Origin of the sequence: Winogradskyella aurantiaca, assembly GCF_003362725.1 — a bacterium.
In the GTDB taxonomy this organism is placed as follows: domain Bacteria; phylum Bacteroidota; class Bacteroidia; order Flavobacteriales; family Flavobacteriaceae; genus Winogradskyella_A; species Winogradskyella_A aurantiaca.
In genome coordinates, this window is the sequence record NZ_QKTV01000003.1 from 288,356 (window position 1) to 346,026 (window position 57,671).

The 57,671-nt window shown below is 36.2% G+C and carries 60 protein-coding genes (2 of these 60 running past the window's edge); 32 read left to right on the forward strand and 28 right to left on the reverse strand.

Translation table 11 applies throughout. From position 1 onward, the window contains the following. The 4 genes from DN064_RS07425 to DN064_RS07440 all read left to right on the forward strand — a co-directional run. Nucleotides 1-409, forward strand: partial view of a TraB/GumN family protein gene (locus tag DN064_RS07425; RefSeq protein WP_115461996.1) — the 3' end only. Its footprint begins 452 nt before the window's first position; the window shows 409 of its 861 coding nt (coding positions 453-861); the start codon falls outside the window, past its left edge; the stop codon is at nt 407-409. A 266-nt stretch (nt 410-675) separates the two neighbouring features. After that, nucleotides 676-1,338 carry a deoxyribose-phosphate aldolase gene (gene deoC / locus DN064_RS07430; RefSeq protein WP_115461997.1) on the forward strand — a complete coding sequence of 221 codons (663 nt, stop codon included), beginning with the start codon at nt 676-678 and terminating at the stop codon, nt 1,336-1,338. 29 nt (nt 1,339-1,367) lie between these two features. After that, nucleotides 1,368-2,066, forward strand: coding sequence for a purine-nucleoside phosphorylase (deoD, locus tag DN064_RS07435; RefSeq protein ID WP_115461998.1), 699 nt, complete (start codon nt 1,368-1,370; stop codon nt 2,064-2,066). Nucleotides 2,067-2,072: 6 nt separating this feature from the next. Next, nucleotides 2,073-2,960 carry a histidine phosphatase family protein gene (locus DN064_RS07440; RefSeq protein WP_115461999.1) on the forward strand — a complete coding sequence of 296 codons (888 nt, stop codon included), beginning with the start codon at nt 2,073-2,075 and terminating at the stop codon, nt 2,958-2,960. Here the strand turns inward: DN064_RS07440 and DN064_RS07445 are convergent. Further along, nucleotides 2,943-3,716: a DUF6503 family protein gene (locus tag DN064_RS07445; RefSeq protein ID WP_115462000.1), complete on the reverse strand. Its 774-nt coding sequence runs from the start codon at nt 3,714-3,716 to the stop codon at nt 2,943-2,945. The genes DN064_RS07440 and DN064_RS07445 overlap by 18 nt on opposite strands. Before the next feature lie 138 nt (nt 3,717-3,854). Here DN064_RS07445 and smpB point away from each other — a divergent pair, with 138 nt between their 5' ends. From smpB to DN064_RS07465, 4 genes are all read left to right on the forward strand, one after another. Continuing rightward, the gene (gene smpB / locus DN064_RS07450; RefSeq protein WP_115462001.1) at nt 3,855-4,313 is read left to right on the forward strand and encodes an SsrA-binding protein SmpB; all 459 of its coding nucleotides are present in this window, start codon (nt 3,855-3,857) and stop codon (nt 4,311-4,313) included. A 75-nt stretch (nt 4,314-4,388) separates the two neighbouring features. Continuing rightward, nucleotides 4,389-4,919 carry a hypothetical protein gene (locus DN064_RS07455; RefSeq protein WP_115462002.1) on the forward strand — a complete coding sequence of 177 codons (531 nt, stop codon included), beginning with the start codon at nt 4,389-4,391 and terminating at the stop codon, nt 4,917-4,919. A gap of 50 nt (nt 4,920-4,969) precedes the next feature. Next, nucleotides 4,970-5,671: a DUF2927 domain-containing protein gene (locus DN064_RS07460; protein ID WP_115462003.1), complete on the forward strand. Its 702-nt coding sequence runs from the start codon at nt 4,970-4,972 to the stop codon at nt 5,669-5,671. A gap of 107 nt (nt 5,672-5,778) precedes the next feature. After that, nucleotides 5,779-7,614 (forward strand): Xaa-Pro dipeptidyl-peptidase, encoded by a 1,836-nt coding sequence (locus DN064_RS07465; protein WP_115462004.1) that lies wholly within the window; start codon nt 5,779-5,781, stop codon nt 7,612-7,614. Here DN064_RS07465 and DN064_RS07470 read toward each other — a convergent pair. After that, nucleotides 7,611-8,252, reverse strand: a complete 642-nt coding sequence (locus DN064_RS07470) for a protein-L-isoaspartate(D-aspartate) O-methyltransferase (protein WP_115462005.1) — start codon at nt 8,250-8,252, stop codon at nt 7,611-7,613. The genes DN064_RS07465 and DN064_RS07470 overlap by 4 nt on opposite strands. Before the next feature lie 129 nt (nt 8,253-8,381). Between DN064_RS07470 and DN064_RS07475 the strand changes: the two genes are divergently transcribed. Genes DN064_RS07475 through miaA form a run of 7 tightly spaced genes read left to right on the forward strand, consistent with a single transcriptional unit; the run spans nt 8,382 to nt 15,391 of the window. Further along, nucleotides 8,382-9,341: a Gfo/Idh/MocA family protein gene (locus DN064_RS07475; protein ID WP_115462006.1), complete on the forward strand. Its 960-nt coding sequence runs from the start codon at nt 8,382-8,384 to the stop codon at nt 9,339-9,341. A gap of 28 nt (nt 9,342-9,369) precedes the next feature. Continuing rightward, on the forward strand, nt 9,370-10,257 hold the full coding sequence (locus tag DN064_RS07480; RefSeq protein ID WP_115462007.1) for a 3-hydroxybutyryl-CoA dehydrogenase: 888 nt from the start codon (nt 9,370-9,372) through the stop codon (nt 10,255-10,257). 5 nt (nt 10,258-10,262) lie between these two features. Beyond that, entirely contained in the window at nt 10,263-11,501 is a 1,239-nt protein-coding gene (locus tag DN064_RS07485; RefSeq protein WP_115462008.1) for a DUF1015 domain-containing protein, read from the forward strand. A gap of 14 nt (nt 11,502-11,515) precedes the next feature. Further along, a complete protein-coding gene (locus tag DN064_RS07490; RefSeq protein ID WP_115462009.1) occupies nt 11,516-12,172 on the forward strand; it encodes a YggS family pyridoxal phosphate-dependent enzyme in 657 nt (218 codons plus the stop codon). A gap of 19 nt (nt 12,173-12,191) precedes the next feature. Next, nucleotides 12,192-13,556 carry an exonuclease domain-containing protein gene (locus DN064_RS07495; protein WP_115462010.1) on the forward strand — a complete coding sequence of 455 codons (1,365 nt, stop codon included), beginning with the start codon at nt 12,192-12,194 and terminating at the stop codon, nt 13,554-13,556. Between the two features lie 49 nt (nt 13,557-13,605). Then, nucleotides 13,606-14,475 (forward strand): ion transporter, encoded by an 870-nt coding sequence (locus DN064_RS07500; protein ID WP_115462011.1) that lies wholly within the window; start codon nt 13,606-13,608, stop codon nt 14,473-14,475. A 4-nt stretch (nt 14,476-14,479) separates the two neighbouring features. After that, a complete protein-coding gene (gene miaA, locus DN064_RS07505) occupies nt 14,480-15,391 on the forward strand; it encodes a tRNA (adenosine(37)-N6)-dimethylallyltransferase MiaA (RefSeq protein WP_115462076.1) in 912 nt (303 codons plus the stop codon). A 31-nt stretch (nt 15,392-15,422) separates the two neighbouring features. Here miaA and DN064_RS07510 read toward each other — a convergent pair whose 3' ends face one another. The 15 genes from DN064_RS07510 to DN064_RS07580 all read right to left on the reverse strand — a co-directional run bounded on the left by DN064_RS07510 (nt 15,423) and on the right by DN064_RS07580 (nt 31,850). Further along, entirely contained in the window at nt 15,423-16,136 is a 714-nt protein-coding gene (locus DN064_RS07510) for a response regulator transcription factor (protein WP_115462012.1), read from the reverse strand. 2 nt (nt 16,137-16,138) lie between these two features. Next, complete coding sequence (locus DN064_RS07515; RefSeq protein ID WP_232827433.1) at nt 16,139-17,710, reverse strand: sensor histidine kinase; 1,572 nt, start codon at nt 17,708-17,710, stop codon at nt 16,139-16,141. A gap of 73 nt (nt 17,711-17,783) precedes the next feature. Then, nucleotides 17,784-18,371: a dephospho-CoA kinase gene (coaE, locus tag DN064_RS07520; protein ID WP_115462014.1), complete on the reverse strand. Its 588-nt coding sequence runs from the start codon at nt 18,369-18,371 to the stop codon at nt 17,784-17,786. Between the two features lies 1 nt (nt 18,372). Then, a complete protein-coding gene (locus tag DN064_RS07525; RefSeq protein ID WP_115462015.1) occupies nt 18,373-19,341 on the reverse strand; it encodes a YbbR-like domain-containing protein in 969 nt (322 codons plus the stop codon). Further along, nucleotides 19,338-20,342: a glycosyltransferase gene (locus tag DN064_RS07530; protein WP_115462016.1), complete on the reverse strand. Its 1,005-nt coding sequence runs from the start codon at nt 20,340-20,342 to the stop codon at nt 19,338-19,340. The genes DN064_RS07525 and DN064_RS07530 overlap by 4 nt, the downstream gene beginning before the upstream one ends. An 82-nt stretch (nt 20,343-20,424) precedes the next feature. After that, nucleotides 20,425-22,422 (reverse strand): T9SS-dependent choice-of-anchor J family protein, encoded by a 1,998-nt coding sequence (locus DN064_RS07535; RefSeq protein WP_115462017.1) that lies wholly within the window; start codon nt 22,420-22,422, stop codon nt 20,425-20,427. A 207-nt stretch (nt 22,423-22,629) separates the two neighbouring features. Next, nucleotides 22,630-24,402 (reverse strand): FG-GAP-like repeat-containing protein, encoded by a 1,773-nt coding sequence (locus DN064_RS07540; protein ID WP_115462018.1) that lies wholly within the window; start codon nt 24,400-24,402, stop codon nt 22,630-22,632. Nucleotides 24,403-24,532: 130 nt separating this feature from the next. Continuing rightward, the gene (locus tag DN064_RS07545; RefSeq protein WP_115462019.1) at nt 24,533-25,345 is read right to left on the reverse strand and encodes an enoyl-ACP reductase FabI; all 813 of its coding nucleotides are present in this window, start codon (nt 25,343-25,345) and stop codon (nt 24,533-24,535) included. 41 nt (nt 25,346-25,386) lie between these two features. After that, complete coding sequence (gene recN / locus DN064_RS07550; RefSeq protein WP_115462020.1) at nt 25,387-27,039, reverse strand: DNA repair protein RecN; 1,653 nt, start codon at nt 27,037-27,039, stop codon at nt 25,387-25,389. Between the two features lie 52 nt (nt 27,040-27,091). Beyond that, nucleotides 27,092-27,979 carry a type IX secretion system protein PorD gene (gene porD / locus DN064_RS07555; RefSeq protein ID WP_115462021.1) on the reverse strand — a complete coding sequence of 296 codons (888 nt, stop codon included), beginning with the start codon at nt 27,977-27,979 and terminating at the stop codon, nt 27,092-27,094. After that, nucleotides 27,972-29,183: a bifunctional phosphopantothenoylcysteine decarboxylase/phosphopantothenate--cysteine ligase CoaBC gene (coaBC, locus tag DN064_RS07560; RefSeq protein ID WP_115462022.1), complete on the reverse strand. Its 1,212-nt coding sequence runs from the start codon at nt 29,181-29,183 to the stop codon at nt 27,972-27,974. The genes porD and coaBC overlap by 8 nt, the downstream gene beginning before the upstream one ends. A 9-nt stretch (nt 29,184-29,192) precedes the next feature. Further along, a complete protein-coding gene (locus DN064_RS07565; RefSeq protein WP_115462023.1) occupies nt 29,193-29,522 on the reverse strand; it encodes a DNA-directed RNA polymerase subunit omega in 330 nt (109 codons plus the stop codon). A gap of 9 nt (nt 29,523-29,531) precedes the next feature. After that, nucleotides 29,532-30,356: an outer membrane protein assembly factor BamD gene (locus DN064_RS07570; RefSeq protein ID WP_115462024.1), complete on the reverse strand. Its 825-nt coding sequence runs from the start codon at nt 30,354-30,356 to the stop codon at nt 29,532-29,534. A gap of 100 nt (nt 30,357-30,456) precedes the next feature. Continuing rightward, nucleotides 30,457-31,332, reverse strand: a complete 876-nt coding sequence (dapA, locus tag DN064_RS07575; protein WP_115462025.1) for a 4-hydroxy-tetrahydrodipicolinate synthase — start codon at nt 31,330-31,332, stop codon at nt 30,457-30,459. Next, nucleotides 31,332-31,850, reverse strand: coding sequence for a DUF6913 domain-containing protein (locus tag DN064_RS07580; protein ID WP_115462026.1), 519 nt, complete (start codon nt 31,848-31,850; stop codon nt 31,332-31,334). Before DN064_RS07580 ends, dapA begins: the two co-directional genes overlap by 1 nt. Before the next feature lie 71 nt (nt 31,851-31,921). Between DN064_RS07580 and DN064_RS07585 the strand changes: the two genes are divergently transcribed. Genes DN064_RS07585 through DN064_RS07595 form a run of 3 tightly spaced genes read left to right on the forward strand, consistent with a single transcriptional unit; the run spans nt 31,922 to nt 34,034 of the window. Beyond that, nucleotides 31,922-32,686 carry a 5'-nucleotidase C-terminal domain-containing protein gene (locus tag DN064_RS07585; RefSeq protein WP_115462027.1) on the forward strand — a complete coding sequence of 255 codons (765 nt, stop codon included), beginning with the start codon at nt 31,922-31,924 and terminating at the stop codon, nt 32,684-32,686. 1 nt (nt 32,687) lies between these two features. Next, entirely contained in the window at nt 32,688-33,605 is a 918-nt protein-coding gene (locus tag DN064_RS07590) for a bifunctional metallophosphatase/5'-nucleotidase (protein ID WP_115462028.1), read from the forward strand. A gap of 51 nt (nt 33,606-33,656) precedes the next feature. Next, nucleotides 33,657-34,034 carry a DoxX family membrane protein gene (locus tag DN064_RS07595; protein ID WP_115462029.1) on the forward strand — a complete coding sequence of 126 codons (378 nt, stop codon included), beginning with the start codon at nt 33,657-33,659 and terminating at the stop codon, nt 34,032-34,034. Here the strand turns inward: DN064_RS07595 and DN064_RS07600 are convergent. The 5 genes from DN064_RS07600 to DN064_RS07620 form a co-directional block, all read right to left on the reverse strand. Continuing rightward, the gene (locus tag DN064_RS07600; protein WP_115462030.1) at nt 34,021-34,761 is read right to left on the reverse strand and encodes a hypothetical protein; all 741 of its coding nucleotides are present in this window, start codon (nt 34,759-34,761) and stop codon (nt 34,021-34,023) included. The genes DN064_RS07595 and DN064_RS07600 overlap by 14 nt on opposite strands. A gap of 98 nt (nt 34,762-34,859) precedes the next feature. Then, a complete protein-coding gene (gene ligA, locus DN064_RS07605; RefSeq protein WP_115462031.1) occupies nt 34,860-36,854 on the reverse strand; it encodes an NAD-dependent DNA ligase LigA in 1,995 nt (664 codons plus the stop codon). Beyond that, entirely contained in the window at nt 36,855-37,436 is a 582-nt protein-coding gene (locus tag DN064_RS07610; RefSeq protein ID WP_115462032.1) for an LOG family protein, read from the reverse strand. Further along, nucleotides 37,433-38,308 carry a peptide chain release factor N(5)-glutamine methyltransferase gene (prmC, locus tag DN064_RS07615; RefSeq protein WP_115462033.1) on the reverse strand — a complete coding sequence of 292 codons (876 nt, stop codon included), beginning with the start codon at nt 38,306-38,308 and terminating at the stop codon, nt 37,433-37,435. Before prmC ends, DN064_RS07610 begins: the two co-directional genes overlap by 4 nt. Before the next feature lie 2 nt (nt 38,309-38,310). Continuing rightward, the gene (locus DN064_RS07620) at nt 38,311-38,802 is read right to left on the reverse strand and encodes a GNAT family N-acetyltransferase (protein ID WP_262509088.1); all 492 of its coding nucleotides are present in this window, start codon (nt 38,800-38,802) and stop codon (nt 38,311-38,313) included. Between the two features lie 73 nt (nt 38,803-38,875). Here DN064_RS07620 and ribD point away from each other — a divergent pair, with 73 nt between their 5' ends. The 4 genes from ribD to DN064_RS07640 all read left to right on the forward strand — a co-directional run bounded on the left by ribD (nt 38,876) and on the right by DN064_RS07640 (nt 41,919). Continuing rightward, on the forward strand, nt 38,876-39,856 hold the full coding sequence (ribD, locus tag DN064_RS07625) for a bifunctional diaminohydroxyphosphoribosylaminopyrimidine deaminase/5-amino-6-(5-phosphoribosylamino)uracil reductase RibD (protein ID WP_115462035.1): 981 nt from the start codon (nt 38,876-38,878) through the stop codon (nt 39,854-39,856). Then, nucleotides 39,849-40,460, forward strand: a complete 612-nt coding sequence (locus tag DN064_RS07630) for an HAD family hydrolase (protein ID WP_115462036.1) — start codon at nt 39,849-39,851, stop codon at nt 40,458-40,460. The genes ribD and DN064_RS07630 overlap by 8 nt, the downstream gene beginning before the upstream one ends. A gap of 71 nt (nt 40,461-40,531) precedes the next feature. Continuing rightward, the gene (locus DN064_RS07635; protein WP_232827434.1) at nt 40,532-41,323 is read left to right on the forward strand and encodes an EamA family transporter; all 792 of its coding nucleotides are present in this window, start codon (nt 40,532-40,534) and stop codon (nt 41,321-41,323) included. After that, complete coding sequence (locus DN064_RS07640) at nt 41,320-41,919, forward strand: IMPACT family protein (protein WP_115462038.1); 600 nt, start codon at nt 41,320-41,322, stop codon at nt 41,917-41,919. The genes DN064_RS07635 and DN064_RS07640 overlap by 4 nt, the downstream gene beginning before the upstream one ends. Here the strand turns inward: DN064_RS07640 and DN064_RS07645 are convergent. Continuing rightward, nucleotides 41,914-42,321: an acyl-CoA thioesterase gene (locus DN064_RS07645; RefSeq protein WP_115462039.1), complete on the reverse strand. Its 408-nt coding sequence runs from the start codon at nt 42,319-42,321 to the stop codon at nt 41,914-41,916. The two genes, DN064_RS07640 and DN064_RS07645, sit on opposite strands and share 6 nt — an antisense overlap. A 198-nt stretch (nt 42,322-42,519) precedes the next feature. Between DN064_RS07645 and dnaA the strand changes: the two genes are divergently transcribed. From dnaA to DN064_RS07660, 3 genes are read left to right on the forward strand one after another with little or no spacing between them, the layout of a single operon-like run. Further along, nucleotides 42,520-43,947, forward strand: coding sequence for a chromosomal replication initiator protein DnaA (gene dnaA, locus DN064_RS07650; protein WP_115462040.1), 1,428 nt, complete (start codon nt 42,520-42,522; stop codon nt 43,945-43,947). Nucleotides 43,948-43,957: 10 nt separating this feature from the next. After that, nucleotides 43,958-44,416 (forward strand): low molecular weight protein-tyrosine-phosphatase, encoded by a 459-nt coding sequence (locus tag DN064_RS07655; RefSeq protein WP_232827436.1) that lies wholly within the window; start codon nt 43,958-43,960, stop codon nt 44,414-44,416. 38 nt (nt 44,417-44,454) lie between these two features. Continuing rightward, complete coding sequence (locus tag DN064_RS07660) at nt 44,455-45,186, forward strand: SAM-dependent methyltransferase (RefSeq protein WP_115462042.1); 732 nt, start codon at nt 44,455-44,457, stop codon at nt 45,184-45,186. On the opposite strand, the gene DN064_RS07665 is transcribed toward DN064_RS07660, so the two are convergent. The 5 genes from DN064_RS07665 to dapF form a co-directional block, all read right to left on the reverse strand. Next, entirely contained in the window at nt 45,183-45,848 is a 666-nt protein-coding gene (locus DN064_RS07665) for a peptidoglycan-binding protein LysM (RefSeq protein WP_115462077.1), read from the reverse strand. The genes DN064_RS07660 and DN064_RS07665 overlap by 4 nt on opposite strands. Before the next feature lie 114 nt (nt 45,849-45,962). Beyond that, nucleotides 45,963-46,859 carry a DUF2279 domain-containing protein gene (locus tag DN064_RS07670; protein WP_115462043.1) on the reverse strand — a complete coding sequence of 299 codons (897 nt, stop codon included), beginning with the start codon at nt 46,857-46,859 and terminating at the stop codon, nt 45,963-45,965. Nucleotides 46,860-46,867: 8 nt separating this feature from the next. Further along, complete coding sequence (gene mltG, locus DN064_RS07675; RefSeq protein ID WP_115462044.1) at nt 46,868-47,911, reverse strand: endolytic transglycosylase MltG; 1,044 nt, start codon at nt 47,909-47,911, stop codon at nt 46,868-46,870. After that, a complete protein-coding gene (locus tag DN064_RS07680; RefSeq protein ID WP_115462045.1) occupies nt 47,901-48,437 on the reverse strand; it encodes a GNAT family N-acetyltransferase in 537 nt (178 codons plus the stop codon). Before DN064_RS07680 ends, mltG begins: the two co-directional genes overlap by 11 nt. Further along, complete coding sequence (gene dapF / locus DN064_RS07685) at nt 48,431-49,210, reverse strand: diaminopimelate epimerase (protein WP_115462046.1); 780 nt, start codon at nt 49,208-49,210, stop codon at nt 48,431-48,433. The genes DN064_RS07680 and dapF overlap by 7 nt, the downstream gene beginning before the upstream one ends. A 127-nt stretch (nt 49,211-49,337) precedes the next feature. Between dapF and DN064_RS07690 the strand changes: the two genes are divergently transcribed. The 7 genes from DN064_RS07690 to DN064_RS07720 all read left to right on the forward strand — a co-directional run. Continuing rightward, nucleotides 49,338-50,750 carry a S1C family serine protease gene (locus tag DN064_RS07690; RefSeq protein WP_115462047.1) on the forward strand — a complete coding sequence of 471 codons (1,413 nt, stop codon included), beginning with the start codon at nt 49,338-49,340 and terminating at the stop codon, nt 50,748-50,750. Nucleotides 50,751-50,877: 127 nt separating this feature from the next. After that, nucleotides 50,878-52,326: a glyceraldehyde-3-phosphate dehydrogenase gene (locus DN064_RS07695; protein ID WP_115462048.1), complete on the forward strand. Its 1,449-nt coding sequence runs from the start codon at nt 50,878-50,880 to the stop codon at nt 52,324-52,326. Nucleotides 52,327-52,458: 132 nt separating this feature from the next. Then, complete coding sequence (locus tag DN064_RS07700; RefSeq protein WP_232827438.1) at nt 52,459-53,079, forward strand: tRNA (guanine-N1)-methyltransferase; 621 nt, start codon at nt 52,459-52,461, stop codon at nt 53,077-53,079. A 71-nt stretch (nt 53,080-53,150) separates the two neighbouring features. Next, nucleotides 53,151-53,492 (forward strand): DUF2834 domain-containing protein, encoded by a 342-nt coding sequence (locus DN064_RS07705; protein WP_115462049.1) that lies wholly within the window; start codon nt 53,151-53,153, stop codon nt 53,490-53,492. 26 nt (nt 53,493-53,518) lie between these two features. Next, entirely contained in the window at nt 53,519-54,202 is a 684-nt protein-coding gene (gene trmD, locus DN064_RS07710; RefSeq protein ID WP_115462050.1) for a tRNA (guanosine(37)-N1)-methyltransferase TrmD, read from the forward strand. 160 nt (nt 54,203-54,362) lie between these two features. Further along, nucleotides 54,363-54,713 carry a 50S ribosomal protein L19 gene (rplS, locus tag DN064_RS07715; RefSeq protein ID WP_115462051.1) on the forward strand — a complete coding sequence of 117 codons (351 nt, stop codon included), beginning with the start codon at nt 54,363-54,365 and terminating at the stop codon, nt 54,711-54,713. Between the two features lie 755 nt (nt 54,714-55,468). Then, nucleotides 55,469-57,671: the 5' portion of an NADP-dependent isocitrate dehydrogenase gene (locus DN064_RS07720; protein ID WP_115462052.1), read on the forward strand. Its footprint extends 17 nt past the window's final position; the window shows 2,203 of its 2,220 coding nt (coding positions 1-2,203); the start codon lies at nt 55,469-55,471; its stop codon lies beyond the right edge, outside the window.

Genomic DNA, 57,671 nt, shown 5'->3' on the forward strand with positions numbered 1-57,671 from the left:
GTCTGTTACCAATTCGCAAGGAGAAGAGATCCATGGACTAGAAACTGTCGAGGAACAACTAAAAGTATTTGATGACATTCCCTATCAGGATCAGCTAGACGACCTTGTTAAAATGGCCAAAAACAACATGGACTATGACAAAAAAACCATGGCCAAAATGATGACGATGTACGAGTCAGAAAATATTGAAGGGATGCTAGATATGATGAACGACGATTATTACAGTTCTGTATCTAATCATCAGGATTTGCTGCTATCGAACCGGAATAAAAATTGGATCGATAAAATTGAAGCTTATGCCAAGGACACCCCCACGTTTTTTGGAGTGGGTGCTGGACACTTAGCAGGTAAGGATGGAGTTATTCTATTATTACGATCCAAAGGTTATAAAGTGACCCCCGTTTTATAGATCCATGCAAGGAAAGTAATCAAGCTTTTTATGCACCATTAATTCACCCTCAATATCAACTAGTTACGGCAATTAGCCTGGTTTTTTCGATGAAATACACAATAATTTTGGATTTCATTTGTTCCATTTATCGAAGAAATTACTAATTTTATCGAGCTATTTAATTCCTTTATACTTTAGGCAATAGTTCTTTTTGCTAACGTTTATCCCTCTACTAATATTCAAGGAATTGGTATAGATAAACACTTAAGATTAACAAATGAATTATGGAATTGAATAGATTTATTGATCATACCCTATTAAAACCAACTGCAACTGAAGGAGATATAATTAAACTATGTAGCGAAGCTCGCTCTTATAGTTTTTACTCTGTTTGTGTTAATAGTTCTTACGTACCATTAGCCAAAGAAGCATTAAAAGATTCTCAAGTAAAGATCTGTACAGTTGTAGGATTTCCATTAGGAGCCACCTCTACTGAAGCCAAGGTATTTGAAGCTATAAAAGCCGTGGAGCAAGGGGCTGATGAAATTGATATGGTAATCAATATTGGCTTTCTTAAAAGCAACAATTATGTTGCAGTTTTAAAGGACATAAGCGCTGTTAAAAATGCCATTGGCAAGACCCCTTTAAAAGTTATACTAGAAATCAGTGAATTATCTAAAAATGAAATTGTAAAAGCAAGTGAAATCTGCCTAGATGCCAATGCTGATTTTGTTAAAACATCAACTGGGTTTTCTAAAAGTGGAGCTACTCTTACGGCAGTCAAAATCATAAAAAAGACTATTAGAAATAAGGCGAAAATAAAAGCTTCTGGCGGGATACGTGATAACGAAACAGCTCAAAAGTACATTGATGTTGGAGTTGAACGACTAGGTACTTCTTCAGGTATCGCTATTGTTTCCGATACTTTTAGTACTGCCGACTACTAAATATCCCATCGAAATAGTACCTTTATAGCATGAGTGTACACATTGGTGCTAAACAAGGTGAGATTGCTGAAACCATTTTACTTCCTGGCGATCCGTTAAGAGCCAAATGGATTGCGGAAACCTATCTTACAGACCCTTTTTGTTTTAATAAAGTTAGAGGTATGTACGGGTATACCGGTTATTACAAGGGTAACCGAATATCCACCATGGGAACAGGTATGGGAGTTCCAAGTGTATCTATCTATGCCAATGAACTTATCTCTGAATATGGCGTAAAAAACCTGATTCGAGTCGGTAGTGCGGGGTCCTATCAGGCAGATGTAAAAATTAGAGACATTGTCATTGCCATGTCTGCTTCCTCTAATTCCGGTGTCAACGAGTTGCGATTTGGCGGGGCCGATTATGCCCCGACAGCTAACTTCGACTTATTTATTAAAGCTGTGGAAATTGCCAACCAAAAGAATATCCCTTTTAAAGCTGGTAATATTTTTTCTTCTGATGAATTTTATGAAGACAACATAAAAGCATTTGAAAAATGGTCCAAATTTGGGGTGCTCTGCGTAGAAATGGAAACCGCAGGACTGTATACTGTTGCAGCGAAATTAAATGTTAAGGCCCTAACGATACTTACCATATCAGATTCTCTCATTACTAAAGAAAAACTTTCGAGTGAGGAGCGGGAACGCTCTTTTGATCAAATGATGGAGATCGCACTTGAATTAGCTTAAAAAATCATGAAACAAATTCTAGTTCTTATTGTTGCCCTATTTTCAATTGGCATAAACGCACAAAATAGTGATCACGAAGCTATTACCAGTACATTAAACAATTACATCGATGGATTTTATAAAGGTGATGCCTCCAAATTGGAAGCGGCACTCAAGCCTCGATTGTACAAATTTGGATACTGGAAAAACAAAGACACAGGAGCATATGAATACTACCAGCACATGACCTATGACCAAGCCATAGAATTTGTGAATAAAATGAAAGCCGAGGGACGTACCAGAGATGAAACTAAAATTAGAAAAGCGGAAATTCTTGATATTGGCCACCATATTGCATCGGCTAAAATAACCGCAGTTTGGGGTGTGGATTATGTACTGCTATCAAAGGAAGATGGGCAATGGATGATTGAACAAGTCATATGGGAAGGACCCTATGTTGAAGAAGTCAAACAAAAACCAGTAGTTACCACCTATTACCTAATTAGACATGCTGAAAAAAAACGGATTAATCCAGATGATAGAAATCCAGAGTTGACTAGTGCGGGGGAAAAACGTGCTCAAAAATGGTCCGATACCTTTAAGGACATACCCTTAGACGCAGTCTATTCTACTAATTATAAGCGTACGTTAATGACTGCCCAACCAACAGCAAAAGCAAAAAATCTTGAAATACAGACTTATCAGCCAAATAATATGGACATGGAGGCCTTTTTTCAAGCCACCAAAGGCAAACAGGTTCTGGTGGTTGGCCATAGTAATACCACGCCATTTATGGCCAACGCTTTAGTCGGAGAAATGAAATATAAAAGTATGGACGACACCAATAATGCAGGACTCTATATTGTAACCATTACAGAGGATTCTAAAACGTCAACATTAATTCAGGTCAATTAAATTAACACTGAGTTGTTCTAGTTCAATGGTTGAAAGTAATTCCAGTTGGTCTCTGGAATATTGTTGTCCTAGATTTTCAAGATTGAGCGCCTTATCCTTTGGTTTATAATTATTGTAGTCAACAAATCTCAGTCCTTTAATAAAGCGCTCATTAAAGGCTGCTCTAAAACGTAAACCGATGCCGTCCTCTTCGGCATAGGAATAAGCTAAATAATCTGTTTTATAGGTTTCACTATTAATCCAATAGATGAACACATCATCATAGTCCTCTCCTCCACCGTTTTCTTTAAAAGTTACTTTAATTTTATAGTATTCTTTATTCTTAATAGTTTCTGTCTTTAGCAGTTGTTTGATGACTGCTGCGTCATTTAAGCCATAAGGTAACACAGAAAAATAGTGGACAGAATTAACCGAAGCGGTGTATTTGACACCCATAGAGTCCGGAATGACCTGAAATTCATTATTAATGAAGCGCGCAAACCCGTCATTACTCAATATGTCTATGACTGAGTCCCCAGATATTGTGTTGATGCGACTCAATGAAAAGTCACCTTTATAACGTCTGGCTGTATAATAAACATCCCTAAAATAGAAGCCAATATTAGAACGGCCGAAGTTGTTCCCGCCTGAAGCCTCAATCGTTTTATCTATAATTTCTTGAGCAGAAACCTGTTCTGAATCAGGCAAATCTTTCTGCTTTGACTCCTGACATGAAGCCAAAAGTACTATCAAGAATACTTTTATAATATGTTTCATAAGACGTCTTAATAAGGGTCGCAAATTTATGCCATTGATTACACTGAGTATATATTGCAAGGACTATTTAACGTAATATTATAGGGAACTTATTAATAGAAGTCTCTAAGGCTTCATATTTTTCTATCTTTGCCTGCCATGCAAAAAAAGGTGAACATACTCAATAAAAAGGCCAAATTTCAATATGAGATTCTAGACAAATATGTCGCTGGAATTGTGTTGTCTGGAACTGAAATTAAGTCCATCAGAGCCAGTAAAGCCTCAATTGCTGAGAGCTTCTGCGAATTTAATGACAATGGAGAACTTTTTGTTATCAACATGACTATTGAGGAATACGCGTTTGGTAATTACTACAACCACAAACCTAAAGCAGAACGCAAGCTTCTGCTCAATAAACGAGAATTAAAAAAACTGGAGCGCGAAGTCAATGTTAAGGGAAATGCCATTATCCCCTTACGGCTTTTTATTAATGACAATGGTTTAGCCAAAATGGAGATTGCTCTTGGAAAAGGGAAAAAACTCTTTGACAAACGCGAAACTATCAAGGATCGAGATAACAAGCGAGACCTGGATCGTATTAAAAAGAACTTCAGATAATTCAATCTCATATATTTTAGACAGGTTTTTTATTTGTTGTAAATTCGAATCAACACCATTAAAAACAAAATCAAAATGCTACGATTCTTAATTGTTGTTCTCTTAGTTGGAAGCCATGTTAATGCTCAGATTGGGGAAGAAGAAGCCCCAGATTATTCCAATCATGTTCTTACCATAGACTCCACAATGGAAACACTTTATTCTGTTATTTCGGGAGATAAAGGAGAACAACGTAATTGGGATCTTTTTAAATTTCTTTTTCACGAAAATGCCAAGCTCATTCCTTCAGGTCTGAATGCTGAGAATGTATCGATTGCTCGTTTTATTACACCCGAGGAGTACATTGAGTCATCAGGAAAATGGCTGGTTGAAAATGGTTTTCATGAAGTGGAAATACATCGCGAAACAGATACTTTTGGTCATATTGCTCAGGTATTCAGCACTTATGAATCCTTTCGTAGCAAATTAGATACAACACCCTTTATGAGGGGAATAAATAGCATCCAGTTACTCCATGACGGTCAGCGTTGGTGGATTTTGAACATTTACTGGATGCAAGAGAATGAGGCTAATCCAATTCCTGCAGAATATCTACCAGGTAATTGATTGCCGAAAACTAATTTCTAACTAATATTGCAAATCTGAAACCTACAATTATGTTCAAAAAATTCTTTCGACTTATTTCAATTTGTTTATTGTTAGTTTTATGTAATTGTTCTTCTGATGAGATTGTTCTGACTCAATGTGGACCTTTTGATACCTCATCTTTAACCTCCAGCCAAGAACTTTTCCTTGATTTAACCTTTGGCCAAAATTTTGGGAGTTCGACCGACAGATTAAAAAAATGGAATAGTAACATTCGTTATACCGTTTTTGGAAACCCAACACCTGAAGATTTAATGATGCTTGAGTCCGTTATAAATGAAATTAACTCCAGAAACAACCCGATTGTATTAATTCCTTCTGAAGATCCTTTCTTGGCCCAACATATAATATATTTCGGTACAACCGAGTCTTACATTGACCAGATTGAACCTCTGGCAGCAGGATTCGCTGAAGGCTTACCAGGTTTCACTGCAATTCGTTGGAATAACGCCTATGAAATTTCTTCGGCCAGTATATGCATTGACAATGTTAATTATCCAGACGCTGCTGATGTTGAGCATATTATAAAAGAAGAACTTGGACATTCTCTAGGATTAATCAATGACACCTCTTTATCCACAGAGAGTATTTTTCATGAGTCCATTCAAAATCAAGAATACAGCACTCAAGACCTTGAATTAATTGACCTTATGCTAGGTTATGTAATAAGCCCTGGTTTATGCGCGTCTGAAACTATAGAGGCCCTAAATTGATAGTTCAGAGCAAAGGCCAAAACTGCTCATTAAAATTAAAGATTCCTTAATTTCATAAATTAGGGACGTTTCGTATTTTTAGGAAGTAACGAATGATCTTTATCTCTATGAAACTTCCAATTAAGCTTATCCCAGTAATTTTATGCCTTACTTCCTTGACCGCTCTTTCTCAGTCTGCGGAAACCGAAGCTAGACCTGTTTTTGAAAAAGGACAGGCACAAGTAGTTAAGGCCTTTAATAATAACGAAGACTGGATTCGCCACGATCTTTGGGTTGAAACGGATTTTAATACGGATGGAGACGAATTTATGGATCGCATGCATGTGTCAGTCACAAGGCCTCAACAAACAGAAAACGATGGCCTGAAACTACCTGTCATTTATGTGACGAGCCCCTATTTTGCAGGCGTAGCGGGTAATGTTGACGGTTTATTTTGGGATGTAAAACATGAACTTGGAGAATTACCCTCAACACCTCGTGTACACCCAGAAGTAAAACGACTTGGAAAACGGCCCATAATTTCAAATTCACATATTAAAAAATGGGTACCAAGAGGCTATATTGTGGTTCATTCTTCTTCCCCAGGAACAGGATTATCGGATGGTTCTCCAACCGTTGGCGGCCCAAACGAATCTTTAGCTCCTAAAGCGGTTATTGAATGGCTATGTGGGAAACGAAAAGGCTACACTGAGCGACGAGGTGGTGAAGAGGTTGTGGCTTTCTGGTCTACAGGCAAAGTTGGTATGACCGGTACAAGTTATAATGGCACCTTACCGCTGGCAGCTGCTACAACTGGTGTAGAAGGACTGGAAGCGATCATTCCAATAGCCCCTAATACCTCCTATTATCACTATTACAGATCTAATGGATTGGTGCGATCACCAGGTGGATATCTTGGTGAAGATATCGATGTGCTTTATGACTTCATTCATAGTGGAGATGAATCCAAAAGAGCCTTTAACAACCAAAAAGTAAGAGACACCGAGATGAAAAATGGAATGGACCGGAAATCTGGTGACTATAATGATTTTTGGGCTGGAAGAGATTATCTCAATCAAATGCCCAACATGAAAGCGGCTCTTTTAATGTCTCATGGCTTTAATGATTGGAATGTGATGCCAGAACACAGTTATAGAATCTACAAAGCGGCGAAAGACAAAGGTCTACCTACTATGATCTATTACCATCAGAACGGTCATGGTGGCCCTCCTCCAATTGAGCTTATGAACCGATGGTTTACTAAATATTTACATGGAATCGATAATGGGGTAGAAAAGGAATCCAACAGGAGTTATATAGTTAGAGAGAATGCTAGTCGACAGGACCCCACAGCTTATCCTGATTATCCCCATCCAGATGCATCTATGGTTGAATTTTCCTTGTTTAAAGGAGGAAATACAACAGGAATTTTAAAAGTTGGAAAACCAAAAAGAGAGGTAGAAATGCTTATAGATAATGTAAGTAAATCAGGAAAAGAACTTGCTTCCTCCGATGAATCTCAAAATCGATTATTGTATGTCACCCAACCCTTAGCAGAAGATGTACACATATCTGGTATTCCAGAAATTGAAATCTCAGTTTCAAGTAGCAAGCCAGCAGCTAACTTATCTATTTGGCTGGTTTCTCTGCCTTGGGAGGAAGGCAATGCGGTACCCATTACCAATAATATTATTACCAGAGGCTGGGCCGATCCCCAAAACTATAAATCACTAACTAAAAGCGAGGCATTAAAACCCGGTAAGTTTTACAAATTAAAGTTCAATCTCCAACCAGATGATCAGATTATTAGAAAAGGACAACAAATAGGATTAATGATATTTTCTAGTGATCAGGATTTTACCTTACATCCGAGTCCTGGAACTGAATTATCCATTCAATTAGGATCAACCTCCCTAAAGCTGCCAATTGTTGGGGGTATCGAGGCTTTTAAAACTAAAAGTTAATTTTTATTAGCTAGTAAGGGTACGAAGCGGAATTCTCCAAATTCTGTCTTGGTAAAATTTTGAGCTGAGGTGCGTTCATAGAGTGTCATGATCTGACTGTCTTCTCCTACAGGAATTACAAGCCGTCCGCCAATTTTTAATTGACTCAATAAGGGTTTTGGAACAAATGGAGCGCCTGCCGTAACAATTATTCCATCGAATGGCGCTTCTTCTGGCAATCCTTTATAGCCGTCCCCAAAAATTTGCTTTTTGGGTCGATATCCAATTTTAGGTAAAAATTTTTGAGTGATCTTAAAGAGTTCTTGCTGACGTTCAATGGTGTAGACTTTTGCCCCCATTTCCACTAAAACCGCGGCCTGGTATCCACTTCCTGTACCTATTTCAAGAATCTTTGACCCTTTTTTAACTTGGAGAAGCTCCGTTTGAAAGGCTACAGTATAGGGCTGTGAAATAGTTTGTCCAGCAGCAATTGGAAATGCTTTATCCTGATAAGCATGATCTATAAACCCCGAATCCATAAACAGATGCCTTGGAATATTGCCTATAGCTTTTAAAACGGCTTCGTCTTTAATCCCTTTATCTTTAACTGTGGCAACTAATTGTTGCCTCATACCTTTATGTTTAAAACTATCTTCCAAACTTAATTTTTAATAGGTTAAAAATAACCATCGGTCAAATAATTGACAAGGCTAAAAGCATATTGTTTCCCATGAAATAATCATACTTATTTCGAGCAAATCAATTATTTTTGTTCAAAACTCTCAACCATGCTAAAAGCAGGCGTTCTAGGTGCAGGTCACCTCGGAAAAATCCATCTTAGATTACTTAATCAGTCCTCCAAATACGAACTTGTTGGGTTCTATGATGCCGATATTGAAAATGCTAAAAAAGTAGTTGATGAATTCGGATACACTTATTTTGATTCTATTGAAAAATTAGTTGATGCGGTTGATGTTGTAGATATCGTGACCCCAACGCTCTCGCATTACGATTGTGCTAAACTCGCTATTTCTAAAGGTAAACACATTTTTATAGAAAAACCTATAACTAAAACGGTTGAAGAAGCTGAAGCCATTAGAACATTGGTTGCTGAGCATGGAGTAAAAGGACAGGTAGGTCATGTTGAGCGTTTCAATCCGGCATTTATTGCTGTAAAAGAGCAAATAAAGAATCCAATGTTTATTGAGACACACAGGCTTGCTGAGTTTAATCCTCGAGGTACCGACGTACCTGTGGTATTGGATTTGATGATTCATGACATTGATATTATACTAAGTGTCATTGATTCGCCTGTTAAACATGTGTCTGCAAGTGGCGTGTCGGTGGTAAGTGAAACCCCTGATATTGCTAATGCCCGTATAGAATTTAAAAACGGTTGTGTAGCCAATCTTACCGCGAGCAGGATTTCTTTAAAAAACATGCGTAAAACACGATTCTTCCAAAAAGACGCTTATATATCAGTCGATTTTCTTGAGAAAAAATGTGAAGTTGTAAAAATGAAAGATGCACCGGAACAGCCGGGTGATTTTGATATGATTCTTCAAAATGCTGAAGGAATTAAGAAACAAATTTATTTTGATAATCCTGATGTTTCCAGCAATAATGCAATTCTGGATGAATTAGAAACATTTGCGCATGCCATCAACACTAATACTAAGCCCATTGTTACCTTACATGATGGCACAGAAGCATTACGAGTTGCAACTATGATTATCAATCAATTTTAAATACAATAAAAGAATAAACTAAACTTATATGAAGAATGTAGCCGTCATTGGAGCGGGAACCATGGGCAACGGTATTGCTCATACCTTTGCCCAATCTGGATTTAAAGTACAACTCATCGATATTAGTGAACCTGCGCTGAAAAGAGGAATAGACACCATATCTAAAAATCTGGACAGGATGATCGCAAAGGAAAAAATCACAGAATCAGATAAAGCCGAAACCTTAGGAAATATCACCACTTTTACGAGTGTTTCTGAGGGTGTTGAGTACGCAAGTCTGGTTGTAGAAGCTGCTACGGAGAATATTGACCTAAAATTAAAAATATTTAAAGATCTGGACGCTGCCTGTCCTGATGATACGATTCTAGCTACCAATACTTCATCTATTTCAATTACCCAAATTGCGGCCGTTACCTCAAGACCTGATATGGTCATAGGAATGCATTTTATGAATCCTGTGCCTATCATGAAGCTTGTTGAAATCATAAGAGGGTATAATACTAGTGATGAGGTAACCAATACTATAATGGACCTTTCAAAAAAACTTGGAAAGGTTCCAACTGAGGTTAATGATTACCCTGGCTTTGTTGCCAATCGCATCTTAATGCCAATGATCAATGAATCTATTGAGACGCTTTACAATGGCGTTGCAGGTGTTGTTGAAATCGACACTGTCATGAAATTAGGGATGGCGCATCCAATGGGCCCATTACAACTAGCAGATTTCATAGGTCTAGATGTTTGTTTATCCATTTTAGAAGTGATGTACGACGGTTTTAAAAACCCAAAATACGCACCATGCCCGTTGCTCGTTAATATGGTAAGAGCTGGTAAACTTGGTGTTAAGTCAGGTGAAGGCTTTTATGACTACAGCGAAAGTAAAAAGGCCGAGAAAGTAGCATCTCAATTTAATTAAGGCTAATGGCCAAGGTTGTTCCATTTAAAGCAGTTAGGCCAACAAGAGCTATTGTTGGATTGGTCGCTGCAAGACCCTATCAAAGTTACACCGTTGAAGAACTAGAAAGCCGTATGGATTACAACCCATACAGCTTTTTGCACGTCGTCAATCCTGGATATAAATATGATAAGATTATAACGGGAGAACAACGCTATAAATTGGTTAAAAACCGGTACTTAGAATTCAAAGAAGATGGGGTGTTCGTTCAAGATGAAAAGCCTTCCTTTTATGTATATCGCATAGTTAATAGACATAAACAGGTATTTAATGGTATCATTGCTGCCAGTAGTGCTGAAGACTATGCCAATAATGTCATTAGAAAACATGAGGACACCATTTCTCATAGAGAACAAACCTTCAAAACCTATTTAAAAACGGTTGGATTCAATGCAGAACCTGTTCTTCTTACCTACCCGGATAATGAAGTTATAGCCAAGGTTATAGAAGACACCCAGAAAGGGCATGCTGAGTTTGAGTTCACCATGACCTACAGAGATACGCATTACTTATGGAAGATTGATAATGAAGCGACTATTTTTATACTTCAAAACGAGTTCTCAAGAATGGACCGCGTTTATATAGCTGATGGCCATCACAGATCGTCCTCCTCCTATTTGCTTTATCAGGATGAAAAGGAGACCAATCCCAACTATGATCCAACGGCTAATTATAATTATTTCATGTCCTATCTTATTCCTGAATCGGATCTTGTTATCTATGATTTCAATCGTTTGGTTAAGGACTTAAATGGGCATTCCAAAGAAGCTTTCTTAATTCTTTTGGATGAGTACTACAGAATTGAAAACAGAGGGGTACACCCTTACCACCCCACCAAAGCGCATCATTTTAGCATGTATCTGGACGGTGAGTTCTATAGCTTGTATTTGCGTAAAACCAACTATGAGTTTAAAACTGCACTCGATAAATTGGACGCCCAATTGCTTTACAAGACTATACTTGAGCCTATTCTTGGTATCAAAGACCTAAAAAATGATAAACGCATATCTTATGTTAATGGAAGGGATGAAATGGTTTCTATTAAAAGTAGTGTTGACAGTGGAGACTATAAAGTTGGATTTGGAATGATTCCTGCCACAGTTAATCAAATGAAAGAAATTGCGGATGAAGGCCTAACAATGCCACCAAAGAGCACCTACATTCTTCCCAAATTACGAAGTGGAATTACAATTTATGAATTTTAAATACTTCTAAATCAATGAGCATAGCACAAAACCTAACTGCTATCAGAGCTGATTTACCAAAAGAAGTTTCTTTGGTAGCTGTTTCTAAAACAAAACCTGTAGGTGACCTCATGGAAGCTTATGATGCTGGACAGCGAATTTTTGGGGAAAATAAGATTCAAGAAATGGTCGACAAGCACAACCAAATGCCAAAGGATATTCAATGGCATATGATTGGTCATGTACAGCGTAATAAGGTGAAGTATATGGCAGGTTTTGTGGACCTAATTCACGCTGTTGACAGCTTACGATTGTTAATTGAGATTAATAAACAAGCTCAAAAACACGAACGTAAAATTCAATGTTTACTACAAATTAAAATAGCTGAGGAAGATAGTAAGTTTGGTTTGGATTTTGAATCGGCGAGAAAACTTTTAGATTCAGAAGATTATAAAAACATGGAGCATGTTGAAGTCATAGGTTTAATGGGTATGGCCACATTTACTGAAGACATGACCGTTGTTGAAAAAGAATTCAAATATTTGAAACAATGCTATGACCATATTAAATCAGATGGCAATAACCTAGATGCCTTAAGTATGGGAATGAGTGGAGACTATAAGCTTGCTATTAAAAACGGCAGCAATATGGTACGAATCGGAAGTCACATATTTGGTGCTCGCAATTATTAGAAACAGAAACTAATTACCTATTTACGCAATAATAGACATAGAAACTACCGGTGGTAAATATGATGAAGAAGGTATCACCGAAATTGCAATATACCGTTTTGATGGCCATGTTGTAACGGATCAGTTCATATCACTTGTTAATCCAGAGCGCGAAATTCAACCATTTGTGGCAAATCTCACCGGTATCAATTCTAAGATGCTAAGAAATGCACCAAAATTCTATGAGGTGGCAAAGCGTATTGTGGAAATTACCGAAGACTGTGTAATAGTTGCTCATAATGCCGACTTTGACTATCGAATTCTTAAAACTGAATTTAGAAGATTAGGATTCCCTTTTAAACGAAAAACGCTTTGTACGGTTGAACTATCTCAGACTTTAATTCCAGGAATGGAGTCTTATAGCCTAGGAAAATTATCAAGGGCTCTTGGGATCGCCGTCAGTGATAGGCACAGAGCCTCTGGAGATGCGCAGGCTACTTTAAAATTATTCAAGATGTTGCTTCATAAGGATCTTGACAAGGCCATCATCAAGACTTCTGTAAAAACGGAAGCCAAATCAACAATTCCAAATAATTTAAGAGATATCATTGATGCTCTGCCTTCTGATACGGGCGTATATTACATACACAATGCTAAAGGCGATATTATCTACATCGGTAAGAGCAAAAACATAAAGAAAAGAATCAATCAGCATTTTACTGGGAAGGATGGTAAGTCTAAGAAGATTCAATTACAAGTTGTTGCCGTAACTTATGAAAAAACTGGGAGCGAACTGGCAGCACTTTTAAAAGAAAATGAAGAAATAAAGAACAATAAGCCTTTGTTTAACAGAGCATTAAAACGTGATATTTTCTCACATGCTCTCATCCATTTCATAGATGATAATGGTTACATCAACTTTAAAATAATACCGGCCAAAAACGCACAAAAGCCTTTAACTACATTTACAAATATGCGCAGCGGTTTGTCCTTTGTTAACCATATTACTGAGGATTTTAATTTGTGCGAAAAATTAAATCATATAAGCCATTCAAAAACCAATTGTTTTAAGAACGAAATTGGGGAATGTAATGGTGCCTGCATACAAATTGAATCAGTTGAAGACTATAATGTAAGGGCTAATGAAGTTATTAGAAAATATAGTTTTGAATCAAAGAATATGGTCATTATTGATAAAGGGCGTACTGTAGGAGAACGGAATGTAATTCTAATTAGAGAAGGCCTTTTTGAAGGGATGGGATACGTTGACTTAAACTTTCAAATTTCAAATATTTCAATTCTGAAGAATCTTATTACTAGAATGATTCATGATAGAGATACTCAACACATAATTCAAAACTACATTCGAAGAAATGAGAAAAAAGTGAGAATTATAGATTTTTGAAACAAGCAACTCTTAGATTCATTATAAGATTCTTTCGTACATTTAATTAATGGAAAATCAAAAGCCAGATTGGAGATACAGGTTACATGAAATAATTTATGAGGCAGACACCCCGGCCGGTAAATTATTTGATGTCATCCTTTTAATTGCCATTCTTGCTAGCATTCTATTTGTGATGTTGGAATCGGTTTCGAGTATAGATGCCAAATATCATAAAGAATTGGATATTGCTGAATGGGTAATTACCATTCTGTTTTCTCTAGAGTATATAGCTCGGATTATTTGCGTTAGGAAGCCTTTCCGCTATATTTTTAGTTTTTATGGCGTTATTGACTTTTTATCTACAATCCCTAAATACCTTTCACTATTTCTAGCAGGTACCCATGCATTAGTTGCCTTAAGAGCTTTAAGGCTATTGCGAGTTTTCAGAATTTTGAAGTTAGCCAGGTATCTTGGCGCCTCCAATCATTTGGCTAATGCCATTAGAGCTAGCAGAGCCAAAATTGGGGTATTTTTGTTCGCAGTTTTAATAGCGTGTATCATTTTTGGAACCATCATGTATTTAATTGAAGGCGAGGATCATGGTTTTACCAACATACCTAAGAGCGTTTATTGGTGCATTGTAACCTTGACTACTGTTGGATTTGGTGATATCACCCCAGAAACTCCTCTTGGACAGTTTATTGCTGCGATAATAATGGTACTCGGTTATGGTATCATAGCCGTCCCTACTGGTATTGTTTCAGCGGAATACACCAAGGCTGCCGGAAAGGATGAAGAAGAACTAACTAAAGAAGAACTCTCTGGCTTAACCCCTATTCATTTAAATACCATTAGTTGTCCTAATTGTCTAACAAACCATCATCAGGATGATGCTGAGTTTTGTTTCAAATGCGGACAGAAATTAACAGATGATTAGTCCAATGGCAAAGCCTTTATTAATTTCCGTAGTTGGACCAACGGCCATTGGGAAGACTTCACTTAGCATCGAAATTGCAAATCATTTCAAAACGGAAATTGTATCCACAGATTCAAGACAGTTTTATAAAGAAATGCGAATTGGAACCGCAGTTCCAAGTCTTGAAGAATTAAATAGTGCTCCGCATCACTTCATTCAGCATTTATCGGTTAACGATTCTTACAGTGTTGGAGAATTTGAAACAGACGCGATGACTCTTCTTCATAATCTGTTTAAACGACATTCATTTGTTGTTGCCGTAGGAGGGTCAGGATTATATATGAAGGCAATCACAGAAGGCTTTGATGATTTTCCAGAATTGGATCCAAGTATTAGACTAGCTCTAAATGATATTCATAAGAAAAAAGGGCTTTTACCATTACAAGAAGAATTAAAACTACTGGACCCAGATACCTTCAAATCCATTGACCTTCATAACCCTCAACGTTTAATTCGCGCTTTAGAAGTAAGCAAGGGTACTGGGATTCCCTTTTCAAGATTCAAAACCAAGCCAAAAAAAGAACGCTTTTTTGACGTTCTCACTATTGGTTTAACAGCGGATAGGAACATCATCTATGATCGTATCAACAAAAGGGTTGATCTTATGGTGGATAATGGCCTTGTTGAAGAAGTAAAGTCCTTGTATGAATTCAAGAATCTAAACGCATTAAATACGGTTGGTTACAAAGAAGTATTTGAATATCTGGATAACAAACTAACACTAGAGGAGGCGATCGAAAAAATAAAAATGAATACGAGACGCTTCGCTAAGCGCCAACTCACCTGGTATAGGAAAGACAACTCTATCAGTTGGTTTAATTATCCTGTATCGTCCTCAAAAGTGTTAGCATTTGTAAACAATGCCATCAATTACTAAAAAATCCAGCTGATACGCTGGATTTTTTAATTTATTCTTCTTTATTGTTGATGACCAATCTAAACCCTTCGCCATGAATGTTTAGTATTTCAACATTAGGATCAGGCTTAAGATACTTTCTTAACTTAGCGATGTACACATCCATACTTCTTGACGTAAAATAATTGTCGTCTCGCCAGATTTTAGTCAAGGCCAACTCTCTTGGCATTAAATCATTTTCATGAAGAGCAAGTAGACGCAACAATTCATTTTCTTTTGGTGACAACTTCTCAGGCTCACCGTCATCCAATCTTAAGAATCGTAATTTGGAGTTTAAATCAAAACGTCCAATTTTAAATTCAAATTGCTTACTATCGGCAATAGAATCGGTAGCCTTTCTTTGCATAATGGCCTTTATTTTCATTAATAAGACCTCACTATCAAACGGCTTATTGAGATAATCATCAGCACCGACTTTATAACCTTTTAGCACATCTTCTTTCATTGCCTTCGCCGTGAGGAAAATAATTGGCACATCTGTATTCTTCTCTCTAATTTCCTTAGCTAAAGTAAATCCATCTTTGTAAGGCATCATGACATCCAGAATACAGAGATCGTAATCATCCTTCTTAAACTTCTCGAAGCCCTCCATTCCATTTTTTGCATGAACAACATCATAGTCATTCATCGTTAAATAATCTCTGAGAACCGTTCCAAAATTTGGATCGTCTTCAACTAAAAGAATTTTTTTGTTTTGTTCTTCCATAATTATGATATTAATGGTAGCCTTACATTAAAGGTACTACCCTTACCTTTTTCACTTTCTACTGATATATAACCCTGATGGTCATCTACAATACGTTTAACGTACGCCAATCCTAGTCCATGTCCTTTGACATTATGCACATTCCCCGTATGTTCTCTATAAAATTTCTCAAACACACGTTTCTGAACTTGCTTAGACATTCCATTTCCTTGATCAACAATTCGCATCAGAATATTGTTTCCTATATTTTCTGTGTAAACATCAATATTAGGCTCATCGTCAGAATATTTAATGGCATTATCCAACATATTAACAATGACATTTGTAAAATGCGTCTCATTAGCTAAAACAGATGACTTAGCAGCATCTAAATGCAGATTAATATATCCTTTTCTATCTTCAACAATAAGTTGTACATGTGTAACGGCATCCTCAATTAAATCATGTAACTTCAATCGTTCTTTACTAATGTTTAACTCATTCTTTTCCAATTTAGAAATTCGTAATACATTCTCAACTTGAGCGTGCATGCGTTTATTTTCTTCCCTTATCATACCCAAATAACGTTGCACTTTGTTCTTATCCTCAATAATCTTGGGATTTCTAATGGAGTCAAGAGCCAGATTAATGGTCGCAATAGGAGTTTTGAACTCGTGCGTCATATTGTTAATGAAATCTGACTTTATTTGCGAAATTTGCCGTTGCTTGATCAACTGGTATATAGCACTAGAATAAGCCAAAATTATAACACTTGTAAACAATACTGACAAAACAATCATCCACATGATAGACGAAAAGAGAAACTTTCTACGCTGTGGGAATTTAACCAGAAGATTGTAACTACTTTCATTGTTGTTATCCATGAAAATTGGAACACCATATGCTAATACTTCTTCCACTTGATAATTATCTGATTGCACTTTAGTGGCGAGATCATTGTCGTAAATGGCAAACTCAAAATCAATTTCAATTCCACGATTCACTAATTCATTTCGCAACAATAACTCAACTTGATTTGGACTTATGCGTTTGTAAACAGGAAAATCTTTTAAAAGATCACGGAAGGTCGCTTTGTACAAAATTTTCTCTTCCTCTTCCATATCTGAGTATTCTCTTAAAGATCTCAAGGGCGTCAAATCAGTTCCATTATCTAAAGAACTATTGCTATATACATTGGTAACACGTTCATTAGACAATTTACTAACACTGATACTATCTGCATCTATTTCAAAGAACAAGGAGGGCACTTTAAATCGTTCCTCAATAACGGTATTTCGATGGACTATAGTTTGGTCATTATCCTCGTCATCAATTGTAATGTATAGTTGCTGTAAGTTTATTGAATCAGCATCTTTCTCGGTAATCAAAAAAGGCTGGATTCGCGTCACATAATTCCTATACTCAATTTCTTCAATTGACCTCGAAACCATACTTAATGCCCGTTTAACACTAAGCGTGAATTGTCGCTCCTCGTTTTGTAAACTGTTGTTTATAAAATAGGACTGAACGAATATAATTCCAATGAGCGACAAGCTCATCAGCACCACTAATAACACAAATAGCCTCTTGCCCATCGTTCAAATTTAACATTTTAACATTTAGGCCAATTTATGTTTAACCTTACCTTAACACAAATGTTAAAATTAATTAGGCCCCTAGTGTTTTCAATAGTTTCAGGTGAATTTCATTAACCTTTTTCTCAGTTTCAACAAGAGAGTCATTGGTAATCACAAAGTCAGATTGAGAAATCTTTTTATCATCGGACCACTGCTTATCCATAACATCCTGTACCATTTGCCTTGTGATACCAGGCCGCGTAAGGACCCGCTTTATTCGTTTTTCCTTATCGGCCACAACGGTAATTATAAAATCATATTGCTGCGTTAATCCTTCTTCAAAAATAATAGCAGCTTCCTTTAAAATATAGGGAGAATCTTGATTCTCGAGCCATGATTTAAAGTGATGCCCAACCTGAGGGTGTACAATATTATTAACCTTATGCCTGATTTCATCATTATTAAAAATAGCTGACCGGATAAGCGCTCTATTTAATTGCCCTTTAGTGTATACTTGATCACCAAAAAGTGAAATGAGTTGGGATTTAATCGGTTCTTTTAGCATCAACTTTTTCGCTTCATCATCTGCATTGTAAATTGGAACGCCTAATTTTTTAAACATTTCTGAAACTGTGGTTTTACCACTTCCAATCCCACCAGTTATTCCAACGATCGTCATCTTACAAAAAAATAAAGTCTATTCGATTTGCCTTGATTCTCGCAGATTTTACAAATTCTGACTGAACTTTTAATTCAGGATCCAAATAAAATTCCCCAGTTTTTTTATAATCCTGAAAATCACAAAAAACTTCAAAGGATTCTTCAGTTATAGAACTGAAACGATCAAGGTCGACATAGTAAACAACACTAACCTCTTTAGGAAAAAAATTGATTGTTACATCAGGTGGCACATTCAGTAACTGTACTTTTACAGAAACTTCACCCTCTGTGAAACGACGGATATGGCCACTTAATTCAACGCTATTAAACTCCAAGGTGACTTCCTGTTGATTAGGATTTAATAATGCCACTGAAGAAGAGAAGTCCGCTTTCAGATCTTGAAATGAAAAGAATTCTGTTGAAATTTTTGAAATACTATCAATACTATGCTTCGGCCCAATTACAATTACGGAGTCTTTTGAACTTTCAATTTCACCCAGCATGTCAAATCCAAGGGCAAAGCTCAGTTTTGAATCGATTCTAATAGGTACCTGCTTAGAATCGAGCTGGTCATATTTAAAATATAGCGTATCCAGCTTAGTTTCCACTATTTGAAAGGACTCTGGGAGTTTATCTCTTAAATTTTTAAATCCAGGACCATGGCTCCAGAGGTAACTACTATCATTAATCTTTATCAAATCATCTTTAATACTTAAAACTATAGGGTCCGGATTTTTAAAGGTCAAGGAGAAAAAGTTAAAACCTGTACTCTTAATTCTAGTGTTAAAGATAAAAGTAGAGTCATGCCGTAACTGAATATCCTTAGGTATATCGGTTATTTCAATATTAAACTTGACGTCTTCAACTGTACTTTCAGATAACTTGCTCAGCATTAGAAAAATAAAACCCGCAAGAAGAAAAAACCCAAATTGTTTTAGATTAATTCCTTTCAAAAGGCGTTTGGCCAGATCTTTTAATGCTGATCTCATTTAAAAAACAGTTTTGGAAACAAGTCTTCCGCTGATTTAGTAGGATTCATTGTCAATATAAGAGTATTCTTTAAAAACCCATAACCATAGCCACAAAACTGCACGAGTATGGCGAAAACCGACATTATTGCAACTTTAGTAGATTTTGTCTTAAAAAACGAATGAAGCAGCACTAAAGCTAAATAAAAGAGGTAAAGAATAATTAGATACGGAATGCCAAAAACCAACAATACGAAAGAGCTAATGAAGCCAAGGAGAAACAATGAGGGAAACCAAAAAGTTAGCGATATGTAATTGGGATGCCATCTATTGAGTATGGGCCTAACTGAACCAAATTTATAGACTTGTCTATAAAACAAAGTCCAGCTAATTCTCCGTTTATGATAGACAACCGCACTTGGAATAAATCCAGTTTTAAAACCAGAATCCCATAATCGAAATACTAAATCAGGATCCTCGCCAGGATGAATTTTTCCAAACCCATTAGTCGCTTGAAAGGCTTCTCTACTTAAACCCAGATTAAAACTTCTCGGTTGATAGTGTTTTTTATTGGAATTACCTCGTATCCCTCCAGTAGTAAGTAGCGATGTCATACTATAGTCAATGGCTTTCTGTAAATTGGTGAAACTGTCATCCGCTGCATCCGGTCCACCAAAACAATCCAAATAGTTTTCACTTAAATATGTATCCACCTCAACAAGATAGTCTCGGTGCAAAATAACATCGGAATCAAGAATTATAAAGTATCCTGAACTAGCTTTACTCATTCCGTAATTTCTTGAGTTCCCAGGGCCTGAATTTGGTTTAAGAAAATAACTAATATTTAACCGATCCCTGTAGCCCTCAACAATAGCTTCACAAGGAATAGAGGAGCCATCCTCCACCACAATAATCTCAAAGGGTATGGCCCCAGTAAGTTGAGAAGCAGAATCGAGTAGCTCTTTTATCTCAAGAGGTCTATTATAAACAGGAATAACAAATGAATACTTAGGTAATGGCATCAAACAAATGTAGCTAAAGCCCAAAAAAAAACCATCCTTTCATTGACAAAAGGATGGTTTAAAAAACTCCTTTGAGTAAAAACTAGTTTTTAATAATACGGATTGTTCTATTCATTTCCCCTTGGTTAATTTGAACGAAATATGCCCCATTTTCAACTTTTGATAGATCCAATTCTGGATTTATTTGGTTAGGTTCTGTCTCCGAAATAATTTGACCGAGCATATTATAAACAATAATCTTACTAACAATATCGCTAGTTTGGAAATAAACCTTACCATCAGTTGGGTTTGGATAATAGGCAATATCTAACTGATTAAATTCATCATTAGATAACGAATTTGACGTCAAGGAAAAATTATCCATAAAGAAATCAGTATCTGCATTACTAGTATCAGAAAATGCATAAAAAGCGAACTGCACTTCACTTCCATAGCTGGACAATTCAATCTCTTCTGCAGCCTCCCTGGTAGCACCTATACTTGAATTCTCATCCCAGCGACGTAACTCAGCCCAGTTTACACCATCATCTTGAGTCACAAGAAGTGCCACATAATCATCAGGTCCAAGCACCGTTGCATTTGTTGTGTTCCAATCAACCAAAGCAATATCAAAGTTTAAGAAATACGTTCCTCCGGAAAGATCAAATACTGGTGAAATTAAATATTCATCTGTTGTTGTACCGAAGATGTTAACTTTTGCTGCCAATCCATTAGGGTGTCCAGGATCATTCCCAAAATCATCAGATTGCCAACTTGAGCTACTACCATCAGGAAATCCAAATGGCCCATCTGCTTCAAACCAGCCCCCTGGAAATGCTGAGAAATCGGATACAAAATCAGGAACAATTGGATCTACAGGTTCAGCACATTCGACTGTTATTCCTATAACCCCAGTTGTTTCATCATCTGTAAAATAATGGGCTATATAAACATAATATGTTTCATTTTCTACAGTCTCAAAAGTATATGATTCTGCCCCCAACGACGCATCTATACAAGCTTCGTTAACCAATGCACCACATTGTCCTACTGCAATTCCCATTTCGTGATCAAATGAGGCTGTAGATGTCACTGTAACATTAAGTCCAGTACCTGTAAATGTATACCATAGTCCATTCACTCCTAAGCCACATCCAATATCTTCATAAGTACCATCAGAACCCGCTGAGTTGCCTTCAAGAGTCTCTCCACACTCTATGGTCTGAGCCTCGGCACAAGAGGTGTTAGTTGAAGGCTCAGGAGGATTTTCAGTTGTAAAACTCCAAATAGGGCATGGACCTGTGGCAGCGCCCCCAGCATTACTTGGTATAACACGCCAAAAATACTCGGTTCCTAAATCAAGATTAATTAAATCTATGGAATTAGTTCCCACTGTCGTCGTGAATAAATCTAAAGATTGGTCAAGTCCAAATGACACCTCATAAGCTGTAGGTGCATCACCAGAATTAGATGGATCCCAACTTAGTGTGATTTCTCCATCAGGGATTAATACGTCAACTGCATCATCTGCTGGTGTAGGGTTAATTGCACATTCTGGCGCTTCAACATCACCTATTAAATTAACATCGTCTATGTACCAATTATCACCAAAATCATTAGTCATTTTAAAGGCTAAATAGATGGCCGTATCGTTATACGCACTGAGATCCACATAATAAGGTGCAAAAGAAAATGGAACATCTACTTCAGTCTGCGTATCAACAACAACAAAGGTTTCAATATCCGTTTGCGATGATGTTGAAACAAGTATTTCATACACATTACCATAGTCAGCTCCATATGATTGATGTTGAAAAAACTCTAGAATATTTGTAGCTGAAGTAGGGGTAAACTCAGGTGTTACCAACCAGTCTTCCGCCAAAACAAAATCACTGTATCGTACAAAGGCAGAATAATCACCCGTATTAGCGTCAGCATCAGTTCGTTCCCAATCATAGTCAACCCCAGCATCATCTAGACCTCTAAAAGTAGCCCAGCCAGTTGGTGGGACAGCTTCTTCAAAACTTTCAGGGAATTGTGCAAAAGATGAAGAGACCACTAAAGCGCATAAAATAAATGTTAATAGCGTAGTTTTTTTCATATTATTCGGATTTTAAGTTAGCTAAACCTTAAAAGTATGCCTTAGGCGGACAATTACTAATCAATAAGCCTGTAATTCGACAAACGAACATTTTCTTCGATGAAATAAATGCTTCTTTTTAACAGAAAAACTGAAGATTATTGGGTTATTAAAAAAATATGTTGAAATAAACTTAGTTTATAGAGTAATAATTAAGAATATTCTTAGTTAGTATTTGACTATTTTCTTGGTTACCTTAGATCTATCACCAAAATCAAATACCGCCAAATAAACTCCACTATTCAACTGGTCTAACTGCAATTCATTTAACCCCGCATTAACTTTAAGCCTTTTAATTAATTGTCCAACACCGTTAAAAAGAAACAAATCTGCTTCTTCCGCATTAACTTCAACAGTCACTTTATCACGAACAATTGTTGGATAAAGACTAATATAACTTAAGCTAAAATTCTCATCCATAGATAAACTAGCACCTTCCACAATGTTAATCTTTTGATTTACCTCAACATGGTTAAGTATATCTTCAATACCACTTGGCCAATTTACCTTTACATAATCAATGCTACTTGCATCCCCAACCCCAAATTGCTCTACGAAGGAGTGTTGTGACAAATATCCCTCACCACACATGACATGACGGTATTGTACTTGTCCATTAGCCGAAATTTCTATTCGGGCTCCTATACCATCAATATTACTCTCTGTTCCAATAAGATTTAACTTTAAATAATTTCCCTGCTCAGCATTCTTATTTTCCCAAACACAAGGAATGTCATTGTTATTATTAAGAACAATGATATCTAACAGACCGTCATTATTGATATCGCCTACTGCATTACCATAACTCACATGATTATCTCCTTCAAATCCCATTTGAGTATTTTGCACAAACTCAAGGTTACCAATATTTTCATACAGAGCAAAGGAGGGGTAATCCATGACAGTCCCATCATAAGAGCTACTCACATAAAGGTCCATATCCCCATCATTCTCCACGTCAATAAATGATGCCCCCCAGGCAAATCCGTAAAACATAGTGCCTGCAGTTTCAGAAACATTTTCAAAAGTCTCATTCGTTTCATTTTTGAAAAGGGCATTCCCCAAAAAGGGCGTACTCACATGCTCGGGTGTGTTAGTAACATACATATCAAAATAACCGTCGCTGTTAAAGTCATCAACAGTAACAGTCATCGCATCCATTACTACACCAGTATTTGATTCTTCACTAACATCAGAAAAAGTTCCATCCCCATTATTTTTATAGAGAAAATTAGCAGAAAACCTGTCATTAGCCACATACAAATCAAGCCATCCGTCATTGTTGTAATCAAAGAAACCAGAACAAAAGGACGGTGCCAACCTATTGAATAAACCAATTTCTTCACTCACCTCAGTGAACGTGCCGTCGCAATTACTTTGATAAAACAAATTGGGAACTCCCGACTCTGTACCAGTATGATTGGACAAATATAGGTCCAGGCAACCATCGTTATTAACATCTGCCCAGGAAGCACCATTTGTATATACATTAGAAGTTTCTATGCCTGAAGCCTCTGTGACTTCTTCAAAAATTAGATTCCCGGTATTATTAAATAATCTATTTCCATAGGTGTTACTGGTTATAAACAAATCGCGATCACCATCATTATCATAATCAACCCAGCAAATTTGTTTGTTTTGATAGGACTGTATGCCCAAATTGAGATTGACTTCGGTAAAGAAAATTCCATCAATATTTAAATAAAACTTTGGGGTATCGTTAGGCCCAGTGCAAACAGAAATATCATCCCAGCCATCTTTATTAAAGTCAACAAAGGAAATTCCATTACCCAATGCCGTATTCCCTACAATAACGTCCACTCCAACAGCCTCGGACACATTAGTAAAAGTGGTTTGAGCTCGGGCAACACCTAAAAGTGAGAATAATATTATAAAATGTGTTAATTTCTTACATTTTATTGACTTTATTAAGCTAATCATCTTTTATTCCGCAATTTTTTTCAATTATATGTATAATATTTTTAATTGCAAAACTCAGTTAGATAAGCTGATTAAAATAAAAAAGGCCACCTAATGGTGACCTTTATATTTAGGTATTGTGGGAAATAATCTATTCGTCTGTAAAGGCTTCCATAACCGCATCGCTAACTCCCATATTACTGAAGCCGCCATCGTTGTATAAATTTTGTAAAGTAACTCGTTTGGTTAGGTCGCTAAATAAAGTCACCGTGTAATTAGCACAATCAAGCGCTGTTGCGTTACCGAGCGGAGACATTTTCTCAGCGTAATTTATGAATCCATCAAACCCCTTGACACCTTGACCAGCCGTTGTTGGAGTTGGGGACTGAGAAATGGTATTAACCCTCACCTTTTTATCTCTACCAAAGAAATACCCAAAACTTCTCGCAATACTTTCCAAGTACGCCTTATTATCTGCCATATCATTGTAATCTGGAAACACTCTTTGCGCAGCCATATAAGTTAATGCTACGATACTTCCCCATTCATTCATAGCATCCACTTTATATAAAGATTGCATAACCTTATGAAATGACATTGCTGAAACGTCTGTACCTTTCTGGGTCCAATCATACTTCTGGTCCGTATATGCCCTACCCTTACGTACGTTAACAGACATTCCAATAGAATGTAATACAAAATCTAATTTGCCTCCAAGTATTTCAATAGATTGCGCTACAAGTTTATCCAAATCTTCTTCAGAGGTAGCGTCAGCAGGAATAATTTCAGATCCTGTTTTTTCAGCTAGCTCTTTGATCTGTCCCATTCGCATAGCGATCGGTGCATTTGTTAAAACAAATTGCCCTCCTTCTTCATGCACTCTCTCAGCAGTTTTCCAGGCAATAGAATTTTCATCTAAAGCTCCAAATATGATTCCTTTTTTACCTTTTAACAAGTTATACATAGTCTTGAATTTTCAAATTTAGTAAGGCCGTAAATATAAAATTAATTGAGCAATTGTTTGGCGTGAAGGATGGCTGAATCAAACTTTTCAACACCACCTAGCATCTTTGCAATTTCCTGTACACGTTCAGCTTGATCCAGTTCTTTTATATTGGTGAGAGTCTGCTCGCCTGAATCTTCTTTAAATACACGATAATGCACATCTCCTTTTGCCGCAACCTGGGGCAAATGTGTAATACTCATTAATTGAAAATGCCTACTCATTGATTTCATTATTTCTCCCATCTTATCAGCAATTTCACCAGAAACACCTGTGTCAATCTCGTCAAAAATTAAGGTTGGTAACTTAGTATACTGTGCTAATATCGACTTTAAACACAGCATAATTCGAGAAAGCTCACCACCCGAAGCGGATGTCTTCAAATCATTGAACTTAGAACCCTTATTTGCAGTAAATTTAAAGCTTAATCCATCCTTCCCATTGGATGACAGTTGATCTAGTGATAACAGTTCTATCTGAAACTTAGCATTGGACATCCCTAAAGGTTGTAGCTTTTGCTCTAACTGTCTTCCCAGAACGGGTGCTGCTTTAAGTCTATTATCACTTAGACGCTTGGCCAATTGATTAAGACCTGATTTCAAACGAACAAGTTCATCCTCAAGTGTTACAATTCGTTCTTCTAGGTTATTCGTTAGTTCAAACTCCTTTTTGAATTCTAACCTGATCTCCAAAAGTTCATCTAGCGAATTGACACTATGCTTCATTAATAGGGTATTGATATGTTGCATTTTTTGATTGACCTCATTCAAAGAATGAGGATCTAACACAACTTCGCTCTCTTGTGAATAAATATCTGAGGCCAGATCTTCAAGTTCAATTATAGCACTAATTACTCGTTGATTGATCTGCTCGTAATTAGATGAAAACCCTGCAATCTCATCCAGATTGCGTTTTACATCTTTTAATTTTTCAATCAGTCCAATCTCTTCATTCGACAATACCTGCATTGCAAATTGCAAATGATGTTGAATTAATTCCGCATTCTCCAATTGCGCATGCTCCTCTTCAATTTCAACTAGCTGCCCTGGTGTTATTTTTATTTCATTAAGCTCCTCCAAAAGAAAGGCGTTATAGTCTCGACGCTTAAGATCTTCTTTCTGACGTAGCTTCAAAGCCTCCAGATCCCTAGTTAATATGCGATACTGATTCCAAATATCCTGGTACTCATTCAAAATCACAGCATTTCCAGATATACTATCAATAATCGAGAATAAATAGGATTCGTCTGTTAATTGAAGCGTTTGATTTTGAGAGTGAACATCGATTAACTTAGAACCTATAGCATTAAGCGTTTCTAAGCGAACAGGAGTGTCATTGATAAAGGCACGTGATTTTCCTGACGGTAATAACTCGCGTCTCAGAAATACCTCGTCATCATAGTCAAGATCATGTGATTTAAAGAGTTCTTCCAAATTAAAACCAGCTATCTCTAATGTCGCTTCAACAATACACTTTTTGCTTGAATCTTTTATTTGTCCCAGATCAGCTCGCTTTCCAAGAACCAAGGCAAGCCCACCAAGAAGAATAGATTTACCAGCACCCGTCTCCCCAGTAATAATATTTAGCCCCTTCACAAAGGAAACGTTCAACTCATCAATCAGAGCGTAATTTTTTATAGAAAGTTCCTTGAGCATCTTTTAAAACAGCTTGTAAGATCAAAGTTACTTATAAAGAATTAGTAATTCTCTAAAAGCGAATAGATTTCCATTTAGTAGAATACGTGGGTGCGATGTTGTTTAACAGATCGGAAAGCTCAGCGATATTGACATTAGGTCCACCACCGAAAATATCCGTGATTTCATCAGACTTTGCGTCAAAGAAAACTCGCATTAAAAATGAGTTTGGACGTCTACGATGCATACTAAGCAAATCTTGCAAGTGACTAGCTATTTGCTCTTTTCCTAACCTTGGATCGTCTGCCATTATATCAAGGCCATTAATATGGTAATTGTACATGGTGGATCTATATTCCTCGTAGGTAGGAGATAATAAATCAGCCACTAATGTAAAACGCGATTGAGGACCACTCTGCAAAGTCCAACCAGAACCAGCTTGCTGAGAAAAATTAGCAATAATTTGAGCCTGTTTAAAATGATCCAGACCACCATTCAATTTATAACTATCTGCATCTAAACCAAGAATAATATAGACATGAAAGGCTATCACAGATACCAAGTTTGACTCGTACTGGTTAGGATTAAATATGATATTTTGAAACTCTAAATACTTAAAATTAAAGTCCTTATCATTAAAATTTAATATTGGTGTTGTGTAAGTCGAGTTAAATACTGGCCTTGAAGAAGACACTTGAATTGAACCGGTAAAGTTATCATTGTCATAAGCATTAATGGTAATTACCATGCTACAATCAATTTTCTCATTAGATTTATATTCCTGACTTGTCCACTTGGTATTGTTTACAAATTCAGTTAATTGCTGTTCAAGGGTTTTAAAAACGACGTTGTTTTGTCTTCCTGTTAAATCAGCAATTACCTTAACCGTACAATTGAGTTCTTGTCCAATACTCGTTTGGAAAAGCCCAATTAGACTTAATAAGAAAATGAATTTACGCATTAATGTTTTTTAAAATCAAATCCATTAGGTCTGATGCCACCTCACGTTTAGATTTTAGTTCACCAACTTTAATTGCACCAGAAGCTGAAATAAATGTAACCTTATTTGTTGAACCACCAAAACCTGCCCCTGTATCTTTAAGGGAATTTAAAACTATAAGATCTAAGTTCTTTCGCTCCAATTTAGATTTAGCATTCTCAATTTCGTTAGAAGTTTCCAATGCAAAGCCCACTAGGTACTGATGACGTTTAAGGTCGCCAATAGATTTAAGAATATCCTCAGTTTTTACAAGCTTTAAACCTAACGAACTATCGGTCTTCTTTATTTTCTCAGATTCAGTTTTTTCTGGTCTGTAGTCAGCAACTGCCGCAGAAAGTACTGCTACATGACATTGATCGAAATGGCCATGTACTGCATTATACATTTCTTCAGCTGAAACAACTGATATCTTTTCAATAGAATATCCTTCAATAGATTCATTTGACGGACCACTTATTAAAACCACCTCTGCGCCCATTTTAGAAGCAGCCTTGGCTATTTCAAAGCCCATCTTCCCCGAGGAATGGTTACCAATGAAACGTACAGGATCGATGGCTTCATAGGTTGGGCCAGCAGTTACCAATACTTTCTTACCTTTTAAAGGTAGTCCTTCTTTTATGTGCGCTTCTATGAAGGCAACAATTGATTCGGGCTCCGCCATACGACCTTCTCCTACTAGCCCACTCGCAAGTTCTCCGTGTTCTGCTGGAATCATGACGTTACCTCGCTTCTGTAGCTCTATAAGATTATGCCTGGTACTGTCATGTTTATACATGTCCAAATCCATAGCGGGGGCAAAATAAACCGGACATTTAGCAGACAGATAAACAGCAAGTAAAAGGTTGTCACAAATACCATTAGTCATTTTCGACATGGTATTTGCTGTTGCTGGAGCAATAATTATAAAATCAGCCCAAAGACCAAGATCAACATGGTTATTCCAAACGGCGTTCTCATCTTTTTCATCTGTAAAATGAGAAAGTACTGGATTCTTTGAAAGCGTTGACAAGGTTAAAGGAGTTACAAACTCCTTGGCTGAAGGTGTTAGTACAACTTGGACATTAGCACCTTGCTTTACTAAGAGTCGAACTAACCAGGCACTTTTGTAGGCCGCTATACCAGCGGTAATTCCTAGTAAGACGTTTTGTTCTCTCAATAAAGACATTGAGCGGTCTTAGTCCTCTGTTTTATCTTCAGTATTTCTGAAGTAAATTTTATCATCTAACCATTCTTTAATGGCTAACGCATGTGGCTTAGGAAGTTTTTCATAAAACTTTGAAACCTCAATTTGTTCCTTGTTTTCAAAAATCTCCTCTAAACTATCATTGTAAGTAGCGAACTCTTCTAACTTATCAATTAATTCGCGTCTAATGTCTGTGTTAATCTGCTCTGATCGTTTTGCAATAACAGAAATCGCCTCATAGATATTTTGAGTTTTGTCATCAATTTCGTTTCTGTTGTATGTTACCGTAGTAACTGATGCATCTGTGTTCTTTAAATCCATATTATGAGCTTAGCTTTTTTGTTTTTGTAATAATAATTCTTCGGGAAAACGTCTTAGTTCCTCCATCATATTAGTTGCCTGATCTCTATATTGTGTCTCAGGAAAGGCTTTCAAAAGTGAGTTGTAATAGGTTTCTGCTATAGCAATTCGTTCTTCTATCCGCTCCTCTACACTCAACTTTGTTAGATGAAACTCCGAATCAAAACGCCAATATAACGCTTCTTCTTTTAAAGTAGTACCAGGAAAATCCAGAAGAAAGTTGTTAAACGACTTTATTGAAGCCTTGTACTTATAAATTTTATTGTATTGTTTGGCAATTTCAAAGGCCTTTTTTTCTAGTTTAAAATCCAATTCTCTTATGAGAGTATTGGCTTCTGCCAAAAACTCAGAATTGGGATACTGATTTACGAAAAGCTGCAGTTTTTCAATAGCCTCAATAGTTTCTGTTTGATCTTTAGAATAAACAGGCGACAAAAAATAAGAACTTTTAGCTGAGAGGAAAAATGCCTCTTCGGCCTTCTCACTATTTGGATAACTATCTTTAAATCGCTCTAACTGATACGCTGCAGAAAAGTACTCAGCCTTGGTTCTTTCACCCATGTAATAAAAAGTCATACCATATAAATAGGTAAGCTTCTCTGCTTGCGGTTTACCTCGATAATTTGGTATAATTTGAGCAAACAACTGGTTGGCTTTTTTGTATTTACCTTGCTCATACAACTCATTTCCCAATCTGAATTTTTCGGACACATCAGGAGATTTCATTACTCGAGCAAACTCACTACAGCTTGTTAGTATTACGGCAAATACGAAAAAATAGAATATTCTTTTCATAAAATTAAACAGTCGGCAAAATTAAATAATATTAACGAGATTTGAAAGTATTTATTACTCATAGAAACCCATTGGTTTTCAATTTATTAACTTATTAAGGTTAAAGTCGATTTATGGCCTTTGATAATTTTGATTTTAACTCTTCCGAGGCAGGAACCAAGGGCAATCTGACCTTATCTGAGCAAATTTCAAGTTGCTGTAAAAGTGCCTTAACCCCCGCAGGATTATTTTCTGTAAATATCAAAGACGTTAATTCTTTAAGTTTCAAATGCAATTTAGTACCAGATAAAGCATCATTTTTTAAACCAAAACGAATCATATTAGTAAAGTCACGCGTCATGGCCTGCCCTATAACAGATATGACACCTGCCCCGCCAGCAAGTGTAACACTTAACGCAAGGTCGTCATCACCCGAAATAACTAAAAACTCTTCAGGCTTGTTTGCTAAAAGCTCATAATATTGTGCCATATTCCCTGCCGCCTCTTTTACACCAATGATGTTTTTATGACTTTCAGCAAGTCGCAAAATAGTGGATGGCAAGACATTAGAGCCAGTTCTTCCTGGGACATTGTATAGAATCACAGGTTTCTCAGTGGCCGAAGCTATGGCTTCAAAATGCTTATATATTCCTTCCTGAGTTGGTTTACTGTAGTATGGTGATACTGATAATATAGCATCTATTTGGCTTAAGTCAGATTCTTGAATTTCCTTTATAACCATAGCTGTATTATTTCCACCTATACCTAGAACCAAAGGCAGCCTACCAGCGTTAATTTTTGAAATAAAAGCGACGATTTCTTTCTTTTCGTCAAAACCAATAGTAGCACTTTCTCCTGTGGTTCCGCTAATAACTAGGTATTCAGCACCATTCTCAATATTATGATTTACCAGCCGTTCAAGCGCTTTATAATCAACTTTCAAATCGCTGTCAAAGGGAGTTACCAGAGCAACACCAGTACCTTTAAATGAGGTCATTATATTTTCTTTAAAATGGTTAAATATTTTCTTAATTCTAACTTAAATAGGTCAAACCTAGAGACTGATAATTCTAAAATAAGATCGAACAATCGCTGATCATGATTGTGTATCCCAACCTTAAAGTTAGCTTTTGACATGGCCACAATTTGATGCAGTTCAGGTCTGTTTTCGTTATAAAATGCAATTAACATATCAAACGGTTCCTCAACAAATTGATGCAACTCTGAGTTTCTTAACTTTCCAGACCAACCAAAATCCTTGGCAATAAAATAAGTTTCCCACTGCGCCCTTTTATCTTCCTCTTTCTCACAAAAAAATACCACCGTATTTTTTGGTGAGTTGAGATTAAACTCTTTAAACAAAGATCTAAAAGGTTCAGGGTCACTAAATTCATCTTGATTAAGAATAACACCTACATGTCTAACTTTTTTATTCTGAACATTTTGGTCTCTATTCTCAAGTAGATTGTTAACGAATTTTTGATTCGATTTCTCTCTGAATGCCTTTAAAATCATGTATATTTAGTCGTTTACAAATTTAGAAAAAGCAATCACATGAATCTGTTAATATATCTTAAGTTATTTGAATGAAAAATGTAATTATTCCGATTATTCTGGTATTGATCTGTATTTCCTCATGTAAGGAAAAAGATCTAAAAATATCTAAAATTAACAGTGAGCGTATTGAAATTAATAATAGCCTTACTCATAATTCTGAAATTGAAACTTTTATTGCACCCTACAGAAAACATGTGGACAGCAGTTTAAGTTCTGTGTTGTGTTTTTCACCAGAAGTATATACAAAAAAGGATGGGCATTTAAATACTGCTATCGGAAATATGATGGCAGATGCTGTAATGCTGAAATCACAAAAGATATTCGAACATAGAAGTGGAGAACAAATTGATTTTGTGCTTTTAAATCACGGAGGCATAAGATCCGTTTTACCAGAAGGCGATATCACATCGAGAACAGCTTATGAAATAATGCCCTTCGAAAATGAAGTTGTAGTTGTTAGTCTTAAAGGTACTCAAGTTGAGAAGCTTATCAATTATCTTTCTATGGCTAAACGTGCTCATCCCGTATCAAAAGAATTTCAATTAACCCTAAATAAAGACAATGAGGTAATCTCAGCCACTGTAAACGGAGCTCCAATTCAACCCGAGAATTCTTATAATATAGCTACGAGTGACTATCTAATCAACGGGGGTGATAATATGAGTTTTTTTCAATCCAATGAAAAGGTGGTGGTACTGGATTATAAGATTAGAAACGTGCTTATTGACTATTTTACAGACATCGATACTATTAGGATTGGTATTGATAACCGTTTTAAACAACTGAATAATTAATATGGAGAGAAGGAAATTCATAAAGCAAAGCCTAGCAAGTGGAACCCTTATGAGCTTAGGAGGAATGTCAATGGCACCCTTAGCATCTAATCACGAGACCAAAATTACTATTCTTCACACGAATGATGTTCATAGCCATATTGATCCATTTGGGCCAAATGACGGTAGAAACGCCAACAAAGGTGGTGTCGCCAGGCGGGCCTCATTGATTGAATCGATAAGAGCTGAAAACCCAAATACACTGCTCCTTGATGCAGGAGATATTTTCCAAGGAACACCTTACTTTAATTATTATGGTGGTGAATTAGAGTTTAAGTTAATGAGCATGCTTAAATATGACGCTGCCACCATTGGCAATCATGATTTTGACAATGGAATTGACGGTCTATTGGCTCAAATGCCTAATGCCAAATTTGATTTTATTTCTGCCAATTATGACTTTAAAAACACAGTCCTAGATGGCTTTATAAAGCCCTATCAAATATTTGAGAAAGCTGGAATACGTATAGGTGTTTTTGGCCTGGGCATAGAACTAAACGGCTTAGTGAATAAAAGAATGTATAAAGAAACAAAGTATTTAAATCCTTTGGAAATTAGCCAAGATATGAGCAGGATTCTAAAGGATGATGAATCCTGTGACTTGATTATTTGCTTGTCGCATCTTGGTTTCAATTACAGAAATAATCCCAATAAAATCAGTGATATAAAGCTGGCTAAATCCTCAAAAGACATTGACCTTATTATTGGTGGACATACCCATACGTTTTTAGAAGAACCGCTTGTTGAAACTAATAGCATTGATGAACCAGTATTAATAAATCAAGTCGGATGCTATGGATTATATCTAGGAAAAGTAGATTTCATTTTTGATGACTTTAGTACAAAAACCTATAAAGGAAAAACAATTGCTGTAGGATAATAGTAAGTAGTTTGGTTTTTGGCGTCTAATAAAACATCAATAACAGAAACCATGAAAACATTTATTTTAATTATCCGAATCGTAGTTGCCGTCATTCTTATACAAACCCTACGGTTCAAATTTACAGCTCATCCCGATAGTGTATATATTTTTGAAACCGTTGGATTAGAACCTTTTGGAAGAATAGGTATCGGAATTTTAGAACTGATAGCTGGGCTTTTATTATTATTTAACAGAACCGCCTGGTTAGGAGCACTTCTAACAGTTGGTGTTATAGGTGGAGCTATTGTTATGCATCTAGGCATTTTAGGCATAGACATTAACAACGACGGAGGTATTTTGTTCGCTACTGCAATAGCTACTTTTACGTTGAGTTTATTGATCCTAATCTATTACAGAAAACAAGTTCCTTTTCTTAAGAAACTTTAATCTTTTCGTCTTGTAATTCAGAAAATGATTTGGAGGTACTGAACTGTGACTGAATGTACAGAAATAAAAATGCCATGACCAGAAATGTGGCATAAGTAGCGCTCAAATCATTGCTATCAACAATATAGAAATATGCCATTTGTATTATTTCTGAAAACACTATAAAAATGGCACCAATTAAAAACAACATGGCTTTATTGGTGTCTTTATACAAATAATTAAGTAGTGCCACTGACAAAAGCACCATAATGACACCATTATAGGAGAACTCTAAAATGTATTCAGCACCACTAAAATCTGACCCTGCAGTATCGGTTACAATATAAACACAAAAAATATCCAAAATCAGCAGAATAACTGCTGGACCAGCAAATCGCTTCAGCATCTTTCTAAATTCAATGCCGTTTAAAACGTGCATAATTAGAAAAATATAAGCGGTGATATAAAGCAAATTAGCACCGTAATAAGTGAAGTCGAGCGTTTGTAGCCATTCTACTGGAATGAACCAATAAACAAATCCTATGATTTCTGCTAACGTAAAAAACAGCAAGAATAAGAAAAACTGCTTCTCAAAAAATTTCGAAAACTTCTTGTATAACACACTTATTCCAATGAGCATCAATGCAGAAATACCTGATCCGGCAATCTCCCATTGAAAGGCCTGTAAACCAATAAAGGTAAAACCAATTAGTACAAGCAAGAGCTTAATTAGTAGGTTAATGTTCATAATTTTTAATCCCTTATGAACACCAAATATAATCGCATTATTCAATTTATCGATAAAAAAAATAATAATTACGATTAAGTGTATAAATAAGTAAGTAATTACTTAATTATTAACAAAAACTCCTCCTCAGACCTAATAGGGATACCTAGTTTTTCCGCCTTCTGTCGTTTACTTGGGCCCATATTTGCACCAGCAACCAAATAAGAGGTTTTAGAAGATATTGAGGAACCTACCTTACCACCATTATCTTCGATTAATTTTTTCAAGTCATTTCTCGTAATTGATTCAAATACTCCAGATACCACTATTGTTTGACCTTTTAATATTTCTGACTGTAATTGAACATCCTCTTCATTAACAGCCATTTGCAGACCAAATAATTTCAAACGGTTTATTAATTCTATATTATCAGGCAAACTAAAAAACTCCACCACACTAGCTGCTATGCGTTCACCAATATCGTCAACACTTGTCAAGTCAATGAAATTAGCTCCAGACAATGCATCAATAGATTTGTAATGCCTGGCTAGTTTCTTAGCAACTGTCTCGCCGACGTATCTAATCCCCAAGGCATAAAGTACTCTTTCGAAAGATATGGACTTAGAAAGTTCAATACCCGCTATTAAATTCTGTGCACTTTTTTCTGCCATCCGTTCTAGTGGAATTACCTGTGCTTCGGTTAATTCATATAAATCGGAATAATTGCTTATCAGCCCTTCCTTCACCAGTAAAGCCACCGTTTCGCCGCCTAGACCTTCAATATCCATTGCCTTTCTTGAAATAAAATGCTGAATGCGACCTACTACCTGTGGCGGACAGGATGCTTCGTTAGGGCAATAATGCTTAGCTTCTCCCTCAGGTCTTATTAGTTCTGTACCGCATTCCGGGCAATGGGTTATATAACGAGTCTCAACTGAATCTAATGGGCGTTTGACCATGTCTACTCCAATTACTTTAGGTATAATCTCCCCCCCTTTTTCAACAAACACCGTATCATTGACACGAATATCTAGTTTTGCAATTTGATCCGCGTTATGTAGTGATGCGCGCTTTACAACTGTTCCGGCTAACGCTACTGGCTCCAAATTGGCTACTGGTGTGATGACTCCAGTTCTACCTACTTGATAAGTAATACTATTCAGTTTAGTACTTACCTGCTCTGCTTTAAACTTGTAGGCCATGGCCCATCTAGGTGCCTTGGCCGTATAACCTAATTCTTCTTGTTGATTTAAGCTATTTACTTTAATGACAACACCATCAATCTCATATGGCAGTTCGTGTCTATGAGTATCCCAATGATCAATAAACTCAAAAACCTCGTCCATAGATTGGCACAGTTTGGCAACTTTTGGCACTTTAAACCCCCATTCTCTAGCCTTACTTAGGCTATCGTATTGAGATTCAATACCGAGGTTATTTCCGGTAACACCATACAATAAACACTCCAATGGTCTTTTAGCCACCTCACTACTATCCTGAAGCTTTAAGCTTCCTGAAGCCGTATTCCTTGGATTACGATAAGGCTCTTCCCCTTGGGCAAGGCGTTCTTTGTTAATCTGATTAAACCCTTCTATTGGAAGAATGATCTCTCCCCGAATATCAAACCTTTCAGGAAAATCCCCTTTTAATTTGAGAGGTATGGATTTAATAGTTCTGATATTAGTGGTAACATCGTCCCCTTGAACGCCGTCGCCGCGTGTAACAGCCCTTAATAACTGACCGTTTTCGTATGTCAGGCTCATGGAAGCCCCGTCGTATTTGAGTTCGCATGTATAGGCCACATTCCCATCCACCATTTTATGGATTCGTGCCTCCCAATCCCTTAAGTCTTCTTGCGAATAAGAATTATCTAAGGAATACATGCGATAATCATGAACCACAGTTTCGAAGTTTTTAGTAATACCCCCACCTACGCGTTGGGTTGGTGAATTTGAATCAAACAACTCTGGATTCTCAGCCTCAAGTTTTTGCAGTTCCTTGAGTTTCATGTCAAATTCAAAATCAGATATTGTGGGTGCATCAAGGATGTAATAATTATGATTGTGGACCCTAAGATCCGCTCGTAACTTTTCAATTGTTTTGGATATATCCATTTAAACTCTATCTATATTTAACCACTTAGGAACTGGCTGTGGCTCGTAATTATGTATTTGATGAAAAACAGCTTCTAAGGAGTCCTCGATTATCAAAGCATCTAGATTTATAGCCTTTAATAAACCTGCTTTAACCATGGTTTTGCATTGACTAATTAAATGATCGTAATATCCATTCATATTTAAAATAGCAATGGGTTTGGAATGCAAGCCTAACTGACCCCAGGTAGCAATCTCAAAAAATTCATCCATAGTCCCAAACCCACCAGGTATGATGATAAAGGCATCACTTTTCTTGTACATTATAACTTTTCGCTCATGCATATTGGAGGTCACGATGAGCTCGGTTAAGTCTGGGTGAACTATTTCTTTTGTTTTTAAAAAATCCGGAATGACGCCAATCGCGTTACCGTTCTTTTCAATTACTCCCTTAGCTACCTGACCCATTAATCCAATTTTAGACCCTCCATACACAAGGGTCAAGCTATTTTTAGCTAGGTATACTCCAAGTTCGTAAGCTTGATCTATAATGGTTTGAACTTGTCCATTAGAACTTCCGCAAAAAACAGCTACATTTTTCATAATAATTGTGCTTTAGCCATTCGGTCTTTTCCAAATAAGTCCTTAATGATTTTCACATTCTTGAAGCCCATGTTATTCAATAACTGTTGCATTTCCAGACCAAGATATTGATTGATTTCAAAAAATAACCATCCTCCAATTCGTAAGTTATTCACAGCAAATTCTGAAATAGCTTGATAAAACACCAAAGGATCACTATCTGACACAAAAAGTGCCAATTCAGGTTCAAAATCCAGTACATTGGGTTGTATATCTCTTTTTTCCATTTCACGAACGTAAGGCGGATTTGATACTATAATATCTACAAGATTTGTAGTGTTGTTGCCGTCTTGCAACGATTTAATTTTAAGAATATCTTGTTGTTGAAACCTAATCTCTACATCATTATACAAAGCATTTGTTCTTGCCACCTCAAGTGCCTTTTGACTGATATCAATTGCTGTCACAGTCGAATTTGGAATGTGCTTAGCCAATGTAATGGCAATGCAGCCACTCCCAGTACCCATATCCAATACATTCAATGGCTTCTTACTTTCCCACTCTCCATTTAATTTAAGAATGAGATCGATCAATTCTTCAGTTTCTTGACGTGGAATTAAAACACTTTTGTTTACCTTAAACTTTAGACCAAAAAACTCCGTTTCGCCAATTATATACTGAATTGGTTCTTGATGTATAAGTTTGGAAAGAATGCCATCGATTTTGACCAACTCTTTTTCACTTGGCTCATAGTCCGGATCCATTGAATACTGAATTCTAGTTTTATTAAGGACATGGTCTAAAACGATGAAAAAAATACTGTCAATTTCCTCACTCTCATAAATATTCTCAAGATTAGTTTGAAATGACTTTTTGATTTTACCTAGTGACATAACTACAAATCCTTAATCATCCAAACGGTGCAAGAATAATGTCCAGTATTCCCAAGAGCGGACTCAATATTCTTGAACCCAACTTTTCTATATAAAACCCGCGCATCATCCATATAGGGCATGGTTTCCAAATAGCATTTTTTAAATCCAACAGATTTAGCAAAACTTAGACACCTATCCATCATGACTGAACCCAGGCCCCTTCCTCGTGCTTCGGGTTTAAAATACATTTTCTGCAACTCACAAACCCCTTGATCAAAATCTTCCAAAGGAGCAATTCCTGCACCACCAAGTATTTGATCACCATCAGCAACAACAAAGTAACATGAGCGCTCGTTTTTGTATGTTTCAAACATTCGATCAAGAGCTTCGTCCTCATAGGCCGTCCCAACTTTTGGCACACCAAACTCAATTAAAACATCACGAATGGCCATAGCGATTTTGGGGTTATCCTTCAATTCAATTTCTCGAATAACAATAGTATCTTTATGCACTTTAATCAGGTCTAATTTTGAAGGTTGAAGATAAGCCAAATTATAGTTTTCAAATTCAAGAAACATGTAAAATATGTTAACAGATGAAGAAGCTATAAGCCGTTGTATCCAAATTGGGAAGAACGGCTTGGGTACGACAAGACCAAACCCTATGGTTGGTGCCATTATTGTGCACAGTAATACCATAATTGGTGAAGGCTTTACCGATCCGCATGGTGGGCCCCACGCAGAGGTCAATGCTATTAACTCGGTTAAAAATCAAGAACTTTTAAAAGAATCAACCATCTACGTCACCCTTGAACCTTGCAGTCATCACGGCAAAACCCCGCCATGTACAGACTTAATTATTTCAAAAGGCATTACAAGAGTAGTCATTGGTTGCTTAGATGATAATCCTCTGGTTGCTGGAAATGGGGTTAGAAGACTAAAGGCTACCGGAATCAAGGTCTCCACTGGAGTGCTAGAAGCGGAATGCAGAGACCATCATAAAAGGTTTTTCACCTTTTTTAACAAGAAGCGACCCTATATCATTTTAAAATGGGCAGAATCATCTGATGGATTTATAGCGCCAAATGAAAAAAATGAGAAAAAACCTGTATGGATAACCAACGCCTACTCCAGACAACTTGTTCATAAGTGGAGAGCTGAAGAACAAGCCATTTTAGTGGGTGGTAATACAGTTACAGAAGACAACCCGAGTTTAACAGTTAGAGATTGGACGGGCCACAATCCGGTAAGGATAGTTATTTCAAATAACATTCAAAGACATACGGATCTCAACATATTTAATGATGAATCAAAAACAATAGTTACTAATGGTAATCTTGAATCGCTAATGGGTTCGCTTTATGACGAAGGGATTAATTCTATTATAATTGAAGGAGGAACACAAACTCTGCAGTCCTTCATTAATAATAAACTTTGGGATGAAGCTAGGGTTTTTTATGGAGCCATTGAGTTTGGCGAAGGAATTGAAGCTCCAAAGTTAAATGCCGCAGCCTCAAGAACAGTGAATCTAGAAACAGATCTTTTGAAATATTTTCACAATGATTAAGGCAATTATTTTTGACTTTGGAGATGTATTTATCAACCTAGATAAATCAGGTGCGTTGGAAAATGCACTTGATCTTTTTGAAATTAATGAGTTTAGTGAAGATCTTATTCAAACAAACATGCTTTATGAAATGGGGCAAATGGACTCGGCAACATTCATTGAATTTTATCTAAATCGATTTCCCAAATGTTCAAGACAGGATATTATTGAGGCATGGAATTTCATATTAAGAGATTTTCCAATCTACCGACTTAATTTTCTAAAACAACTCCAAAGGAAAAAAAAGTTTGAACTTATTCTGTTAAGTAATACCAACGAGATGCACATTGATTTCATTAAAAATCATGTGCCATTCTATGAAGAGTTTAAATCGTGTTTCCAAAAGTTTTATTTATCTCATGAAATAAAAATGAGAAAACCCGATGCGATCACTTTTGAATACGTTCTTAACGACATTGGTTTGAGAGCTAAAGAGTGTCTCTTTATTGATGATACCAAAGAAAACACGGACGCCGCTGAACAAATTGGAATTCACACATGGAATATTAATGAAAACAGTGAAGATGTAATAGACCTGTTTAGTATCAAAGCTACTTTATTTTGATTTACTTAGTCCTAAGTATTGCTTCGTCTACAATTATCTTGATTCTCTTCAGATTATTCAAAAGTTTTAAGGTGGACACCAGGCAAGCTATTGTTATTAATTATGTTTCCGCCTTTCTATTTGGTTTGTGGTCCTATGAGCAACCACTTAGTGCTAGTACAGTTCTTAATTCTAGTTGGCTTTATGGAGCCATATTATTAGGCCTGCTATTTATTACCATATTTAATTTAATGGCAGTAACAGCTCAATCCAATGGCCTTTCTGTGGTTTCAGTCGCCAGTAAAATGAGTGTTATAATTCCGATCGTTTTAGGAGTGATTCTCTATGACGAAGTTTTAAAAACCCCTCAGGTATTAGGCATAATTTTAGCACTTATAGCAGTATATCTTGTATCTGTAAAAAAGGAAGATTCCGCATATTTAAAAAAGTCGTTTTTATTCCCTTTTCTTGTTTTTTTAGGTTCAGGAATCATTGATAGTTCTTTAAAATATTTCGAAAATTACCATCTAACAAAAGATTTGATATCCATTTTCTCAGCATGTATTTTTTTATTTGCTGCACTTTTTGGGAGTATATGGATTTTTGGTATCCAAAAACAAAAGCTAAGTTCTTTTAAAGGAAAAAGCCTTCTGGCTGGATTGGTCCTAGGTGTGGTTAATTATTACTCTATCTATTTCTTAATTCAAGCTCTTAAAATTGAATGGCTGAACAGCGCGACCGTTTTTACAATTAATAACGTCTCCATAGTGGCAATCTCAAGTATTACAGGATTTATCATTTTTAAGGAATCCATATCCAAGTCAAATTTTGCTGGTATATTTTTGGCACTTATTTCCATCTATTTAATAAGCAATAGTCTTTGAACAATTATAAAACCATAATAGAACCATTTAAATCAGAAATTCTTAAGATCAAGAAAAGTAAATTCATTGGATGCGTATATCCTGTTGAAACTATTGAAGCAATTAAAGCTGCGATGCACCAAATTAAGGCAGACCATCCATCGGCATCCCACTGGTGCTATGCTTACAGTTATGGTATTGAAAACCCTCAGATTAAGACTAACGATGATGGTGAGCCAAGCAATTCAGCAGGAAAACCAATCCTTGGACAAATTCAGGCATTTGATTTGTCAAATGTTTTAGTTGTTGTAATCCGATACTACGGTGGGACCAAACTGGGGGTTGGAGGCTTAATTTCGGCCTATAAAGAGTCTGCTAAGTTGACACTATCAAGCGCAGAAGTTGTTGAAAAAGAGCTAACAAGAGGCATAATTTTAAAATTCAAGTATGACCTTTTAAACGTAGTTATGAGAGCCATTAAACAGTATCAACTTGAAATAAAAGATCAAACAATGGAAATGGATTGCTCTATTAAACTCGAGATTCCTAAACGCATCTTTGATGAAGTCTTAGAAAAATTTCAAGGTGTTTTTGGACTCAAAGTCAAAGTATTATAACGAATTATCCTGCAATTGGTCTAAAAGAAATTTTGGACATCTCGTTGGTCGGTTGCGTTCCATATCAATAAAAGCTAAAACCGTAGCTCCTGTAGCAAGTGAATTTCCATCCTCATTTAGCAGTTCATATTCAAACTCAATGGATGCTTTTGGAATTGCTTTTAGTCGAGTTTTTACTTTAAGCACATCGTCATAACGTGCTGAATTTTTGTAGTTTATATTTAAAGAAATTACAGGTAGCATTATACCTGTTTCTTCCATCTGCCTATAGGTCATTCCAAATTGGCGCAACCATTCTGTTCTACCCACCTCGAAGTATTGCGCATAGTTTGCATGGTACACCACTCCCATCTGATCAGTCTCCCCATATCTGACGCGGATTTGGGTTTCATTTATAAACATTTTTTAATGAGGAATTTAAGTTTTTTTTTGTAATTTCATGCGGATTAAACATGAGAAAAAATTTCTAAAAATTCAATTGATTTTCATTTTTTTTTTAAGAATTTTGTTCACATATTTGTCGAGTAAATATTATGAAAAGAGAAACCCATATTCTCTTTTTTTTTGCTAATCTAACTAACCAAAATTTACAACAAACGCATGGAGATAACAGCTCAATCGGTCTGGGGCAATTGCTTGGCATTTATTAAAGACAATATCCAACCACAAGCCTATAAAACTTGGTTTGAACCGATTGTAGCAGTTAAACTTTCTAATCAAGCCCTGAGCATTCAAGTTCCAAGTAAATTTTTCTATGAATGGCTAGAGGAGCATTACGTTAAAATTTTAAAAGTTGCTTTGACTAAGGAGTTAGGTGAAACAGCCAAGTTAGTCTACGTGATTAAAATGGAGAATACCTATGGCAATAAGCAGCCGTTTACAGAAAAAATACCCAGTTCCAATAGAATACCAGTCAAATCACAAGACGTAGACGTACCATTTAATAATAAAAGCCCTGAATTAAGAAATCCATTTGTAATCCCAGGTATAAGAAATGTAAAAATAGAATCACAGCTTAATCCTAATTATAGTTTTGATAATTTCTTAGAGGGCGATTCTAACAGATTAGCTAGAAATGCTGGAATTGCCGTAGCCAATAAACCTGGCGGCACATCATTTAACCCCTTGCTAATATTTGGAGGTGTTGGTTTAGGAAAAACACATTTGGCTCACGCCATTGGTGTTGACATAAAAGATAAATACCCTGAGAAAACAGTACTTTATATTTCAGCTGAAAAGTTTACTCAGCAGTACATTGATTCAGTCAAGAAGAATAATAGAAATGACTTTATCCATTTTTATCAGATTATTGATGTCTTAATTATTGATGACGTCCAATTCCTTTCAGGAAAGACTGGGACTCAGGATGTTTTCTTTCATATCTTTAATCACCTTCATCAAAATGGCAAACAGGTTATTTTAACTAGTGATAAGGCACCTGTAGATATGCAGGATATTGAACAACGATTATTATCCAGGTTTAAATGGGGTCTCTCTGCTGAATTACAAACTCCAGACTTTGAGACGCGAGTTTCCATACTTAGAAATAAACTCTATAGAGACGGTGTAGAAATGCCGGAAGAAATTATTGACTATGTAGCTAAACATATTAAAACTAACGTGAGAGAGTTAGAGGGCGCCATAATTTCGTTAATAGCTCAGTCTTCCTTCAATAAAAAAGAAATCACTATAAATCTTGCAAAAGATATTGTAGAGAAGTTTGTAAAAAACACCAAAAGAGAGGTGTCCATTGATTACATACAAAAAGTGGTTTCTGATTATTTTCAAATGGATGTTGACACCTTACAGTCCAAGACGCGTAAGCGCCATATTGTTCAAGCAAGGCAGTTAGCTATGTTCTTTGCTAAAAAGTACACTAAAGCTTCATTGGCTAGCATTGGATCACAGATTGGCCAAAGAGACCATGCTACGGTACTTCATGCCTGTAAAACGGTTGACAACTTATCCTCTACCGACAAGCAATTCAGGAAATATGTTGAGGATTTAGCAAAGAAACTCACACTTTAATTATTTATTTATGAGAATCCTGATGGTATGTTTAGGGAATATCTGTCGATCTCCCCTTGCCCACGGTATTCTAGAGAATAAGCTTCAAGATTCGAATTATCTTATTGACTCAGCTGGAACCGCCAGTTATCATATTGGTGAACTACCTGATCATAGATCTATTAAGGTTGCAAAAGCAAATGGTATTGATATTACCTCTCAAAGGGCGCGACAGTTTAAAACAAGTGATTTCGATGTTTTTGATCGCATTTACGCAATGGACGAATCTAATCTAGACAACCTTAAAACTTTAGCAAGAGACGAAAATGACCTAAACAAATTACGTCTTTTTATGGATGCTAATCCAAATTCCGCTTATAACTATGTACCTGACCCCTATTATGGCGACTTTAGTGGTTTTGAGGAGGTGTTTAACTTAGTAGATGAAACTTGTAATATTATAGCTAGGGATCTATCTAAACAGGACTAAGTCTTAAATTATTACCTTTAAAATGACTACGTTTTTATATGAACTCAAATAAAGGGCTTCTTTACTTAATTCCAACACGACTTGGTGACAACCCGCCACTTGAAGTGTTACCTCTTTCAATAAAAAAGGTTTTAGAAAAGGTAAATCACTACATAGTAGAAAATGAAAAAACCGCCAGACGATTCATTAAAAGGGTAACCCCGGGAAAAAGTCAGGCAAAATTGGTGATACAAGTACTAAATAAATACACACTCGAAGAAGAATTACTTAGTTATTTGGACGCCTGTGATAACGGTTTGGATGTTGGTCTCATCTCTGAAGCTGGCTGCCCTGCCATAGCTGATCCAGGAGCAGACATCGTTAAACTCGCACACAGTAAAGGCATTCGTATTGTGCCACTTGTTGGGCCTTCTTCAATTCTTTTAGCGTTGATGAGCAGTGGCATGAATGGTCAAAGTTTTGCCTTTAATGGCTATTTGCCAATAGATAAACAGGATCGTAAATCTCATATGAAACGTCTTGAAAAATTATCCTTTGACCAAAATCAAACTCAGATTTTCATTGAAACCCCGTTTCGTAATAATCAGTTATTGACAGATTTAATAAAAACACTAAATTCCAGAACAAGATTATGTGTGGCCTGCGATTTAACTTTACCTACGGAAGAAATTTACAGTATGCCAATAAATGAATGGAAACAAAAAGAATTGCCCGATTTGCACAAGAGGCCATCTATATTTCTTGTTTTAAAAGAATCTACTGTTTACTAAATAGAAACTTTAGCAGTTCTATTAGGTTCAATTTGAGAAGTGTCATAGCCAGAGAATTTTTCCAGGTAGCTGCTTAGCGTAGAACCATAGCCATCCTTAAAATTTTGCTGACCATAGCTTTTGAGAAACTTTTTAACACTACCTGGACCAGCGAGATGGGCTGCAGCAAGAATTCCTGATTCTGTGACCTCAATACCTGCTACTGTTTTACCGTCAAATTTTTGGATATACTTTCTTAGAATCCATTTATTTCGTTTGGTATTGGCTAAAAAGGCCTCTTCTTGAAGAACTGGACTCTCAAGAAAGGTATCTGTATTATAGACACCAACAAGTTTTAATGTTTCAGAACCAAATTGGTACTTTCCTAGATAGCCATAGGTATTTACTGCAAAATAGTTCCCAGTTGACTCTTTAAAAGCTAAGGCTTCCTTAAAACCTTCAAAGTTCTTACCTAACAGTGGAGAATAATGATCAATTGATTTAGAATCAAATTCCATTAATTCAGCTAAATCTTCTTTTGGAATAGGTTGGATAAATTCTAATTCGATACCCTGGGTAGAGTATTTATCCATGTCTAGTTTTGATTCCGGATAAAGCGCCAAAATTAAACTAAAACAAATGGCAAAAGGGACTAATGTGTTTTGAATAATATTCGTTTTCATATCCATCTTATTTGTGTAAAATACTGTCCCCGAACATTTTACAAAATGGACGAGCAAAATTACGCCTTATTTGGAGACTACACAATACACGGGATGAACGGTAAAAAAAACTCGTTAAAAGTAGATTATGTGGGCCTTAAAGACCCCGTTACTGGTCAATTCTAATGTTGGAGAAGGGATCTTTATAAAGTTGAAAATGTCAAATAGGGTTTTTAATATATGTGAATTGGTCTTTATTCTCGTCAAATCAATATCAAGACTTAAGTAAAATTGCTGATATGGATCTTGTGCCGGTAAATAGGGATCATGGAAATCCCCATTAAGCATACCATTGGCCCCATAGCCCAAGGCAATATTAAACCAGGACGGTATAAGCCCCGTGCCTAAAAAAGATTGCATACTAAAACTTAACCAATAGGTTTGGCCATTATAGTCCTTAAATACTTGTTCCATTAAATTATTTCCCAATAAATCTGGATTAAGTTGTGCATATGGAGATTGCATAAATGAAAACTTTATGCCTATGCGTTGTTCTTCCCAGAGGATTTGTTGTCCAATAAATAGCCCTGTCCCTAAGGCATTAGCCGCTATATCTCCCCATGAGAAACCCCATTGTTTTGAGTAACCATCCATTATTTCAACAGCAGTCAAGAACACAAAACCAATTGTGGCCCCGTAGAGTAATCTATCTTTTTCGCGAACTCCACTCCAGGCTAATAAATTATATCCAATGCGACCCAATTGATAAGATGAAAATACATGACCCAGTTTGTCTATCCCATACCAATCACCACTATCATTAACAGTCCTAAACGATCCTCGTTCATAATTAGAATACCATAACTGGTCCAATGCTATCAAGGATGCAGCAGCCAAGGTTGCTTGAGAAATTAGAACACCATTTCGTCTTTGGATATGAAGGGTGTCTGACGGCTTTAGGAATTTAGATAATTGACCATATACAGAAAGAGATTGTACTATAATAATAACAATTAATACTAATCGTTTCATACCTAAGATTAACGTCTAATCCCCTGTGAATCTAGATAACGGTGATAGGCCCGCGCATTTCTATTATGTTCACTCAGGGTCTTAGCAAATCGATGGTAACCAATGCGCTCAGGATCAGCTGCAAAATAAAGGTAATCATGATCCTGACTGTTTAAAACAGCCTCAATTGCTGATAAATCAGGCATAGCAATTAAACCAGGCGGTATTCCCGAATACATATAAGTATTATATGGTGTATCTATGTCCTTATGCTCATTTAAAACCCTTCTAATAACCGTATTTTGATATTTAGGCAATTTGTAAGCTGCAAATTTTAGCGCTGGATCAGCTTGTAGTGGCATTCCAATTTTAAGTCTATTTAAATATACTCCTGCAACAATAGGCTGTTCTTCTTTAGCTTTAGATTCTTCGTAAACTATGGAGGCTAGGGTCATTACCTCATCAGCTGAAAGGCCAATTTTTTTTGCTTTAGATCTTCGGTCTTCATTCCAGAATTTCTGATATTCTTTATACATGCGCTTCACAAAGGCTTCCGCAGAGGTATTCCAAAAGAACTCATAACTATTAGGTAAGTACATCCCCAGAGCCGTTTCATTTTTAAATACGTAAGAATTGAGTAAAGTAGAATCACGCATAGCAATTACCAATTCCGCGCTATCCGCTTCAATTTGGGAACTAACGCGACCTGCCAGTTGCTCTAAACTGTTTTGATTATTAAATGATAACGTGAGAGGAATGTTCTGGCTCCGTATGGTGTTAATAATATCATTATTATTCATCCCTTTTTTTAGCCTGTAACGCCCCGATTTAACATTGCTGTTATATTTTTTTTGATTTGCTAAGGCATCAAATGAATCTAAATCATCTAAATAAGGAGCTAGAAGCTCTCTTACTTGATTATAGTTAGTACCAGTTGGAATCTCTAAAGTAACTGATTCTTCCTCGAAACTAGTGTTTGGAACAAACATAGCATCATAGATATAATAAGCTATAGCACCCATAACAACTAATCCAATTAAGGCTATGGCCCATAATATTTTTTTAATGTACATGCTTAGAATTAATTAATTGCAAAAACCACTCATTACTGAAGGACCCATCCCATAATGTCCAATCCTTTTTTAAAGCCACCTTACTAAAACCGAGCAACTCAAACAGTCTAAGACTTTGGGTATTTGATTCAGTAATTTGACAATATAATTGGTGAAGATCTAATACCGAAAAGCTGTATTGTATCATAAGCTCTAAAGCTTCTCTCCCGTAGCCATTTCCACGATTCTTTAAATCCAATATGACAATACCAACACCTGCTTTTTTATTAATTGGGTCAAATTCATAGAGATCAATAAACCCCATCGGCTGATTAGAATGTTCACTTATGACTAACCGCAGCTGTTTGGATTCATATACATCAGTTGAAGCATTTAGGATGTATTGTTCTAACTGATATCTAGAAAACGGAACAACTGTATTGCTCAATTGCCATAGGCTTTCGTCGTTTTCAGTAGACTCAAGAAAATCAATATCAGATGGCTCCAAGGCCCTCAACTTAATGGTTTCACCTTTTAATGTTACCATGTTAATTCGCCCTTAAAAACAAACTCAGCAGGTCCTATTAACCAAACCTCTTTAAATCCCTCTTCATGTGGTGTAAACTTAACCTTTAAGTTTCCTCCATTGGTGACCAATGTAATTTCTGTATCCGAAGATTGCCCTGAACGAAACATGGCAATAGCTACTGCAGTAGCTCCTGTTCCACAAGATAGAGTCTCACCTTCAACACCTCGTTCATACGTTCTTATACGGAACCCATTGTCTATCTTTTCTACAAAATTTACATTAGACCCGGCTTCATCATATAAATCTCCATAGCGAATATCAGCACCAATTTTTTGAACATTCAAACTATTAATATCATTAACTAGTTGAACATGATGCGGTGATCCTGTATCTAAAAACAAATGCTGTGGAAAACACTCTACACCTGATACATCCTTCATATTCAAGGATACAACCCCATCCGAATCAACAAAAGCATAATGAGGCCCATCAATAGCTTCAAAAGACGCTTTTGTGTCAATCAAGCCCAATCGTTTTGCAAAGGCAACAATGCATCTTCCACCATTACCACACATTGAACTTTGGTGACCATCAGAATTAAAATAGACCATTTTAAAATCCATAGTGCCATGATCTTCCAATAATATGAGACCATCTGCGCCAATGCCAAATCGTCGATCACACAAAGAAGCCACAAGTCTGGCATTATTCTTGTCAAATATATTTTGACGATTATCAATGACTATAAAATCGTTTCCCGTACCCTGATATTTATAAAATGAATGTTTCATATTTAGGTCGCAAAGATAGGGATATTAGTGGGTTTTAAGTCTTGTTAAATCATCGTTAAACTTAAAATCACCATTTAATAAAAATGTAATTTTATTCGTTGTCTAATTAAATTAAAAACAAGTGAAGATGAAGAAGATTTTAACTTTAATTGGGGTTTCAGCTCTAGGAGGAATACTAACTCTGGGTGCTTATAAACTAATGGAGCCTGATAAAAAACAGGATTATAATTCCTTCCAAAGCACAAAGCAATCATTTATTGTCCCCACAAAATCAATTAATTCGAAAACAGCATTAATTAATTCCAACGCCCCTGATTTAGTAAAGGCGGCGAATGGAACTATTGATGCGGTAGTGCACGTCAAAAATAAGGCGATTACTAGTGGCCCCAGAAATTTCTATGATTTACTTTATGGCCGTGAGTCTGAACAAACCAGAATTGGCACAGGAAGTGGTGTCATTATTTCACCCGACGGTTACATTATTACCAATAATCACGTTATCGCCGGTGCAAGTGAGCTATCCATAACCATGAATAATAATAAAGTTTATGCTGCAAAACTTATTGGTACCGATAAGAAAACAGACATTGCTCTGCTAAAAATTGATGCTCAAGATGAACTGCCGGCTATACAATTTGGAGACTCTGATGCTTCGCAAGTTGGTGAGTGGGTGTTAGCAGTTGGAAATCCATTTAATCTAACTTCAACGGTTACCGCTGGAATTATTAGTGCCAAATCGAGAGATTTGTCTGGTGATCAAAGTTTTATTCAAACTGATGCTGCGGTGAATCCAGGAAATTCTGGAGGAGCTTTAGTAAATATGAATGGTGAATTGATTGGAATTAATACAGCAATCACTTCGCAAACTGGGTCTTATATAGGTTATTCATTCGCAGTTCCAAGCAATATTGCACGTAAAATTGTAGAGGACCTCATTGAGTTTGGAGATGTACAAACTGGAATATTAGGTGTTTCTATTTTAAATCCAGACTCTGAAGAGGGAGTTGAGCTCGGAATTAATGAAATTCAGGGTGTATACATTTCGGACATTACTAAAAACTCAGGTGCAGCAGCTGCCGGTTTAAAAGAAGGAGATGTGATTACTAGACTTGATAATATAGAGATTACCAAGTTTTCGGATCTAAGTGGCTACTTAAAAACTAAAAGACCAAATGATGTTGTAAACGTAGAGATCGAACGCGAGAATGAACTGAGGATTGTCCCAGTAACTTTGTCTAATACAAGTATTGGTAAAGTTGAATTTATGAATATGACTTTTACAGATATCTCCAAAATAGACAAGCAGCGCTATGGTATTGAAAGTGGTGTGATCATTCAAAGGTCTAATAATCGGCTTTGGATTAATAGACTTGGAATACAAGAGAATTATGTCATAACCAAAATCAATGATTTTGAAATTAATTCAATTGAGGATATTAATACCTTAAAACAGCGGTATGGCGACGAATTTGAAGAGCGAATTGAGCGAATTAGTTTTATTGATGGATATCTTAGAGCTCGTGAATTAGTACTGCGTTAGTGTAAAATTTAATAGTAAATATCGAACCCTCTGAATAAAAATTTAGAGGGTTTTATATTTTTCTTAAATGCTTACGAAAACGTTTGAAATATGTTACTTTTGCGCCAAATTTTAAAAAATTAAACTAATGAGTCTCCACGGAACTTATGAAAAAGAATTGGCCTTTCAAGCCGATCGCAGACGCGCCACAGTTGAATTCATAAAAATTGTTAGCGATTTATGGTATGACAAGTCCATAGAATTAGTTCTTTTTAGAAACCAACTTATGGATAGGAATGTCAGTGAAATTCTCCACCTACATGAATATGCTGGCGAGTTTGTTCAAAAACCAATTTCAGTATTTGATTCGGTTGAAATAGCTAAAGCCATTAAACAACTGGATTTACCCCCGGCCAAATTAGATATTGGAAAATTAACCTATGAATATCACATTGCTGATCAAAAATACAGCAATGCGTTAAGTTTTGTTGCAGACAAATTACATGATGCTGAAAAGAATGGGAATATTCAGCCAAAAGACGTTGTACTATATGGCTTTGGTAGAATTGGTCGATTAGTAGCACGTGAGCTTATGGCAAGAACTGGTAGTGGTAACCAATTGCGATTGAGAGCTATTGTCACACGAGGTGAAATTAATGCTACCGTATTAGAAAAAAGAGCCTCATTATTGCGTAATGATTCTGTTCATGGTATATTCTCCGGTACTGTAGTAGCAGATCCAGAGAATGAAGCACTCATCATAAATGGCACCACTGTACGGATCATTTCTGCCAACAAACCAGAAGACATCGACTATACAAACTACGGAATAAATGAAGCGCTAGTAATTGATAATACTGGAGCCTTTAGAGACGATAAAGCACTTGAAAGGCATTTAAAAGCTAATGGAACTGCAAAAGTATTACTAACAGCACCTGGCAAAGGGGTTCCAAATATCGTTCATGGAGTTAATCATACTCAAAATAATCCAGATGAAATGGACATTTTTTCTGCAGCTTCATGTACAACAAACGCCATTACCCCTGTCTTAAAAGTCATGGAAGATTCTTTTGGAATTATAAGTGGGCACCTTGAAACTATTCACGCGTATACCAATGATCAAAACTTGGTTGATAATTACCACAAAAAATACAGAAGAGGGCGTGCAGCTGCCTTGAATATGGTTATTACTGAAACGGGCGCAGGCAAGGCTGTAAGCAAAGCACTCCCGTCATTAGAGGGTAAATTTACCTCAAATGCCATTCGAGTTCCAGTTCCAAATGGTTCGTTGGCTATTCTAAATTTAGAATTAGAAAAGGAGACATCCATTGAAGAAATTAATGCTGCAATTAAAAAATACGCACTAGAGGGGACTTTGGTAGAGCAAATTAAATATGAAATGAATGATGAACTGGTTTCAAGCGATATTGTTGGTAGTTCAGCACCTTCAATTTATGACAGTAAGGCCACTATTGTAAGACCCAATGGAAAAAATGCCATACTTTATATATGGTATGATAATGAATATGGGTATAGTCATCAGGTAATTAGACTTGCTAAATACATTTCTAAAGTTAGAAGGTTTACATATTACTAGAAAATCCAAACATTTAAAGTAACCGTATATTAAAAACCTCTCAATATTGAGAGGTTTTTATTTGATGAATATGTGCAGATAAAATTATTATCTTGCCTAATGAAAAAGCAACTTACCTAAATCAACTAATTAATGAAGTCAATAATCCACCTAACTGTTTTAGCTGCAGCTATTTTATTGTCATCCCCAAGAACTTTAGCTCAAAATTCTAATTCTAGTGAACTTTCATTGGACAGTGGAACAATAGAAAGCCAATTTGAATACATATTCAAGAAATCAGGTAACTTTAAGGGCACCAATGGTCAGCCTTATGAAGCCGTAAAGTTTTCTTCTCTTGTTAAACTCAAAGGCAATGTTTTAGATTCTTTAGAAACTACTTACAACAAGCTTAATAACTCTGAGAAGACAGTAAGTACGCAGGCGAATGAAATAAGCGAATTAAAATCGCAATTAGCAAAAACACAGGCTAATCTTGATCAAACCATTACTGAAAAGAATAATATGGCATTCCTTGGTATGCAAACCAGTAAGATCAATTACAATGTGATCATGTGGAGTATTGTAGCTGGACTTTTAGCCTTTCTGTTCTTATTTATTTATAAGTTCAAAAATAGTAATGCCGTAACCAAAAGTGCCAAGTTTAAGTTGGATGAATTGGAGTTAGAATTTGAAGAGCATCGACGTAACGCGCTTGAAAGAGAACAAAAGGTAAGAAGACAACTTCAAGACGAAATTAATAAGCAAAAATCCTGAGAAAGCTATAACGATATATAATTCTAATAAACCGTATAATAATACGGTTTATTAGTTTAATGCACTAAGTTATGAAAATTAAACACCTTTATCTTATACTTTCGATCTTGGGTTTAGGACTTACCTGGTATTTTAATGCTCAGTTTTATTTAATGGAGGAGGACACCTCTATTTCTAATTTTATTGCGCTAACAGTGACTACTTGGCCGGCAAAGTCTATAAGTGCAGACATATCTGTTGTGGCAATGTGCTTTTTAGTATGGATGATTAATGAATCTCTACGTCTAAAAATAAAATACTGGTGGCTGGTCTTAATTTCTACATTTATTGTTGCACTAGCATTTAGTTTTCCTTTATTTATGTACTTGAGAGAAAAGTCTATTGAAAAGCAAAATAGGTCACTGCAACAATAAAAGTTACTTACTTATAATTTGAGAACATGAGGATTGATATTATTACAGTTCTTCCAGAGTTATTAAAAAGTCCATTCGAGGCCTCTATTTTAAAGCGTGCAATCGAATCTAATTTAGTTGAAGTGCACTTTCATAATTTAAGAGATTATACAAGTGACAACTATAAATCCGTGGATGACTACCAATTTGGTGGTGGTGCAGGAATGGTAATGATGATCGAGCCTATTGATAAGTGTATAACGCAACTAAAAAATGAGCGGTCTTATGACGAAGTCATATACATGACACCAGATGGAGAACGACTAAATCAAGGAATAGCCAATAGTTTATCCTTATGCGAAAATATTATTATTCTCTGTGGACATTACAAAGGTGTAGATCAAAGAGTAAGAGACACCTTAGTTACCAAAGAAATATCGATTGGTGATTATGTACTTTCTGGTGGTGAATTGGGTGCAGCCGTGTTGTGCGATACCATAATTAGATTAATTCCAGGTGTTTTAGGAAATGAAACCTCGGCATTGACAGATTCGTTTCAAGATAATCTTCTCGCCCCACCTATTTATACCAGACCTAGGGATTATAAAGGTCTCAAAGTTCCTGAAATTTTATTCAGTGGAAATTTTCCTAAAATTGAAGAGTGGAGAGAAACTGAGGCTTATAAGAGAACTAAAGATCGTAGACCAGACCTACTGGATGAGGATGTTTAGAAAGTTTTCTTCAATCAGTATCGCTATTAGAATTATTTCTCAAAATATTCATGAAATACCTATTCAATTTTAACTTTTTAACTATCTTTGCAGCCGATTTAAATCAACCTCTGGCGAAAATCGTGAATGTTGTTTTAAACTAATCAAAATCAATACAAGGATGGATTCTTTAGTAAAATTTGTTCAAAACGAATTTGTGACGAGAAAAGATTTTCCAGAGTTTAGCGCTGGAGATACGATTACCGTTTACTACGAAATTAAAGAAGGGAATAAAACCCGAACACAGTTCTTTAAGGGTGTAGTGCTTCAAAGAAAAGGAAGCGGTACAACCGAGACATTTACAATTAGAAAAATGTCTGGAACAATTGGTGTTGAGCGTATCTTCCCAGTCAATTTACCAGCACTTCAAAAGATTGAAGTCAATAAAAGAGGTAAGGTTAGAAGAGCTAGAATCTTCTATTTCAGAGGCCTTACTGGTAAAAAAGCACGTATAAAGGAAGTACGTAAATAATTAAGAATTAGAACCTTAAAAAAGCCTTGACTAGTCAAGGCTTTTTTTATGAACTATTGTTAATAACTGAAGTTAATACAAGGTTAATATCTTTCAGGTTAAAAAATTTGCATTTATTCATCATAATTTTAATTTAGTCTCAGATTTAACAATAAACCCTGTTTGAAGTTTAATTTTAGAATTAAAGTTTGTTAAATCTTTAAAGAATGTTCTTTTACATAAAATTGTTTTCAGGAGAATTATTACAGTTTGTGTAAGCAAATGGAGGTAATGGCTCTATGTGAGTTGTAAGCAAATACGGAAATCGTATTTAGGAACAATTCATCATTCTCTAAATAGATTAGTTTAGGCTAAAATATGAAAGGGACCATGTAAGTGAAGAAATAGTTTCGCGCAAGTGGAAATATTGATGACATTACATAAAGAAGACAGTTATGAGGATAAAAGTATTGCTTAATACATTTTAGGCGATTATTTATCTTCGGAGTCGCACGCAGAGGATTGCGCCCATTACGCTTCGGTGAGAAAAAGGGGCAACAAGATTCTTTTATTTATTAGTAAATCTTAGAAGCATTGGATCAACTGCAGCACTCATGAAAGCCATATCAATACAGTTTTACTGTGATGATGTGGCTTTTTTTTGTTCAGAGAGTTGCATCTAGAGTTTGGGCGTATAGTCTTAAATAAACCGCATTGAATTTGTATATTTGCGCTGCCAAAATTGGCATTACCAATTACAGAAATACTATAATTCTATGCACACTAACGAATCTATCGTCTACACGATGACAGATGAAGCGCCAGCGTTAGCGACTCGCTCATTTCTTCCAATAATTCAAAAGTTTACCAATTCTTCCAATATTACCATTGAAACAAAGGATATTTCTTTGTCCGCAAGAATATTATCTGCTTTTTCAGATTATTTAAACGAAGACCAAAGAATTTCTGATGATCTCAGTTTTCTTGGTGAGTTAGTAAAAGAGCCGGCAGCAAACATTATCAAACTGCCAAATATCTCTGCATCTATCCCTCAGTTAAAAGATGCTATTGAAGAATTACAATCCAAGGGCTATCAAATTCCTAATTTTCCAGATGAGGTAGTAACAGAAGAGGATGAAAATGTTTTGGCCAGATATAATAAAATAAAAGGAAGTGCGGTCAACCCAGTGTTAAGAGAAGGAAACTCAGATCGTCGTGCTCCAAGAGCAGTTAAGAACTACGCCAAGAAGAATCCTCATTCAATGGGTGCCTGGTCTCCTGGCTCAAAAACAGAAGTCGCTACGATGTCTCATGGGGATTTTCATCATAATGAAAAATCAGTAACCATTGAGGCAGATTCGAGTCTTAAAATTGTTCTTACCACGTTAAATGGGGAGACAATTATCCTTAAGGACAATATTAATGTACTTAAAGGAGAGGTTGTAGATGGTACTTTCATGAGCGCATTGTCTTTACAAGAATTTTTAGCAACAGCCATTGGTAAAGCAACTGACAATAATCTTTTATTGTCGTTCCACCTTAAGGCGACCATGATGAAAGTGTCTGACCCTATCATTTTTGGCTATGCTTTGAAGGCCTACTTTAAAGATGTTTTTAATACCTACGAGAACGAAATACAAGCACTAGATATAAACCCCAACAATGGTCTTGGTTCAATTATAGAGATGCTTGAAGAATCTGATGAAGACCTGGCCGAAACTGTGCTTAAGGCATTTAGAGACGCCATTGAAAATGGTCCAAAGGTTGCAATGGTTAATTCAGACGAAGGCATAACTAACCTGCATGTTCCAAGTGATGTCATTATCGATGCCTCCATGCCTGCTATGATAAGAAATTCAGGGCAAATGTGGAACAAGGATGGGCATGCAGAAGATACGCTTGCTATAATTCCTGATAGTAGTTACGCCGAGGTCTACTCAGCTACCATTGACGATTGTAAACGTCATGGTGCTTATGATCCAACAACCATGGGATCTGTATCTAATGTTGGTTTAATGGCAAAAAAAGCTGAAGAATACGGTAGCCATGATAAAACATTTGAATTGTCACAGGGAGGAGAAATAACTGTTGTTGATGAAAGAGGGGCCGTTCTAATGACTCATACTGTTGAAAAAGGTGATATCTGGCGAATGTGTTTGGCTAAGGATGCGCCAATTCAAAATTGGATTGCATTAGCAATTGACAGAGCTAAACAAACTGGTAATCCAGCCGTTTTCTGGTTAAATAAGGAAAGAGCTCACGACGCTGAATTAATTAAAAAGGTTGAAACTTACTTCGAAGTAAACAATCCAGGGATTGATCTTTTAATTATGTCTGTTGCCGAAGCGACTCAATTTAGTTTGGATAGAATTAGAAAAGGTGAGGATACTATTGCAGTAACAGGAAATGTGTTAAGAGATTATTTAACCGATCTTTTTCCAATTTTAGAATTAGGTACCAGTGCAAAAATGTTGTCTATTGTTCCATTGATGAATGGTGGAGGCTTATTTGAAACTGGAGCAGGTGGATCTGCACCTAAGCACGTACAACAATTTCTAACAGAAAATCACTTAAGATGGGATTCTTTGGGAGAGTTTTTAGCATTGTCTGTTTCGTTAATCCATTATGCAAGAGTTCACAGCAACCCTAAAGCAAAGGTATTAGGAGAGGCATTAGAGGAAGCTACAGAGAAATTATTAGACACAAAAAAAGGCCCTTCAAGAAAGGTGAATAAACTGGATAACAGAGGTAGTCATTTTTACTTAGCTCTCTATTGGGCTGAGGCATTAGCTCAACAAAATGCCAATTTGGATCTAAAAAATGAATTTGAAACAATTCATGAAGCCCTTTTGAAATCTAAGGAAGAAACTTTAGATCATCTTATTACTATTCAGGGTAACTCAATTGATATTGGAGGTTATTATTTTCCTGAAGAAAACATGGCCAATTCAGCCATGAGACCCTGTAAAGGTTACAATT

Coding starts and splice junctions, on each gene's coding strand:
- deoC (WP_115461997.1), top strand. CDS start 676: ATGGAATTGAATAGATTTATTGATCATACCCTATTAAAACCAACTGCA.
- deoD (WP_115461998.1), top strand. CDS start 1,368: ATGAGTGTACACATTGGTGCTAAACAAGGTGAGATTGCTGAAACCATT.
- DN064_RS07440 (WP_115461999.1), top strand. CDS start 2,073: ATGAAACAAATTCTAGTTCTTATTGTTGCCCTATTTTCAATTGGCATA.
- DN064_RS07445 (WP_115462000.1), bottom strand. CDS start 3,716: ATGAAACATATTATAAAAGTATTCTTGATAGTACTTTTGGCTTCATGT.
- smpB (WP_115462001.1), top strand. CDS start 3,855: ATGCAAAAAAAGGTGAACATACTCAATAAAAAGGCCAAATTTCAATAT.
- DN064_RS07455 (WP_115462002.1), top strand. CDS start 4,389: ATGCTACGATTCTTAATTGTTGTTCTCTTAGTTGGAAGCCATGTTAAT.
- DN064_RS07460 (WP_115462003.1), top strand. CDS start 4,970: ATGTTCAAAAAATTCTTTCGACTTATTTCAATTTGTTTATTGTTAGTT.
- DN064_RS07465 (WP_115462004.1), top strand. CDS start 5,779: ATGAAACTTCCAATTAAGCTTATCCCAGTAATTTTATGCCTTACTTCC.
- DN064_RS07475 (WP_115462006.1), top strand. CDS start 8,382: ATGCTAAAAGCAGGCGTTCTAGGTGCAGGTCACCTCGGAAAAATCCAT.
- DN064_RS07480 (WP_115462007.1), top strand. CDS start 9,370: ATGAAGAATGTAGCCGTCATTGGAGCGGGAACCATGGGCAACGGTATT.
- DN064_RS07485 (WP_115462008.1), top strand. CDS start 10,263: ATGGCCAAGGTTGTTCCATTTAAAGCAGTTAGGCCAACAAGAGCTATT.
- DN064_RS07490 (WP_115462009.1), top strand. CDS start 11,516: ATGAGCATAGCACAAAACCTAACTGCTATCAGAGCTGATTTACCAAAA.
- DN064_RS07500 (WP_115462011.1), top strand. CDS start 13,606: ATGGAAAATCAAAAGCCAGATTGGAGATACAGGTTACATGAAATAATT.
- miaA (WP_115462076.1), top strand. CDS start 14,480: ATGGCAAAGCCTTTATTAATTTCCGTAGTTGGACCAACGGCCATTGGG.
- DN064_RS07510 (WP_115462012.1), bottom strand. CDS start 16,136: ATGGAAGAACAAAACAAAAAAATTCTTTTAGTTGAAGACGATCCAAAT.
- DN064_RS07515 (WP_232827433.1), bottom strand. CDS start 17,710: ATGGGCAAGAGGCTATTTGTGTTATTAGTGGTGCTGATGAGCTTGTCG.
- coaE (WP_115462014.1), bottom strand. CDS start 18,371: ATGACGATCGTTGGAATAACTGGTGGGATTGGAAGTGGTAAAACCACA.
- DN064_RS07525 (WP_115462015.1), bottom strand. CDS start 19,341: ATGAGATCAGCATTAAAAGATCTGGCCAAACGCCTTTTGAAAGGAATT.
- DN064_RS07530 (WP_115462016.1), bottom strand. CDS start 20,342: ATGCCATTACCTAAGTATTCATTTGTTATTCCTGTTTATAATAGACCT.
- DN064_RS07535 (WP_115462017.1), bottom strand. CDS start 22,422: ATGAAAAAAACTACGCTATTAACATTTATTTTATGCGCTTTAGTGGTC.
- DN064_RS07540 (WP_115462018.1), bottom strand. CDS start 24,402: ATGATTAGCTTAATAAAGTCAATAAAATGTAAGAAATTAACACATTTT.
- DN064_RS07545 (WP_115462019.1), bottom strand. CDS start 25,345: ATGTATAACTTGTTAAAAGGTAAAAAAGGAATCATATTTGGAGCTTTA.
- recN (WP_115462020.1), bottom strand. CDS start 27,039: ATGCTCAAGGAACTTTCTATAAAAAATTACGCTCTGATTGATGAGTTG.
- porD (WP_115462021.1), bottom strand. CDS start 27,979: ATGCGTAAATTCATTTTCTTATTAAGTCTAATTGGGCTTTTCCAAACG.
- coaBC (WP_115462022.1), bottom strand. CDS start 29,183: ATGTCTTTATTGAGAGAACAAAACGTCTTACTAGGAATTACCGCTGGT.
- DN064_RS07565 (WP_115462023.1), bottom strand. CDS start 29,522: ATGGATTTAAAGAACACAGATGCATCAGTTACTACGGTAACATACAAC.
- DN064_RS07570 (WP_115462024.1), bottom strand. CDS start 30,356: ATGAAAAGAATATTCTATTTTTTCGTATTTGCCGTAATACTAACAAGC.
- dapA (WP_115462025.1), bottom strand. CDS start 31,332: ATGACCTCATTTAAAGGTACTGGTGTTGCTCTGGTAACTCCCTTTGAC.
- DN064_RS07580 (WP_115462026.1), bottom strand. CDS start 31,850: ATGATTTTAAAGGCATTCAGAGAGAAATCGAATCAAAAATTCGTTAAC.
- DN064_RS07585 (WP_115462027.1), top strand. CDS start 31,922: ATGAAAAATGTAATTATTCCGATTATTCTGGTATTGATCTGTATTTCC.
- DN064_RS07590 (WP_115462028.1), top strand. CDS start 32,688: ATGGAGAGAAGGAAATTCATAAAGCAAAGCCTAGCAAGTGGAACCCTT.
- DN064_RS07595 (WP_115462029.1), top strand. CDS start 33,657: ATGAAAACATTTATTTTAATTATCCGAATCGTAGTTGCCGTCATTCTT.
- DN064_RS07600 (WP_115462030.1), bottom strand. CDS start 34,761: ATGAACATTAACCTACTAATTAAGCTCTTGCTTGTACTAATTGGTTTT.
- ligA (WP_115462031.1), bottom strand. CDS start 36,854: ATGGATATATCCAAAACAATTGAAAAGTTACGAGCGGATCTTAGGGTC.
- DN064_RS07610 (WP_115462032.1), bottom strand. CDS start 37,436: ATGAAAAATGTAGCTGTTTTTTGCGGAAGTTCTAATGGACAAGTTCAA.
- prmC (WP_115462033.1), bottom strand. CDS start 38,308: ATGTCACTAGGTAAAATCAAAAAGTCATTTCAAACTAATCTTGAGAAT.
- ribD (WP_115462035.1), top strand. CDS start 38,876: ATGTTAACAGATGAAGAAGCTATAAGCCGTTGTATCCAAATTGGGAAG.
- DN064_RS07630 (WP_115462036.1), top strand. CDS start 39,849: ATGATTAAGGCAATTATTTTTGACTTTGGAGATGTATTTATCAACCTA.
- DN064_RS07645 (WP_115462039.1), bottom strand. CDS start 42,321: ATGTTTATAAATGAAACCCAAATCCGCGTCAGATATGGGGAGACTGAT.
- dnaA (WP_115462040.1), top strand. CDS start 42,520: ATGGAGATAACAGCTCAATCGGTCTGGGGCAATTGCTTGGCATTTATT.
- DN064_RS07655 (WP_232827436.1), top strand. CDS start 43,958: ATGAGAATCCTGATGGTATGTTTAGGGAATATCTGTCGATCTCCCCTT.
- DN064_RS07660 (WP_115462042.1), top strand. CDS start 44,455: ATGAACTCAAATAAAGGGCTTCTTTACTTAATTCCAACACGACTTGGT.
- DN064_RS07665 (WP_115462077.1), bottom strand. CDS start 45,848: ATGAAAACGAATATTATTCAAAACACATTAGTCCCTTTTGCCATTTGT.
- DN064_RS07670 (WP_115462043.1), bottom strand. CDS start 46,859: ATGAAACGATTAGTATTAATTGTTATTATTATAGTACAATCTCTTTCT.
- mltG (WP_115462044.1), bottom strand. CDS start 47,911: ATGTACATTAAAAAAATATTATGGGCCATAGCCTTAATTGGATTAGTT.
- DN064_RS07680 (WP_115462045.1), bottom strand. CDS start 48,437: ATGGTAACATTAAAAGGTGAAACCATTAAGTTGAGGGCCTTGGAGCCA.
- dapF (WP_115462046.1), bottom strand. CDS start 49,210: ATGAAACATTCATTTTATAAATATCAGGGTACGGGAAACGATTTTATA.
- DN064_RS07690 (WP_115462047.1), top strand. CDS start 49,338: ATGAAGAAGATTTTAACTTTAATTGGGGTTTCAGCTCTAGGAGGAATA.
- DN064_RS07695 (WP_115462048.1), top strand. CDS start 50,878: ATGAGTCTCCACGGAACTTATGAAAAAGAATTGGCCTTTCAAGCCGAT.
- DN064_RS07700 (WP_232827438.1), top strand. CDS start 52,459: ATGAAGTCAATAATCCACCTAACTGTTTTAGCTGCAGCTATTTTATTG.
- DN064_RS07705 (WP_115462049.1), top strand. CDS start 53,151: ATGAAAATTAAACACCTTTATCTTATACTTTCGATCTTGGGTTTAGGA.
- trmD (WP_115462050.1), top strand. CDS start 53,519: ATGAGGATTGATATTATTACAGTTCTTCCAGAGTTATTAAAAAGTCCA.
- rplS (WP_115462051.1), top strand. CDS start 54,363: ATGGATTCTTTAGTAAAATTTGTTCAAAACGAATTTGTGACGAGAAAA.